Source organism: Pontibacillus marinus BH030004 = DSM 16465, from assembly GCF_000425225.1.
Classification (GTDB): Bacteria; Bacillota; Bacilli; order Bacillales; family BH030062; genus Pontibacillus; species Pontibacillus marinus.
In genome coordinates this window covers 115,343-171,737 of record NZ_AULJ01000012.1, presented here as the reverse complement: position 1 = coordinate 171,737, position 56,395 = coordinate 115,343, and the positions used below count along the sequence as shown (strand labels likewise).

The 56,395-nt window shown below is 37.8% G+C and carries 67 protein-coding genes (2 of these 67 cut by a window edge); 23 read left to right on the top strand and 44 right to left on the bottom strand.

The window, feature by feature from the left end; translation table 11 throughout:
* From H514_RS0103100 to H514_RS0103090, 3 genes are all read right to left on the bottom strand, one after another.
* Positions 1-263 carry the 5' end (the start) of a 2'-5' RNA ligase family protein gene (locus H514_RS0103100; protein WP_027445622.1) on the bottom strand. It extends 286 nt beyond the left edge of the window, so only the first 263 of its 549 coding nucleotides appear in the window; the start codon lies at positions 261-263; its stop codon lies beyond the left edge, outside the window.
* 13 nt (positions 264-276) lie between these two features.
* The gene (locus H514_RS0103095; protein ID WP_036842832.1) at positions 277-1,134 is read right to left on the bottom strand and encodes an alpha/beta fold hydrolase; all 858 of its coding nucleotides are present in this window, start codon (positions 1,132-1,134) and stop codon (positions 277-279) included.
* Positions 1,135-1,275: 141 nt separating this feature from the next.
* Positions 1,276-1,710, bottom strand: coding sequence for a pyridoxamine 5'-phosphate oxidase family protein (locus tag H514_RS0103090; RefSeq protein ID WP_027445620.1), 435 nt, complete (start codon positions 1,708-1,710; stop codon positions 1,276-1,278).
* 154 nt (positions 1,711-1,864) lie between these two features.
* Between H514_RS0103090 and H514_RS22415 the strand changes: the two genes are divergently transcribed.
* Positions 1,865-2,398 (top strand): ferritin-like domain-containing protein, encoded by a 534-nt coding sequence (locus H514_RS22415; protein ID WP_036842829.1) that lies wholly within the window; start codon positions 1,865-1,867, stop codon positions 2,396-2,398.
* A gap of 107 nt (positions 2,399-2,505) precedes the next feature.
* The gene (locus H514_RS0103080; RefSeq protein WP_027445619.1) at positions 2,506-3,999 is read left to right on the top strand and encodes a M1 family metallopeptidase; all 1,494 of its coding nucleotides are present in this window, start codon (positions 2,506-2,508) and stop codon (positions 3,997-3,999) included.
* A gap of 53 nt (positions 4,000-4,052) precedes the next feature.
* Here H514_RS0103080 and H514_RS25145 read toward each other — a convergent pair whose 3' ends face one another.
* Positions 4,053-4,265, bottom strand: coding sequence for a DUF6366 family protein (locus tag H514_RS25145; RefSeq protein ID WP_027445618.1), 213 nt, complete (start codon positions 4,263-4,265; stop codon positions 4,053-4,055).
* An 82-nt stretch (positions 4,266-4,347) separates the two neighbouring features.
* Here H514_RS25145 and H514_RS0103070 point away from each other — a divergent pair, with 82 nt between their 5' ends.
* From H514_RS0103070 to H514_RS0103045, 6 genes are all read left to right on the top strand, one after another.
* Positions 4,348-4,839, top strand: coding sequence for a CBO0543 family protein (locus H514_RS0103070; protein WP_027445617.1), 492 nt, complete (start codon positions 4,348-4,350; stop codon positions 4,837-4,839).
* A gap of 148 nt (positions 4,840-4,987) precedes the next feature.
* Entirely contained in the window at positions 4,988-5,638 is a 651-nt protein-coding gene (locus H514_RS0103065) for a hypothetical protein (protein WP_027445616.1), read from the top strand.
* Positions 5,631-6,374 (top strand): cytochrome c biogenesis CcdA family protein, encoded by a 744-nt coding sequence (locus tag H514_RS0103060; protein ID WP_027445615.1) that lies wholly within the window; start codon positions 5,631-5,633, stop codon positions 6,372-6,374. The genes H514_RS0103065 and H514_RS0103060 overlap by 8 nt, the downstream gene beginning before the upstream one ends.
* A gap of 19 nt (positions 6,375-6,393) precedes the next feature.
* Positions 6,394-6,972: a peroxiredoxin family protein gene (locus H514_RS0103055; protein ID WP_027445614.1), complete on the top strand. Its 579-nt coding sequence runs from the start codon at positions 6,394-6,396 to the stop codon at positions 6,970-6,972.
* A 38-nt stretch (positions 6,973-7,010) separates the two neighbouring features.
* The gene (locus H514_RS0103050) at positions 7,011-7,694 is read left to right on the top strand and encodes a response regulator transcription factor (RefSeq protein WP_027445613.1); all 684 of its coding nucleotides are present in this window, start codon (positions 7,011-7,013) and stop codon (positions 7,692-7,694) included.
* Positions 7,687-8,766 carry a sensor histidine kinase gene (locus H514_RS0103045; protein WP_036842824.1) on the top strand — a complete coding sequence of 360 codons (1,080 nt, stop codon included), beginning with the start codon at positions 7,687-7,689 and terminating at the stop codon, positions 8,764-8,766. Before H514_RS0103050 ends, H514_RS0103045 begins: the two co-directional genes overlap by 8 nt.
* A 39-nt stretch (positions 8,767-8,805) precedes the next feature.
* On the opposite strand, the gene H514_RS23865 is transcribed toward H514_RS0103045, so the two are convergent.
* On the bottom strand, positions 8,806-10,479 hold the full coding sequence (locus tag H514_RS23865; protein WP_051255009.1) for a D-alanyl-D-alanine carboxypeptidase family protein: 1,674 nt from the start codon (positions 10,477-10,479) through the stop codon (positions 8,806-8,808).
* A gap of 143 nt (positions 10,480-10,622) precedes the next feature.
* Between H514_RS23865 and H514_RS0103035 the strand changes: the two genes are divergently transcribed.
* On the top strand, positions 10,623-11,387 hold the full coding sequence (locus tag H514_RS0103035; RefSeq protein WP_027445611.1) for a GNAT family N-acetyltransferase: 765 nt from the start codon (positions 10,623-10,625) through the stop codon (positions 11,385-11,387).
* A gap of 41 nt (positions 11,388-11,428) precedes the next feature.
* Here the strand turns inward: H514_RS0103035 and H514_RS0103030 are convergent, their stop codons facing one another.
* From H514_RS0103030 to H514_RS0103000, 7 genes are all read right to left on the bottom strand, one after another.
* Positions 11,429-12,088: a hypothetical protein gene (locus H514_RS0103030; protein WP_027445610.1), complete on the bottom strand. Its 660-nt coding sequence runs from the start codon at positions 12,086-12,088 to the stop codon at positions 11,429-11,431.
* 94 nt (positions 12,089-12,182) lie between these two features.
* Complete coding sequence (locus H514_RS0103025; protein WP_027445609.1) at positions 12,183-12,584, bottom strand: secondary thiamine-phosphate synthase enzyme YjbQ; 402 nt, start codon at positions 12,582-12,584, stop codon at positions 12,183-12,185.
* A gap of 66 nt (positions 12,585-12,650) precedes the next feature.
* Positions 12,651-13,079, bottom strand: coding sequence for an RDD family protein (locus H514_RS0103020; RefSeq protein WP_027445608.1), 429 nt, complete (start codon positions 13,077-13,079; stop codon positions 12,651-12,653).
* Positions 13,080-13,304: 225 nt separating this feature from the next.
* On the bottom strand, positions 13,305-14,144 hold the full coding sequence (locus H514_RS0103015; protein WP_027445607.1) for an oxidoreductase: 840 nt from the start codon (positions 14,142-14,144) through the stop codon (positions 13,305-13,307).
* A gap of 109 nt (positions 14,145-14,253) precedes the next feature.
* Complete coding sequence (locus H514_RS0103010; RefSeq protein ID WP_027445606.1) at positions 14,254-15,150, bottom strand: PepSY domain-containing protein; 897 nt, start codon at positions 15,148-15,150, stop codon at positions 14,254-14,256.
* Between the two features lie 218 nt (positions 15,151-15,368).
* Positions 15,369-15,572: a zinc ribbon domain-containing protein gene (locus H514_RS0103005; RefSeq protein WP_027445605.1), complete on the bottom strand. Its 204-nt coding sequence runs from the start codon at positions 15,570-15,572 to the stop codon at positions 15,369-15,371.
* A gap of 99 nt (positions 15,573-15,671) precedes the next feature.
* A complete protein-coding gene (locus H514_RS0103000) occupies positions 15,672-16,283 on the bottom strand; it encodes a trimeric intracellular cation channel family protein (protein WP_027445604.1) in 612 nt (203 codons plus the stop codon).
* Positions 16,284-16,523: 240 nt separating this feature from the next.
* Between H514_RS0103000 and desB the strand changes: the two genes are divergently transcribed.
* The 3 genes from desB (at position 16,524) to H514_RS0102985 (ending at position 19,590) form a co-directional block, all read left to right on the top strand.
* A complete protein-coding gene (gene desB / locus H514_RS22405; RefSeq protein WP_051255008.1) occupies positions 16,524-17,603 on the top strand; it encodes a Delta(10) desaturase DesB in 1,080 nt (359 codons plus the stop codon).
* A gap of 559 nt (positions 17,604-18,162) precedes the next feature.
* A complete protein-coding gene (locus H514_RS0102990) occupies positions 18,163-18,975 on the top strand; it encodes a YihY/virulence factor BrkB family protein (RefSeq protein WP_036842051.1) in 813 nt (270 codons plus the stop codon).
* A gap of 210 nt (positions 18,976-19,185) precedes the next feature.
* The gene (locus tag H514_RS0102985; protein ID WP_027445602.1) at positions 19,186-19,590 is read left to right on the top strand and encodes a hypothetical protein; all 405 of its coding nucleotides are present in this window, start codon (positions 19,186-19,188) and stop codon (positions 19,588-19,590) included.
* A gap of 67 nt (positions 19,591-19,657) precedes the next feature.
* Here H514_RS0102985 and H514_RS0102980 read toward each other — a convergent pair whose 3' ends face one another.
* The gene (locus H514_RS0102980; protein WP_027445601.1) at positions 19,658-21,076 is read right to left on the bottom strand and encodes an MBL fold metallo-hydrolase; all 1,419 of its coding nucleotides are present in this window, start codon (positions 21,074-21,076) and stop codon (positions 19,658-19,660) included.
* Between the two features lie 346 nt (positions 21,077-21,422).
* On the opposite strand from H514_RS0102980, the gene H514_RS0102975 reads away from it, so the two are divergent.
* A complete protein-coding gene (locus H514_RS0102975; RefSeq protein ID WP_027445600.1) occupies positions 21,423-22,937 on the top strand; it encodes a M1 family aminopeptidase in 1,515 nt (504 codons plus the stop codon).
* Positions 22,938-22,986: 49 nt separating this feature from the next.
* On the opposite strand, the gene H514_RS0102970 is transcribed toward H514_RS0102975, so the two are convergent.
* Together H514_RS0102970 and H514_RS0102965 are read right to left on the bottom strand one after the other, a co-directional pair.
* Entirely contained in the window at positions 22,987-23,295 is a 309-nt protein-coding gene (locus tag H514_RS0102970; protein ID WP_027445599.1) for a hypothetical protein, read from the bottom strand.
* 21 nt (positions 23,296-23,316) lie between these two features.
* Positions 23,317-24,723, bottom strand: coding sequence for an amidase (locus H514_RS0102965; protein ID WP_027445598.1), 1,407 nt, complete (start codon positions 24,721-24,723; stop codon positions 23,317-23,319).
* A 70-nt stretch (positions 24,724-24,793) separates the two neighbouring features.
* Between H514_RS0102965 and H514_RS0102960 the strand changes: the two genes are divergently transcribed.
* The gene (locus H514_RS0102960) at positions 24,794-25,090 is read left to right on the top strand and encodes a hypothetical protein (protein WP_027445597.1); all 297 of its coding nucleotides are present in this window, start codon (positions 24,794-24,796) and stop codon (positions 25,088-25,090) included.
* A gap of 39 nt (positions 25,091-25,129) precedes the next feature.
* Here H514_RS0102960 and H514_RS0102955 read toward each other — a convergent pair whose 3' ends face one another.
* Positions 25,130-25,384 (bottom strand): alpha/beta-type small acid-soluble spore protein, encoded by a 255-nt coding sequence (locus H514_RS0102955; RefSeq protein WP_027445596.1) that lies wholly within the window; start codon positions 25,382-25,384, stop codon positions 25,130-25,132.
* A 170-nt stretch (positions 25,385-25,554) separates the two neighbouring features.
* Between H514_RS0102955 and H514_RS0102950 the strand changes: the two genes are divergently transcribed.
* Positions 25,555-25,989, top strand: coding sequence for an SRPBCC family protein (locus H514_RS0102950; protein ID WP_027445595.1), 435 nt, complete (start codon positions 25,555-25,557; stop codon positions 25,987-25,989).
* A 61-nt stretch (positions 25,990-26,050) separates the two neighbouring features.
* Here H514_RS0102950 and pseH read toward each other — a convergent pair whose 3' ends face one another.
* From pseH to dapF, 8 genes are all read right to left on the bottom strand, one after another.
* On the bottom strand, positions 26,051-26,593 hold the full coding sequence (gene pseH, locus H514_RS0102945) for a UDP-4-amino-4,6-dideoxy-N-acetyl-beta-L-altrosamine N-acetyltransferase (protein ID WP_027445594.1): 543 nt from the start codon (positions 26,591-26,593) through the stop codon (positions 26,051-26,053).
* Positions 26,594-26,607: 14 nt separating this feature from the next.
* Positions 26,608-27,000, bottom strand: coding sequence for an HIT family protein (locus tag H514_RS0102940; protein WP_027445593.1), 393 nt, complete (start codon positions 26,998-27,000; stop codon positions 26,608-26,610).
* 143 nt (positions 27,001-27,143) lie between these two features.
* The gene (locus H514_RS24925; RefSeq protein WP_407946824.1) at positions 27,144-27,326 is read right to left on the bottom strand and encodes a hypothetical protein; all 183 of its coding nucleotides are present in this window, start codon (positions 27,324-27,326) and stop codon (positions 27,144-27,146) included.
* Positions 27,327-27,330: 4 nt separating this feature from the next.
* Positions 27,331-29,280, bottom strand: a complete 1,950-nt coding sequence (locus H514_RS0102930) for an aconitate hydratase (protein ID WP_027445592.1) — start codon at positions 29,278-29,280, stop codon at positions 27,331-27,333.
* A gap of 201 nt (positions 29,281-29,481) precedes the next feature.
* On the bottom strand, positions 29,482-30,315 hold the full coding sequence (locus H514_RS0102925; RefSeq protein WP_027445591.1) for an alpha/beta fold hydrolase: 834 nt from the start codon (positions 30,313-30,315) through the stop codon (positions 29,482-29,484).
* Between the two features lie 244 nt (positions 30,316-30,559).
* Positions 30,560-30,748, bottom strand: coding sequence for a hypothetical protein (locus H514_RS0102920; RefSeq protein WP_027445590.1), 189 nt, complete (start codon positions 30,746-30,748; stop codon positions 30,560-30,562).
* A gap of 172 nt (positions 30,749-30,920) precedes the next feature.
* Positions 30,921-31,145, bottom strand: a complete 225-nt coding sequence (locus tag H514_RS0102915; protein ID WP_027445589.1) for a DUF3892 domain-containing protein — start codon at positions 31,143-31,145, stop codon at positions 30,921-30,923.
* Positions 31,146-31,206: 61 nt separating this feature from the next.
* Entirely contained in the window at positions 31,207-32,178 is a 972-nt protein-coding gene (dapF, locus tag H514_RS0102910) for a diaminopimelate epimerase (RefSeq protein ID WP_027445588.1), read from the bottom strand.
* A gap of 192 nt (positions 32,179-32,370) precedes the next feature.
* Between dapF and ytzI the strand changes: the two genes are divergently transcribed.
* Positions 32,371-32,538: a YtzI protein gene (ytzI, locus tag H514_RS24210; RefSeq protein ID WP_154657307.1), complete on the top strand. Its 168-nt coding sequence runs from the start codon at positions 32,371-32,373 to the stop codon at positions 32,536-32,538.
* 288 nt (positions 32,539-32,826) lie between these two features.
* Here ytzI and H514_RS0102900 read toward each other — a convergent pair whose 3' ends face one another.
* Both H514_RS0102900 and H514_RS0102895 read right to left on the bottom strand, forming a co-directional pair.
* On the bottom strand, positions 32,827-33,633 hold the full coding sequence (locus tag H514_RS0102900) for a GNAT family N-acetyltransferase (protein ID WP_027445587.1): 807 nt from the start codon (positions 33,631-33,633) through the stop codon (positions 32,827-32,829).
* Between the two features lie 584 nt (positions 33,634-34,217).
* Positions 34,218-34,652, bottom strand: a complete 435-nt coding sequence (locus tag H514_RS0102895; protein ID WP_027445586.1) for an Hsp20/alpha crystallin family protein — start codon at positions 34,650-34,652, stop codon at positions 34,218-34,220.
* A gap of 172 nt (positions 34,653-34,824) precedes the next feature.
* Between H514_RS0102895 and H514_RS0102890 the strand changes: the two genes are divergently transcribed.
* Entirely contained in the window at positions 34,825-35,340 is a 516-nt protein-coding gene (locus H514_RS0102890) for a ribonuclease H-like YkuK family protein (RefSeq protein WP_027445585.1), read from the top strand.
* A 223-nt stretch (positions 35,341-35,563) separates the two neighbouring features.
* On the opposite strand, the gene H514_RS0102885 is transcribed toward H514_RS0102890, so the two are convergent.
* The 5 genes from H514_RS0102885 to H514_RS0102865 form a co-directional block, all read right to left on the bottom strand.
* On the bottom strand, positions 35,564-36,850 hold the full coding sequence (locus tag H514_RS0102885; RefSeq protein WP_027445584.1) for an MFS transporter: 1,287 nt from the start codon (positions 36,848-36,850) through the stop codon (positions 35,564-35,566).
* 15 nt (positions 36,851-36,865) lie between these two features.
* Complete coding sequence (locus H514_RS22400; RefSeq protein ID WP_051255007.1) at positions 36,866-37,453, bottom strand: TetR/AcrR family transcriptional regulator; 588 nt, start codon at positions 37,451-37,453, stop codon at positions 36,866-36,868.
* A 118-nt stretch (positions 37,454-37,571) separates the two neighbouring features.
* Positions 37,572-38,129: a tripartite tricarboxylate transporter TctB family protein gene (locus tag H514_RS0102875; RefSeq protein WP_027445583.1), complete on the bottom strand. Its 558-nt coding sequence runs from the start codon at positions 38,127-38,129 to the stop codon at positions 37,572-37,574.
* 141 nt (positions 38,130-38,270) lie between these two features.
* Positions 38,271-38,945, bottom strand: coding sequence for a DsbA family protein (locus H514_RS0102870; RefSeq protein WP_027445582.1), 675 nt, complete (start codon positions 38,943-38,945; stop codon positions 38,271-38,273).
* A gap of 74 nt (positions 38,946-39,019) precedes the next feature.
* The gene (locus tag H514_RS0102865; protein ID WP_027445581.1) at positions 39,020-39,421 is read right to left on the bottom strand and encodes a hypothetical protein; all 402 of its coding nucleotides are present in this window, start codon (positions 39,419-39,421) and stop codon (positions 39,020-39,022) included.
* A gap of 115 nt (positions 39,422-39,536) precedes the next feature.
* Here H514_RS0102865 and H514_RS22395 point away from each other — a divergent pair, with 115 nt between their 5' ends.
* Together H514_RS22395 and H514_RS0102855 are read left to right on the top strand one after the other, a co-directional pair.
* Positions 39,537-39,992, top strand: a complete 456-nt coding sequence (locus H514_RS22395) for a hypothetical protein (protein WP_051255006.1) — start codon at positions 39,537-39,539, stop codon at positions 39,990-39,992.
* A 173-nt stretch (positions 39,993-40,165) separates the two neighbouring features.
* Complete coding sequence (locus H514_RS0102855) at positions 40,166-40,804, top strand: LysE family translocator (protein WP_027445580.1); 639 nt, start codon at positions 40,166-40,168, stop codon at positions 40,802-40,804.
* Positions 40,805-40,887: 83 nt separating this feature from the next.
* Here the strand turns inward: H514_RS0102855 and H514_RS0102850 are convergent, their stop codons facing one another.
* From H514_RS0102850 to H514_RS0102825, 6 genes are all read right to left on the bottom strand, one after another.
* Positions 40,888-41,133, bottom strand: a complete 246-nt coding sequence (locus H514_RS0102850; protein ID WP_027445579.1) for a hypothetical protein — start codon at positions 41,131-41,133, stop codon at positions 40,888-40,890.
* 97 nt (positions 41,134-41,230) lie between these two features.
* A complete protein-coding gene (locus H514_RS0102845; protein ID WP_027445578.1) occupies positions 41,231-42,334 on the bottom strand; it encodes a hypothetical protein in 1,104 nt (367 codons plus the stop codon).
* An 11-nt stretch (positions 42,335-42,345) separates the two neighbouring features.
* Positions 42,346-43,065, bottom strand: a complete 720-nt coding sequence (locus H514_RS0102840; protein ID WP_051255005.1) for a M15 family metallopeptidase — start codon at positions 43,063-43,065, stop codon at positions 42,346-42,348.
* Between the two features lie 165 nt (positions 43,066-43,230).
* Complete coding sequence (locus H514_RS0102835; RefSeq protein ID WP_027445576.1) at positions 43,231-44,418, bottom strand: D-alanine--D-alanine ligase family protein; 1,188 nt, start codon at positions 44,416-44,418, stop codon at positions 43,231-43,233.
* A gap of 16 nt (positions 44,419-44,434) precedes the next feature.
* On the bottom strand, positions 44,435-46,000 hold the full coding sequence (locus tag H514_RS0102830) for a UDP-N-acetylmuramoyl-tripeptide--D-alanyl-D-alanine ligase (protein WP_027445575.1): 1,566 nt from the start codon (positions 45,998-46,000) through the stop codon (positions 44,435-44,437).
* A 4-nt stretch (positions 46,001-46,004) separates the two neighbouring features.
* Positions 46,005-46,772, bottom strand: coding sequence for an alpha/beta fold hydrolase (locus tag H514_RS0102825; protein ID WP_027445574.1), 768 nt, complete (start codon positions 46,770-46,772; stop codon positions 46,005-46,007).
* 481 nt (positions 46,773-47,253) lie between these two features.
* On the opposite strand from H514_RS0102825, the gene H514_RS0102820 reads away from it, so the two are divergent.
* Complete coding sequence (locus tag H514_RS0102820; protein WP_027445573.1) at positions 47,254-47,466, top strand: hypothetical protein; 213 nt, start codon at positions 47,254-47,256, stop codon at positions 47,464-47,466.
* A gap of 97 nt (positions 47,467-47,563) precedes the next feature.
* On the opposite strand, the gene H514_RS0102815 is transcribed toward H514_RS0102820, so the two are convergent.
* On the bottom strand, positions 47,564-48,757 hold the full coding sequence (locus tag H514_RS0102815) for a hypothetical protein (protein ID WP_027445572.1): 1,194 nt from the start codon (positions 48,755-48,757) through the stop codon (positions 47,564-47,566).
* 37 nt (positions 48,758-48,794) lie between these two features.
* Entirely contained in the window at positions 48,795-49,823 is a 1,029-nt protein-coding gene (locus H514_RS0102810) for a hypothetical protein (protein WP_027445571.1), read from the bottom strand.
* A gap of 548 nt (positions 49,824-50,371) precedes the next feature.
* Between H514_RS0102810 and nadE the strand changes: the two genes are divergently transcribed.
* Both nadE and H514_RS0102800 read left to right on the top strand, forming a co-directional pair.
* The gene (nadE, locus tag H514_RS0102805; protein WP_027445570.1) at positions 50,372-51,121 is read left to right on the top strand and encodes an NAD(+) synthase; all 750 of its coding nucleotides are present in this window, start codon (positions 50,372-50,374) and stop codon (positions 51,119-51,121) included.
* A gap of 5 nt (positions 51,122-51,126) precedes the next feature.
* A complete protein-coding gene (locus H514_RS0102800) occupies positions 51,127-51,684 on the top strand; it encodes a cysteine hydrolase family protein (protein ID WP_027445569.1) in 558 nt (185 codons plus the stop codon).
* Between the two features lie 65 nt (positions 51,685-51,749).
* Here the strand turns inward: H514_RS0102800 and H514_RS0102795 are convergent, their stop codons facing one another.
* Positions 51,750-51,953, bottom strand: coding sequence for a hypothetical protein (locus H514_RS0102795; RefSeq protein WP_027445568.1), 204 nt, complete (start codon positions 51,951-51,953; stop codon positions 51,750-51,752).
* A 395-nt stretch (positions 51,954-52,348) separates the two neighbouring features.
* On the opposite strand from H514_RS0102795, the gene H514_RS23860 reads away from it, so the two are divergent.
* Complete coding sequence (locus tag H514_RS23860) at positions 52,349-53,068, top strand: hypothetical protein (protein ID WP_027445567.1); 720 nt, start codon at positions 52,349-52,351, stop codon at positions 53,066-53,068.
* Positions 53,069-53,137: 69 nt separating this feature from the next.
* On the opposite strand, the gene H514_RS0102785 is transcribed toward H514_RS23860, so the two are convergent.
* From H514_RS0102785 to H514_RS0102770, 4 genes are all read right to left on the bottom strand, one after another.
* Positions 53,138-53,920 carry a class I SAM-dependent methyltransferase gene (locus H514_RS0102785; protein WP_027445566.1) on the bottom strand — a complete coding sequence of 261 codons (783 nt, stop codon included), beginning with the start codon at positions 53,918-53,920 and terminating at the stop codon, positions 53,138-53,140.
* Positions 53,921-53,958: 38 nt separating this feature from the next.
* The gene (locus H514_RS0102780; RefSeq protein WP_027445565.1) at positions 53,959-54,522 is read right to left on the bottom strand and encodes an ATP-binding protein; all 564 of its coding nucleotides are present in this window, start codon (positions 54,520-54,522) and stop codon (positions 53,959-53,961) included.
* A 34-nt stretch (positions 54,523-54,556) separates the two neighbouring features.
* Positions 54,557-55,123: a hypothetical protein gene (locus H514_RS0102775; protein ID WP_027445564.1), complete on the bottom strand. Its 567-nt coding sequence runs from the start codon at positions 55,121-55,123 to the stop codon at positions 54,557-54,559.
* Positions 55,124-55,279: 156 nt separating this feature from the next.
* Positions 55,280-56,395: the 3' portion of a glycoside hydrolase family 32 protein gene (locus tag H514_RS0102770; protein WP_027445563.1), read on the bottom strand. 306 nt of this gene lie beyond the right edge of the window; 1,116 of the gene's 1,422 nt are visible here — the last part of the coding sequence; its start codon lies beyond the right edge, outside the window; it ends in the stop codon at positions 55,280-55,282.

The following is a 56,395-nucleotide window of genomic DNA, read 5'->3' as shown; positions in this document are numbered from 1 at the left end:
GTGATAAATAACGTACTAGACCCTATAAATGTTCCGAGTACATTCATCTCTACATCCACAGCTTCTTTATCATTATAATAAGACTCAAGGTCTGTTATAAAGGAGGACTCATCTACTTCATCATAACCTGCAAATGTTATATGAGGTCTATTGCCTCCTACTCTATAGGCATAATCTGAAATGCCTTGCTCGCTTAAGTCTTTCCAAATTGCTTGAATTTGCTCTTCGGTTTGAGGTCCAAAGTAACCTACAACGGCGTACATGGTGTCCCTCCTCTCATGTTCCCTTTAAAAAGTCATGGATATCTGTTAAGAGCCCTTCATCCGCCCAATGAACATAATGCCCACCATTCACAGACCGAAGTGAAAGTTCCCCACCATTACTCCAGCTTTTTATGTATTTTTGAGTGTATCTCTGTTCTTTCTCATCAACTTCTTTAAAGGTGGCATAGGCTAAAAATGTTTTACTTTCTATACGCTTTAATAGTTTGGGAAGATTCGTTTGATAATATCCAAACATTAAGTTTAAGCCATCTACTGAAAATTCAGCTGGTATCTCTTTTGCTTTTCTAATGTAAGCAGTATTCTCCAAATTGAACTGCTCACAAAAATCATGGACTTCTTGATCAATGTCTCGATCTTCATAATTAGTAGGGGATCCTGCAAACAATGGTTCTAGCTTTTGAAGTATAGGGCGCCCAAACAACCGTACAGCACCACTTAAGACGGGAAATGCATAAGCAAATGGACCGAACTCGTTCTTGGGAATTCTCGGAAAAGGTTTATGACCTTGATCTAAAAGAACAAGCTTTGAAACTCGTTTAGGATAATGAGCAGCAAACGCCATACCTAGTGCTCCCCCGAGAGAATGCCCTATTACATGCACCTGGTCGATCCCTTCTTGGTCTAGATAACCCTTCACCCATTCTGCCATTTCCTTTGTCGTACATCGTTTCTTTATCCCTTGCCCTCTTCCCATACCCGGAAGATCTAACAAATGAGTTTGAAAATCATCTAAAATGACATCAGCTATATTTTGACCTTCATTTCCAAGAAATCCGGCAGCTGGTAAAAAGAGAACAGGAAAACCTCTTCCTTGTTTTTCTGAATAATAAAATGTTTTTTCTTCTAACACAATGCCACGCCCCCTCTTGGAATAAATTACATGTATATTTATTATACAGAGGAATGATAAGAGCGTGAACCTTTATATAATTTAACCTTTAAACATAAAAACCCGAGGGACATGCTCCCTCAGGTATAACATTCGGTTCTGTTATGAATTCTTCGGCGCCAAAATAAGTGGGCTTTTTTCCCCTTTAACATTCATCAAACGGTACTGTTTAGCATGAATTTCAAGCACCACATAATTTGGATCTTCTGGTCCATTAAACCAATGCTTCATATAATCATTCCATAAAGTATGCTTTAAATCTTTTGAATCGCTTATACTCGCTGTCCCTTCGACTTCAACATAAGGGTCTTCAAACCCTTTGCCATCATAACCGATTAATATATGAACGTTTGGATTTTTGCGTAGGTCTTCTGCTTTATGGGTCTCTTTATCAGTGGCTGTATATAAGACTAGGTTTTCATGGTGGAACGTCATGTAGCGAGAGTGAGGAATACCATTCTGAACAGTTGCAAGTGTACCTACCTTGTGCCGATCTAAAACTTCTTCAACCTTATTCTTGATGTCATTTGTATCCATGATGCTCAACTCCCTTGTATTGATTGTCCTAGATAGTGTTCCATCATTTCAGGTAGATTAAACTTCATGAAAGAAAATAATTTATTTTAAATACATGTTTTTTCTTGAATCACAAAACCTATAGTAAGTAACTAAATTTAGGAGTGATGACAACATGCAATGGCTTCTTTCACGTAAAGTACGTTGGATTTTTATTGGTATCATGCTTCTCTTGTACATCATGTCTTCTGTCATCTCAGCTCAAACAGAAGTTCCAGAAGACTATGGGGCAAAAGGATCTCTTCAAGATGATGATATAACATTAGAAAAAGCTCTAACCTATGCGATTCAAGATGAATATTTAGCCCAAGCACGTTATGAAGCTGTGATCGAAAAGTTCGGCCCCACCTTTCCATTTACCAATATAAAAGTAGCTGAACAACGTCACATTGATGCACTCGTTCGTTTGTTTCAAAAGTACGACATTGATATTCCTGAAAATTTCGCTAAACAATATACACCTACACCAACAACTTTGAAACAAGCGTTTGAAGCTGGCGTGGAAGGTGAAATCGACAATATTGATATGTATGAAAAATTGGCTGAAGCAGATGTACCAGATGATGCTAAACGTGTCTTTAACAACTTAAAAGATGCATCTAAAAATCACCTTGCTGCTTTTAAAAGTGGGTTAGAATCCGCTTCATAAAGGCAAAAACGTCCAGAGACATTCTGGACGTTTTTTTGAACCATTTCCCCCCCTTATTTGTCTAATAAAAAACATAAAAATTTCTTTAAATTATGAGGGGGAGTAAGTTGAAAAAAATATACATAATTGCAGTTACAACCTTAGCATTTTTATTCCTTAGCTTTAGTTTGTTTACTCAACAACAGCCGTCAAAAGCTATCCACACTATGCAAAAGTCCGGAGTGAATACTAGCTATGATATCAAACTTGATGTCAAACCAGAGGAACTAAAAATCGATGGCAAAATGACTATTCAAGCACTTAATGATACAGGAAAAAATCAAAATTCAGTCTTTTTTCACCTTTATGCCAATGCATTTAAGGAATCATATAATGAAGATAGCGACTATTGGAAGCAAATGTTAGGAAAATTTTCTGAACCAGGTAACATTGATATTCATTCGGTAGAGGTTAACGAAGCAGAGGTGGATTATAAGATTGATCAAACACTTATGGAAGTACCTGTAGAATGGAAGAAAGATGAGCTAGCTAAAATAAAGATGAATTTCACTATTAACATTCCATTTAATAACTCACGCATGTCTTACAACGGAAAAACCTATTGGATGGGAAACAGCTTGCCCATTCGGTCAGTGTACAGTGAGGAGACTGGTTGGCACAAAGACCCTTACTATGAATATGGAGAACCCTTTTATAGTGAGACATCCAATTATAAAGTTACGATCACTACACCAGACGATCATAAAGTGGCTAGTTCCGGAAAACAAATTGACTCTAAGGTAAACCAAAAAGATAAATCCATAACATATGAAATGAAAGCAAATAAAGTTCGTGATTTTGTTTATGTCATCGTAAATGAAGAAGTAGACTTTATGGAATCAAAGGTTGGAGATACTACAGTCCGAACATGGTACTCTGCATCCTCCTATAGTGAAGAGGATATAAGGAAGTATCACGAAATAGGCGTAGAATCTTTTAAATACTTTAATGAAAAATTTGGGGAATATCCTTATGATGAATATGACATCGTTGAAACAGGAGGCTGGTTTGGCGGCATGGAATACCCGGGCTTAGTCTTTGTAAGCAAAAGATTCTTTAAAAATGATTATGGCCTTACAACTGTCGTTCATGAAACAGCCCATCAATGGTGGTACAGCCTTGTAGGGTCCAATCCTGTACATCATGCTTGGATGGATGAGAGCCTGTCTAGCTATTCAGAATTTCAGTTTTTAGAGAAGTATTATCCAGAGTTAAACGAGAAATATAATGGTCAAAATAAACGAGAAGCATTAGGATTAGAATACTTCAGTAAGCAGAACCAGTATATCAGCTCATCTATCTCAGAGTTTAAGTTTCCTAATGATTATTATAAAATCATTTACTCAATAGGCTCTCAAATGTTCAACTACCTTGAGGAAGAAGTAGGTACAGAGAAAGTCAATGAGGCTTTATCTACCTATTATAAAGAGAATAAATTTGAAAATGCTAAACCAGAAGACCTTCTGAAAGCATTTGAAGAAAAGATTAGCCCAGATGCTCGTAAATTCTTAGAGAGTTGGCTTAATGGAAAGCTTGTTAAAATAGAGGATGTCAAAGAGTAATGATGATCAAAAACGCTTAGAGTTAACTCTAAGCGTTTTTACATTCTACCTTGTTATAGGATGAAAAATAAAATAATAAAAACTATGCTAAAAACAACGATGAGCAAGCCCGTTTTCCTCCACCCTAAACCGCCAACTAAGTCAACGAGATTCGTATGCTCACCCCTGTTAAAAGCGTCATTCAAATTGCCACCAGGATTCCTCTTCACTTCCTCTTGTCTTATTCGTTCTCTCTCTTCTCCTGGCTTCCCATTATTTTTTTGCAATATTACACCTCTCTCTTACTTCTGTTCCCTCTTCACATAAAAATGTATAAAAACACCATACTATAACAGGAGGTGTTCATGAATGAAAAGACAATCACAAACAACATTTTTAACAATAAGCACAATGGTCTCACTCTTTTTATTACCCTTTGCCCTTTTCAAACGTTCCTTTAAAGATTGGATTATCGTATATCTTGTAAGTATAATTGGAAATTCATTTGCTGATCGATACTTTATATCAGAAGGGTATTTACATTATAAAATACGACCTTTCCGCAGAAGGTATAAGATTCATTTACCTTTTGATTATTTGTATTACCCATTACTTTTACTGTATTACAACCAATGGACACTGAATAGTAAGCCACTAGGAATTGTTCTTAAATTGTTTCCATTCGTAATTCCTCAAGTAATGATTGAAAGCATAGCAGCAAGAAATACGAAATTAATTACATGGAGAAAAGGATGGACTTGGTATCATTCTTTTCTTACACTTTTGATCAAGTTTTTATTATGCCGAATGATCATTGGAATAGTACGAGTCTTGAATAAAGGTGAAGTATCCACGAATTAACAAGGAATAGTCTAACTACTCCTTGTTTTTTATTTGTTCTTTTACTTCACCTCTTCTGAGAATATTTTTATTTGAGTCTTTCATAAAACTTTCACACAAGTTATGTACATTTAACATGAACCATTTTAAACGAAGTAAGGGTGATCCCATGCCATCTGCTTGGACAATAGGTCCTTTAATCATACGTAGTGATATTGTGTTAACAGTGTTGAGCCTGTTGGTTGGTGTTATTGTTTTGCTTTGGCTCAGCCCTTTATCGAAAAAACAGCAAAAGGTCGTTTTAAACGAAATAAGTTCTTTAGGCATTCTGTTTATTTTGTCTCTCATGATAGGAAAATCTTTACTTAACTTCGATGTTTTCATAAATGACCCACGTGCAGTGATTGCTTATCCTAGTAACTCAAACGCGTTTTATCTTGCTCTTTTTGGAGTTGGAATATGGATCTTATGGAAATTAGTGTATCATAAGCAAGTTCACCATTTGCGAAACACAGGAATCGCTTGGATGTATGTCTTCTTCTCTGCTCTGTTCATGTATGATTTCTTTGAGCTTATCGGGGGAGGATCCCCTCATCTCATTACACTCATAAATCTCGGGATCTATGGCGGATTACTCGCATTAACCACATTCATTAAAGATTCTATTTTACTACCTACTTCTACATTTATTTTAAGTTTACTCTTTTTAAACCATTCCATTTTCTTTTTTACTACTGATCATGTATTAGGGATAGGTCTCCTATTCTATTCATTAATCATTTATATTTTTTTAAAAACAAGGAGGTTAAAGCATGTTTGAAGGAGCAGACGTAACCATTTGGATTGCACTAGCTGCAGGGGTTTTATCTTTTTTATCCCCTTGTACACTCCCTATTTTCCCAGCCTATCTCTCTTATATTACTGGTATGAGTGTTAAAGAGCTACAAGACCAATCAGACGCCAGAGTAAGAACGAAGCTCTTGCTTCATTCTGTATTCTTTTTAATCGGTGTATCAATGGTCTTTATCAGTTTAGGGATTGGCGTTTCCCTTCTAGGACAATGGATTCAAGGAATGTTAACAGGACAATCAGGAGTCTTCCTCCAACGAATTGCAGGGATATTCATTGTCGTAATGGGATTATTCATAGCCGGTTGGCTGCAATGGAAAGGCTTAATGAAAGAAAAACGTTTCCAAATTAAAAATAAGCCACTTGGTTACATAGGAACAACCTTTGTCGGAATCGGATTTGCAGCAGGTTGGACACCTTGCATTGGACCTATATTCGCATCCATTTTAGTGATCGCTGCTAGTAACCCTACTCAAGGAGCTATTTACACCATCATGTATGTCATCGGTTTTGCGGTACCATTTATTGTATTAGCCTTTTTCCTCGGCTCAACTAGATGGCTTTTAAAATACAGTCAGCCGATTATGAAGGCTGGTGGCATAATTATGATCCTGATGGGAGTTCTATTATATACGGGCCAACTGACACGCCTATCAACAATGCTATTACAGCTTGTTCAAGATACTTGGCTATCAAACCTAGGATAAACGAAATGGAGGGAGTACGATGAAAAAAATCATACTTATCGTCTTAATAGCCGGAATGTTTGGGTGGGCTGTTTATGACTTTGCCTATAAAGATCAAGAGACTACTCAAAACCAAGATATGTCTAATGAAAACTCAGAAGAGGGTCAATCAAATGACTCTAATGAAGAAGCAAAAGTAGGCTTAGAAAAAGGAAACCTTGCACCTAACTTTGAACTGAAAACCTTAAGTGGTGAGACAGTACAATTATCAGATTACCGCGGAGAAAAAATTATGCTTAACTTTTGGGCAACATGGTGCCCGCCTTGTAGAGCTGAAATGCCAGATATGGAGAAGTTCTATAATAATGAAGATGTAAAGATATTGGCTGTAAACCTTACCAATACAGAAGAATCTCAAGATGCTGTCAAAAAGTTTAAGAAGGAGTTCGGACTATCCTTTCCTATCCTGATGGATGAAAAACTTGCAGTAGCCAATAAGTACCAAATCCAACCCATTCCGACATCTTATATGATTGATTCAAATGGGAAGATACAGCATATCGCACTCGGTGCCATGAACTATGAAATGATGGTAGACCAATTCAATAATATGAAGTAATACGACTCATGGTATACAATAGAAACTGGTGATGAATGATGAAACAAAAAATACTTGTTGTAGAAGATGACCCAATGATCCGTCAGCTCATAACGCTGTATCTTAGAAACGCTGATTATGATGTTGTTGAAGCAAAAGATGGCGAAGAAGCAAAACAAGTTTTCACACAGGAACAACCTTGTTTAGTTATGCTTGATTTAATGCTTCCCAAATTAAGCGGAGAAGAAGTTTGTCAATGGATTAAAGATCAAGGGCGTAATGAAGTATCTATAATTATGCTTACAGCCAAAGCTCGAACTGATGATAAAATAGCTGGGTTAAAAATGGGGGCAGATGATTACATGACTAAACCATTTAGTCCAGACGAAATGGTAGCCCATGTTGAGGCTGTTCTACGTCGTACAGGACAGTTTTGCCAAAAGATCACATACAAAGGCCTTTGTATTAAACCTCGTAAAGGTGAAGTGTGGTTAAATGATCAACAGATTTCATTAACGAAATTTGAATTCAACCTACTCTATCATTTTATGGAGAACCCAAATACAGTTTTATCGCGAGATGCATTACTTCAACAACTTTATCCGATGGCTGAACAAACCATTTTCGATAGAACAATCGACGCTCATATCAAAAAGCTTCGGGAAAAAATTGAAGAAGACCCTTCCTCCCCTCAAAGAATTCAAACCGTAAGAGGAATGGGGTATAAATTTGTCGATGCTTAAATCCATTCGCAATTCCCTTCCGCATAGCTTTTTAGTGAGGTTAACGATTGTAAATGTAGCTTTCATTACTTTATTCACATTCATAACAGGGATGGCGATCTATCAAACAGCTTGTTTTTTAGTTGATGGAATTAATACAGTTCAATCAACAGCTCAGCAAAATTTCAAACGTACTTTATTTCAATACCTTTGGATGTTTAGTTTCATTACAGTAGTTATTGGAAGTATTGTTCATTATTTCGCTACCAAACAATTAATTGATCCTGTTAGACAAATGATCCACTCTACCCAACAGTTAAGAGTTGGAAAGTACCTAAAGGTTCAAAAAAGAACGTCAAAAGATGAAATGGGCCAGCTAGTATCCCATTTTAATAGTCTTACAGAACAATTAGAACAAAATGAGAAACATCGTCACAAGGTATTATCTGATATGGCACATGAGTTTAGAACACCCCTTTCAAACCTAAATGGTTATTTAACCGGATTAAAAAGTGGAGTGATTAAAGGAAACACCGATTTATATCAATCTCTGTTACATGAATCACAGCGGTTAACCCAAATGGTTGAACAGTTAGAACAACTGAAGGAATGGGATCTTCTCACTCATCAGCCTATTATGCATAAAGAACAGGCTTCTGTAACAGAGTTGATCCAGAATGGAATTACTGCATTTGAATGGTCTCTTGAAGAGTCAAATATTGAGGTGAAGACTGATCTGCAGGAAGCCACACTTCCCCTACATGTTTCTGGAATCCAACAAGTATTGAGCAATCTTTTAGATAATGCGATTCAGTACTATCAAGGTGAAAATACTATCTTGATAAAAGGCGAAGTTAGAGATCAGTATTATCGAGTATCCATTACAAGCGAAGGGCAGAAGATCTCAGAATCTGAGCAAGAGAAAATTTTTTCAAGGTTTTACCGAACGGATCCATCCCGAAGCCGAACTACAGGTGGATCAGGCTTAGGTTTAGCCATTTCCAAAGAAATCGTAGAGCAGCATGATGGGCGTATATGGCTAGAATCAGACGGTTCAGTACATTCCTTTTATTTTGAGATTCCCTTTTATTAAATAATCCCGTGCAGAGTATAGTCTGCATGGGATTTGTCATTAATATTTCGTTACGCTTTCAAAATATGTTTCTAGCGTAATATTATTTTCATGAATAATCTTCGCATAACGTTCACCTACATATCGGAAGTGCCATGGTTCGTATTGATAGCCTGTAATCTTTTCTTTTCCTTCTGGATAACGCAGGATAAAGCCATATTTATACGCATGATCCGCAAGCCATTCACCTGCTCTAGTATCTCCAAAGCGGTGTACCAACCCATAATCTACACTTGGAGACGTAATATCCATCGTTAATCCCGTTTGGTGCTCACTTGTGCCCGGAATCGCTACGATTGTTTTCGCTTCCTCACGACCCGATTCTTCTACTTCTTGCTGGAAAAGGTACTGCTGACGATCATAAGAACGATAACCTGATGTTGCAAGAATATTTATTCCTGCTTCCTCAGCCGCTGTAAACATCTCCTCCAAATGACGAGCTGCTTCTGGACGCATTAAGGCTTTATTCAAGCTTTTATCACCAAATACAAATTGGACACCTGGGCGAACCAACTCCGGAACATAATCAGAAGGTAAATAATGCTGTTTATTCACAAGGACCAACGGATTAGACGGATTTGTAATTGTTGGGTTTCCATTAATCATTTCCATATCATTAAAATATTTTTCTTTTAAAAGCCAAGTTGGATCGTAGAACGTATTCGGTTTCACATAAATATAGTCAAGAGCTTCATCCACACTCGGATAGACAAAGTAAACCGTATAATCATTTAGCTCATAGATTTGTCTATACGTGCCATCATTTGTTTCTTTCTTACTATCAGGCTGGTCGTTTAACTGATCCATTACCCTATCAGGTGTTAATCGCTCATCCATTGGATAATAGAATAAACCTTTCATTTGGTTTGGTTCCTCTGGGTTAAATAAGTAAGAACACTTTCCATAATCGACTTTTAATTCCCCGCCCCAAGTTGATTCTTGCTCTGGTTCTCCATATGTTATCTTCATGTCATCATACGTCATCGTTTGATCAAGTTTGGCAAAACAACTCTCAATCATTCCTTTTTGAGCGGAGTCTATGAATGAAGGTTTTAACGTAGGGTTACGATAGGTTTCATCCATCGTACGTGCTAGAAAAATAGAAAATTGACTTCTTGTTGTTTCAGCAAATGGACGAAATGTTTGATCTGGAAAACCTACTGAGATTCGATTTGAGGCAATCTGAGTTATATAATTGCGGTCATCTTCAACATCACGGAAATCTATAGAAACCGGGCCATTTTTCAGGTTAAATGCTCTTGTTAAAACAGCAGCCATTTCGATTCGTTGAATAGGTTTACCTGGTTCAAATTCATTGGACTGAGTTCCTTGGTAAATCCCCTCATCTATGACAGTTGCGATGTATTTATAACGTGGATAATCTTTTGATACATCATCCAATCCAGGGTCTGGGCGATTTTCTGTTGAAAGATCAAGTGCTCGCGTAAGCATAATTGCTGCTTCCACTCGAGACACAGGTTCATACGGTTTAAACTCACCATCAGGGTACCCTTTAATAATCTCTTTCTCATTTAAAAACTTGATCTCTTCATATCCCGCCATATCCTGTGAGAGGTCTTCATACTCCTCTGCTGCATATATGGAGGTATCCGGGACATAAACCACACTACTTACTAAAAGCATGACGACAAAAGCTGTTATCTTTTTCTTCAACAATTGAACCCCTTTCTCTATGTTTTAGTAAACGTTTCCATTTGTATATAACCTAAGTCTTATAAGTCTAAACGACATGAACCCGTCTGACTTGGACTTCGAGAAGGTTTCTGTATAATGATAAAGAGTAGGAGGCGAATAGATTGCTAAGAAAATTAGAAGAAAAAGACTTATCCCAATTGCTCGAGATCATCCAAGCAGATGAAGTAAACAATCTTCAATTCTATGAATACCTTCCGTATTTATCGAATGAAGACGAACGTTTCGGCTTCTATGGCAAGTTTACGAACAACAAACTAGAAGGAGCTTTGTACTTTAGTCCATTTAATACAGGATTCGCGATTCAAAACCCTCTATATATTTATGATTACTTTAAAGATATCCTTACAGAAACATCATCTATGTACATTTTCGGCCGACATGATTATATACAACGACTTGGACAAATTACGGGTCGTGACATACATGTATATCGATATGGATTTCTCCCCATTAAACGATATAACAATGGAGATATAGCGAAACGTGTGGAACGAGCCTCAAAAGAAGATATTCCCGAGCTCATATCTTTTTATGAAGAGAAAGACATCATGATTGAGATTCCAGAACGGATCGAACATATTATTGAGAAAGGCTCTATCTTTGTTCGGAGAGATGGAGACAAGATCGTGTCAGCTGCGCTGGCTCATTCAGAAACCGATCAATATGCCTTAATTGGAGCAGTCTACACAGAGTACGATTATCAAGGCAAAGGGTATGGCATGCACTGTCTGAAGGCGTTGGTTCAGCATTTACACCAACAAGAAAAGACGCCTTATTTATTTTATGAAGAAGCTTTGCAACACTTAGAAGGAATCTATCAAAAATTGTCCTTTCAGCATGAGACGGATATATGGATGCTATATTAATAGTTTTTCTCAACAGAAAAGAACCAAGCAACAGGACTTTCCTAGCTTGGTTTTTCTGTTTTGTATGTTTTATAAAAACCTAGAAACCACTCCATATCAACCGGACCGTTTACGATTTCATAATTGTCTTCATTGATGGAGAGCTTATTTTTGTTAATACTGATATGAATAGCTGCCGGACCTGTAAAAAAAGCATCATTTTTCCAACTAATATTGTAAACTTTACCTAATACACCGCTCTCAACTTTTTGAATGTTATATTGGTTAAGGAAATGGAACAATTCCTTAATGCCCTCTTCTTGTTCCAACTGCGATATATATCCATCCGAGTATAGATTTAATGAAACAACCTCAGGATCACTGTAACGACTAAGAGCCACTTCAACCGACTTTTCACGGTGATCATCCCAATATTGATAAACAAAATTCCCAACAAAAAGAGCGGCAAGCAAGGATACAATGACTGCTCTTCTTTTAGGTGGAAGGTGTTTACTTTCCTGACGTAATAACATATCATATGCAAGCTTAGCTAATACAAGAGAAGCTATCCCTACCAAGAAAATAATAAAAAGATCCATTAGAAGATGATACTCAAGAAAGTGATCGACAAAAGCATCGACCACGGTATAAATGATACGTAAAAACAAGAAAAAGAGTACGATACTTATAATCTGTTTCAGCTTTTTCTCCCCCTCCCTCATCTATATACATATTTTAGCATTCTTTTATGTATTAACCTATAAAATATAAAAGTCCCATGTGAGATTCTTTTCACTCACATGGGACTCCTGTTTCTTAATCACTTATAATACGAGCTGCATATTTTCGCTGACGGGGTCCATCAAATTCACAAAAGTAAACGCCTTGCCATGTTCCAAGCACAAGCTTTCCTTCGTGAATTAAAATGGTCTCACTTGAACCGACTGTGCTTGTTTTAAGATGAGAAGCTGTGTTCCCTTCCCCATGCTTATCTTTCGGATGGTCCCAAGGATAAACCTCATCAAGACGCATAAGCATATCGGTTTTCACATCAGGATCAGCATTTTCATTAACTGTGATTCCAGCTGTTGTATGTAGGGATTGCACAATAAGTGCACCTTCTTGGACATTTTGCTTACGAATCCAATTTTCTAGCTCTTGTGTAATGTCCACCATTTCATCGTGTTGTTTTGTACGTACATTAAACATTTCCATCATCATCGATCACCTCAATGTATATAGTACCTTCTTATGATCGATTATAAACGAATCTTTTTATATGATTTAAGCTTCTGGGGGCATATGCGTTACATAGGTTCCTGCAACAAAATCATGAATCGCGCGTTTATCTTCACGTAACCCTACCATAAATGCACTTACGATAAGAGCAATTCCCAATGTTAAGGCATAAATAATACCTCCAACAACCCATCGTAAAATCATGTTCAGAATCCCAACATTACTTCCATCGATTTTAACAATACGAATTCCACAAATTCTTTTGCCTAGTACATATCCATACCAAAAGACAGGTAACAAGAGGATATATAAGAACTCTACAATACTTAAAGAAATAGATTTCGTGTAGTCAAAGTCACCAAATAAAATTAGGCTGATGAATCCTAAGACAATAAATATAATGATCCCATCAAGTAAAGAAGCACCTAAACGAATCCAAAACCCTGCTGGTCTTTCTACTTCTTCATAACTCATAGCTCGACTCCTCTCTAATGAACAATATCTTCATCCTACTAGACCATCAACTTACTAATCAATGGAAAATGGATAATTATTTCATTTTATGCTAATTTACTCTACTCAAGCACATCCATTTATAAAAAACAGAATCGTATTATGATACGGCATTGCTCTTCTTGAGGGTGGGATTCTCTTCTTCGAGCGTGCGATCCCCTTCTCCAGGCGCGGGAATTATATTCACTACAACCGCTTCAATATCTCACGTTCCCACTTATTCCAAGGCAGCCATTTTTTCAGCTCCAACATAAACGATACCCCTTTTCCTACTGGATAACGTAGCTTTTTCAGCTCATTTTGTTCAGCTAGGGTTACGATTAAATCTGCAACGTCTTGAGGATCCCCCATGTCATCCTTACTTTCATCTAAATGCTTATTGATTCGTTCCATATAAGAAGCATATGGTGAGGAAGCTTGTTGAGACTTCTCTGAAACTTGTTTTCCTGAGGACCAAATATTCGTTTTAAATGAACCAGGCTCTATTAGCGCTACTTGAACGCCGTATGGTTTCATTTCCAATCGAAGGCTTTCGCTATACCCTTCCAACGCAAATTTGGATGAGGCATATGGCGAGACTCCTGGAAAACCGACACGGCCACTTATACTACTCATGTTTAAGATCTTCCCAAAGCCTTGCTCCCTCATCACCGGAAGAATGGCTTGGGTGACAGCCATAACGCCAAAGACGTTTGTTTCAAACTGATTTCGGTATTCCTGAACGGTGATCTCTTCACAAAATCCTCCTCCAGCAAACCCTGCATTGTTCACCAAAACATCAGCCCTTCCGATTGAAGAGACTAAATCTTTCATCTCTTGAACGGAGCTTCCATCTGTCACATCCAATTGATGTATATGAATCAGGCCTCTTATTTCTTTGGGGATATGATCTTCTTCATACATCACTGCTTTTTCGAGATTACGCATTGTGGCATAAACTATGTATCCTTGTTTAGCTAGTGAAATGGCCGATAGAAAACCAAAACCACTTGACGCACCAGTAATAATTGCAATTTTTTTCTCCATATTTATCTCCTTTGGATAACCTTATTGAGTATCAGATTCTACATGATCTGCATTTATTCCTCTAAATATAAAAAGAGCCCCCTATTTGATAGAGCGCTCAATCTAGAATTTAGTTCATCATATTCGTAACTTCTCCGGTATCTTGATTTACATAATACCAGCCTTTTGTCGCTGTATGGCTGTTGTTTTCTTGCTCAACCACTTCATATACGTGAATGACATATTGATTTCCATCCATATGATCGAATTCGATTTTAACATTCTCACCCTGAGCGCCAATTTGTTTACGTACTAACTCTACAGCTTGTTCTTCTGTTACTTTTGATACGTCATTTTGTTTCTTGCGTTGACTTTTCATTTGGTCTAATACCCAGTTGTCACCGTTATGCGTTAACGTATAATGCATAACGACGTTACCAGACATTTCGTTGTTTTGTTCTTGGATGATTACATATTCTTTTTCCCCTGGATGCTTAAGCTTAAAGTCCATATCTTTTTCAAACCAAAGCGGTCCACCTTTTGGTTCAAGATACAAGGTTCCTTCTCGCATCACAAAAAAGGCATCTGTTAAAGATTGCGCTAGATTTTGTGACATAACCTGTGTAAGATCATTTACGATATCTTCTTTCGTTTCATATCCCTTTACTTTAAAGGAATCTCCTTCTGTACTGTTCACAATCTCTTTAAAAGAAGTTTCTGCTTGAACAGCTACTTCTTTAGCTTGTTCATTTGTTAGAGAAAGCTTGTTGTTTTCATCTGAGGTTTCTTTGTCTTTACCTTCCTCAGTTTGACCCTCTTCGTCTTGATTTTTCTCTTCTGTATCTTGGTTATCATCCGGTTCGTTTGTTTCCTGATTCTTTTCATTCTTTGATTCATTTTCAATATTCTCTTGTTTATCCTGATCCTCATTCACCGATGGATCTGTATTTGCCTGCTGGTCATCACCGTTGGAACACCCAGCAGCAAGAAGCATACACGCAAAAGTCATTGTGAGTAGCTTTTTCAATGTTGCTCATCCCCTTAAATATTTTATAATTCATTACACATATTACCGCCTAAATAAACATTCTATAAGTCCTCAATGTGGCATCATGCAATAGCTGAATTCTACACTATTTGTCGACCAAAATTCCAGTAGGTTACAGATTTTTTTCAGATTCAGGACTTCATTACTACTTTTAGAGAATTTAAAAAGCCCACTTTTTCAAAGTGAGCTTTTACCTCTTAACCAAAGAAGAAATCAAATACGTTTGATCCAAGTGATGCATTTTGGTTATAGAATTCGGAATAGCCGCAGTTTTTACAATAAACCACAGTAAATTTGTTATTTTGTACATCGAACATTTTAGCTAATCCGCTTCCTGTCATAGATACATCCTTCGTTCCTGCATCTGTGCTTCCGCATTTCACGCAACCTTTTTCACTCATGTATAGCACCCTTTCTGCCTTTTGTTGTCTCTATTCCATACGATTGAGAAGTTTAAACGTTTCAATTTTTACCTACTATCTACTATTCATACATTTACATCATAATCGATATAGATCTCTGAACCTTAAGTGCCAATTTAAATGGTAGGATAAGACTCTCATCGCAATCATAACAAAGAACAGAATATACAATTGTACAACACTTGAAGCATCAATAAATCCAATGGCAATGAAAAGCCCCGTTAACATTGCCCAAACCGCATAGATTTCCTGATGTAATACCATTGGCCTACGCTGGGCTAATACGTCACGGGCAACACCGCCACCTACACCAGTAATCGTCGAACAGAACAACATCGGTCCTAAACTATAATCCTGTTGGACTGCAAAAAGTGCCCCTTGAACCGCAAAGGCGGACAGACCAATCGCATCCGTGTACACATTCCATCGATCCCAGAGCATCACCCAACTCTTCGGAAAGAAATAGGCGATTAATATGGTTCCAACTGCTATATATAACAAGAAGCCCTGGTCCCAAATATGTACAACAGGTTCTTGTAAAAATAGGTTACGTGCAATTCCACCGGCGAAAGGGGTTGCCAATCCTAAAATAAATACGCCAAATATATCATAACGCTCACTCATTGCAACAATTGCTCCGCTAAAAGCAAACGCTGCAACGGCAATAATATTCAAAAGATCCCAAGCCATTATTTATCTCCCTTTCTAGCTGTCTTTTTCATCATATGAGAGCAAAGAAAGGATTGCAATAAAATTTTGAGCTCTTATGTTGTAATTTACAAAGACATGATAATAGTACCAATCTTTAATACCAGGTAATAATTTTCATTGACTTCTGACATTTTACATTGATAAGATTACCACTAATAAGTTATACAAAAATGTACCATAATAAGAATATATAACGAAGTATGGAAGGAGCCAGCTAGCATGAAAGAACTTCACTCCTTTAGTTGGTATGCGAAACATGTCAAAAAACACTTACCTAAAGACGCCTTTAAACCTGTACCCGCTCGTCTTTTCGGTGGACTAGCCTATCTGCTTATAACCGTCACATCTTTTCTTTTGATTGGTTTACTGAATTTCCACCCTTTAATCAACCTGCTTTTCTCCGTAGTAATCGGATGTAGCTTTGCAGGGATGGGATTTCTAGGACACGAAATTTTACATGGTACGGTTGTACGAAAGCCTTGGCTAAGAGATACACTTGGCGCCATCGCTTTTTTCCCACTAACAACAGGACCAAAGCTTTGGAGAAAATGGCATAACATGGAGCATCATGTTCATACGCAACATGAAGAAAATGATCCCGATGCTTGGCCAACCTTAGAAAAAATCTCTAAAATGAAGGCGTTCCGTTGGGTGTACCGTTTACCATTTTCAGTTCGTGCCTTTTTCAGCTTTGCATCATTGACAGTTCAGTTCACAGCACACTCCATGAAAATGTTTACGATGTATATAAAGGAATTCAAACCTAAAACCCAACCAAAAGTATGGCTACAAATTGCTTTACCTTGGGCAACATGGATTAGCCTTATTTTTGTTATGGGGCTAGAGAAATGGATATTTGCTTTCTTGATTCCATTGCTTATTGCAAACTTTATAGTCATGGCTTATATTTCAACGAATCACCGACTAAATCCACTCGTTCCTGTTAACGACCCGCTAGCCAATAGCTTAACCGTTACAGTTCCAAAATGGGTAGATGTGATTCACTTTAACTTCTCATACCACACAGAGCACCATCTATTCCCTGGTATGAGCCCTAAATATTATCCATTAGTAAAGAAACACATTAAAGAAATGTGGCCAGAACGCTACCATGAGATGCCTATGGGCAAAGCTTTAAAAGCTTTATGGAACACTCCACGTGTTTACTTTGAAAATTACGAGCTCGTAGATCCAAACCACGGTACAATGTACGGTTCCTTAGGATACGGGTTAGATCCAGATAACGTAAAATCTAAAACAGTTAGCACAACCCCTAAAAACACCAAAGCACAAGAATAAGAACAAAAGCGCAAGCGCCCGTTTAGCAACGAAGGGACTGGACTGAGCGCGTAGTACGATTAACCAAACTTGCTGATTGGCAAGCCGACAGGCGCAGACAGAAGCTTAGTTGCCGTGGTACTTTCACCTAGAAATTTTAACTACGTCGATTTTCTTCCTTGTTAAAATTTCATGTCACAAACGTGTAAAGGAAACACGATGAGCTATTAGCGAATCGATGTTGACTTATCGTACGGAGTAAGAATGATCGACTAAACCCGTCACGTCCTGTGACAACGTCGATCTGACCCACGTCGTGTGGGCCCAAGTCCCTTCGTTGCTGGGCGCTGGAGCTAGATGTGGCCCCTCTCTTATTATAGAGTTATACACAAGCTAGCATTTTTATAATTTCCTAGACAAAGATGGAGCCCCCAGTTTTTAACAAGACCTGGGGGCTTTTTTCATGGATATACCAAATATTCATAAAGTCCCCTTTAAAAGAGTTGATTTTAAAGAATCAGATTACACCACCTCCATCTCGGGGATATAGACTATAAACTATATTTCTTGGAGGCGAGCTATGATATCAAGTATTAAAAACTTCATTCATGAATTTCAAAAAGACAATGTACCATTATTAGCTGCAGCTCAAGCATTTTATTACCTACTCTCTATCGTGCCGTTGCTAATCCTTTTACTTTCGATTTTACCTTACTTAAATATTGATCCAGAAAAAGCATTATCTTTTATAAAATCGATGATCCCAAGTGAAACGGCTGATGCATTTAAAGAAAATATTATTAAAGTCGTCCAAGACCCAAAAGGCGGCCTACTAACGGTAGGTATTCTGGGTACAATTTGGTCAGCATCAAGCGGTATGAATGCGTTTATCACAGCTACAAATCTTGCATTCAACATTAAGGAAGAGCGCCCTTTTATAAAAGTTCGTCTCCTTTCCATTGCCTTAACATTTGGTATGATTCTTGCGATTGTTATCGCCTTAATTCTACCGGTATTCGGGGACGTCATCATTCAATATTTACAATCGATCCTAAACTTACCTGATCAAACTGTAATCCTATTTCAAATTTTACGTTGGATCATCAGTATAGTCGTGATGGCATTTGTGCTCATGTTGCTATATCACTTTGCACCAAACACTAAAAATCCATTTAAGGTTGCTTTACCTGGTGCACTGATTGCAACATTGTTATGGCAGGTTATTTCATTAGCTTTTTCATTTTACATTAGTAATTTCGCCAATTACTCTGCGACCTACGGAAGCCTTGGAGGCGTCATTATTTTAATGCTTTGGTTCTTCTTAACAGGATTAATTCTTATGGTGGGAGCAGAAATTAACTATCTATACTTGCAGAAAAGGAAAAAAAGGTAGGTTCCTATTATAGGAACCTACCTTCTCTTTTAATCGCTCTATTTCAATGGATTCATGTAACAATGATTTGGATATTTTTGAAAAAATTATAATTCATGTTTTAATAGAACTACCTTTTTCGCTAGTCTATTTGCATGACCACCTTTGTTCGTACTTCGTTTTGAAAATGCTAGTTTAGTTGAAAAAGAATTTTTAAAAGGTGGGCTACATATGGTTGCACAGGTTAAAACAGATTTTCATTCTTTTTTAGATGAGTATCTAAGTAATTGGAAGCAAGGAAACACAGATTACATGCGAGAAGTGATTTCAAAGGAATTACAGGCTCGTGAAATCCGTGAAGGTGAAGCAGTGGATTTTGGATATGAAGAGTCTGTACAAGGCTGGGCAGGTGCTTTTGATTACTTTGCAGATCAAGATATGGAATGGGTTCTGACCCCTCAATCAATCATTTCACTAAAAGAAGATGAAAAGATGGCAATTGTCCGTGCTGCTCCCATCATTGAAGGAAAGCTTGTACCTTCTTCAAACCTTTTCTTTAACACATTTAAGCAAGATTCAGCTACGAATGAGTGGAAGCTTGTACGTAGTTATGTTGAAACAGGTGTACCAAATTAAAGCACATATTAAAAAGCCGTATTGCACTGTTTCCTAGTGCAATACGGCTTTTTTGTTAAGTTATCATTTAAGATGTTTGTGGAAGTTGACGCTTAGACCAAGCACCAAATCCACCTTGCATATTGATTACATCTTTAATGCCATTTGCTTGCAGAATGCTTGTCGCCATTGCAGAACGACCACCAGCTTGACATTGCAGTACAACAGGTTTATCTGTTGGAACTTCATCGATACGTTCTTGCAAGTAACCTAGCATAATGTGCTGTGCTTGTGGAATGTGTCCTGCATCCCACTCATTTTGATTACGCACATCGAGTAAATGAACATCTCCAGCTTCAATTCTTTCTGCAATTTCCTCTGGAGTTGTTACTTTATAAGCTTCCATATCCATACCTTTAGCCTTAAGCTCAGAAAGCTCTGCTGGTGTAATAAAACCAGCTACACTGTCAGCACCAATTGAACGTAGCGCTTTTGTTAAATCTTCTACTTGATCCTCTTCAGTAATCAGGTAAACAGGCTTATCATAATCCACTAGCCAACCTGCCCAATTTGCAAAGGACTTATTGTTTGGAATGTTAATCGTTCCAGGAATATGCTCTTCAGCGAAATGAGCCACTGAGCGTGTGTCGATAAGTTGTAAATCATTACGCAATTGTTCTCCTAATTCTTCTGCACTCCAGCTCATATGAGTTGGTTCACCAAGCTCATTTAGAAGCGCTGGCCCCTCTTTGTTTACCTTTTTCATAACAGCAAAGTATTTAGGTGGCTCTGGTTGTTCTGAAACAAGATCCTTTACGAATGCATCTTCATCATCATACGCAAGGGCCCAGTTTGTAATCTTCTCATAACCAACTGTGCTGGAAGGAATCGCTCCAAGAGCTTTACCACAAGCACTACCAGCTCCGTGTCCAGGCCATACTTGCATATAGTCAGGAAGACCTTTGAAGCGTTCTAGTGATTTGAACATTTGTCGTCCGCCGATTTCAGATGTGTTCTCAAGACCTGCTGCTTTTTCAAGTAAGTCAGGACGTCCTACATCACCAACGAAAACAAAGTCTCCAGTAAAGATACCCATAGGCGCATCTTGGTCACGATCATAAAGAACGAATGAAATTGATTCTGGCGTGTGGCCAGGTGTGTGCATAACTTCAATCGTTACGTTACCAACCTTAAATTGACTGCCATCATAAACAAGTTCGTGATGGATACTATCTAAGAATTGATAAGACCAATCATCTCCACCTTCTCCAGATAGCATAGCTGTTGCTCCTGTTTGCGTCGCTAGCTCGCGAGCTCCAGATACAAAGTCAGCATGAATGTGCGTTTCGGCTACTTTTGTAATTGTTAAGTTTTCTTTTTTAGCTGTGTCTAAATAGGCTTGAATATCACGAGACGGATCCACCACTAATGCTTCTCCTGTCGCTTGACATCCGACCATATAAGAAGCTTGAGCTAATTTTTCATCATAAAAATATTTTAGTAACATGCAAAATCCCTCTCCTTCACGTGTTTAGTGTGATTTGGTTATTTATAAGAAATCAATATCTTAACTACATGATTTATCATAACACATATACCCCTATGGGTAAACACCTGAGCTCAAGTACCTTTTCATTTCCTTAAGCAACACCTTTCTACAAAAGTTTTAAATCCCCTTCTTATAGGGGTGTGAAGATTTTGTTAAATGTTTGGTAGAGTTCCACCTATACCTCTTTTGCGCGGAGATCCCAGTTTAAAACGTAATAGATATCAATTGACTTTCGCTCAAATATTTTTTACGATTTAAACACCTTTTGAATATTTTGGAAATATACACCTAGGGGGTTATGAGATTGAAAAAAACTTTAATCTTGCTGCTTACGGTCATCATGTTGGCAGCATGTACAAGTGAAACCAAAGAAAATTCCACAAATGATGATGAACAAAAAGAAACGGTGGATGAAAATAATAGAGAAGAGTCCACTGAAAAAGAGAAAGGAGAAACAGAAAAAGAAGAAGATCAGGTTCAAGAAGTTAGTTTCCAAGACTCCATGAGTGACTTTAAACCTAAAGGTGTGGAACCTGGTACATATGGAACTTATAACATCTCCATTAATATGGATCAAAATCTCACTTCAAGTATCGATGCTCAAATTGAAATCGAGAACAGATCTGAAGATTCTTGGGATGAGATCAAGCTATATTTTATTCCTGAATCCTTAATAAACGGAGAATACGGGGCTCGATTTGGGGAGGGTGGTTCCGTTAAAATCAATAAGGTTATGGTAAGTGGTTCAAATTCAGACTTTTCTTCATCAGAAGACGGAATTCTTACCATTCCTCTTGATGAACAAGTTGCTGCAGGTGATAAAACTGAAGTTGCTATATCGTACACTTTAAAACCTGCACCAAAAGGCATTCGACTTCGACGTAAGTCAGGCAGCTTATTTTTAGCTCAGTGGTATCCAATGCTCCCGACCTATCAAAATGGTGAATGGAACATTGAGGGGTATAATCCTAGAGGGGAGTCGTATTTAACCACCAATGGCTCATACACCGTGGAGTATCAACTTCCTAACGATTACTATGTCATGACTTCGGCAAATGATGAGAACAATGAGCCTCATCAATCTGGAAAGGTTCAGGGCGATCATTTAAAAGAAATGTATGTAGCTTTTTTAAACCCCAGTGATTGGTATCTAAACCTTTTCCCGACAAACAATACGGACTTACGTATGGCTGTTAAACATAACGCTAAGGGACACGAGAAAGAGTGGCAACAGGCTGCTGAAGGTAGCTTTGCATTTTTTGAAAAGAATATCGGAGACTATCCACTAGATCAGTTGGATATGATTCAGAACAGCGGTGGTATGGAATATGCGGGAATTATAGAAGGTTCTTCAAAGCGTAGTGGCGAGCGCGCAAATGCCACCATCATTCATGAAATCGCTCACCAATGGTTTTACTTCCAGGTGAACAATGACCCGTATTACGATGCATGGGTAGATGAAGGAATTACGGAATTTGCGAACACGTTGTACCAACTTGAGGTCAAAGATACGAAAGAAGAAGCGATGAAATTTGCTAATCAACTGAATAGCATTGGTGGCCCTGACAAACCAGCGAACCTTGCTATTACGGAATACGAAAGAACTTATGCGAAGGCTGTTTATGGTCAACCCGTCGCTAAGCTTTGGAGCCTCTTTGAAAATAACGGTGGCCAAGATGCTGCTCTTGAGTTCTTATCCACTTATTATAATCTGTATCAAGGTAAGCAAGTGACCACCGAAGAATTCGTCCGTTTCTTCCGTGCTTATGTTGAGAATGAGCCAGAAGGATATTTAGATTCTTGGTTAAAATTAAATTAAGTGAGAGATATGAAAACCACCAAGCTTCAGTAGCCTGGTGGTTATTTCTTTAATCGAATTCATATCCTTCATCGATATCACCAAATAAATCGTAGAAAACTAACTGCCAACTCACAAATGCTATAACCGAAGCACCTAAGACATAAAACACATTATCCCTTAGAAAACTTTCCCCATAAGGAAATCCTTCAAGAACATCGATGATTAAATAGGGACTAAACCAACTAAGAAATAAACAGACAATTAATCGAACCACATTTTTAAAATTATTTGCAACAAGTACATGCTCACTGACCAAAGCAGCAATAAAAATGATGATCGAAGCAAGGATATTCACGGTAATGAAAAATACAGCCATAGTGTCTCCTCCCCTTCTCCTTTAAACTTCTTTGTACTTCGTAAACCACGGTTTCTCCCTTTCAATTTGAGAAGCTAACTTAAATAATAGCTCGTCCTCACCAAGGCGACCTGTAAAATGGGCACCGATCGGTAATCCTTTATCCGTCCAATACAGTGGCATACTCATTGACGGTTGCCCCGTTACATTGGAGATTGGTGTAAAGCTACAATAATCTGTAAAGTTCTTAAACATGGCCTGAGGCGATGTTTGCTTAAATGATCCTAAAGGTGCTGGTAGCTTATTTAGTACAGGGGTTAGTAAGATATCATATTGGTCATGGAAATGTAGCAGTTTTTTAGATTCCATCTGCAATAACACACGTGCTTCCTCATATTCTAAGGCTGATAGTTCTGATCCTTGCTGATAAACGTTATAAGACAACGGTTCTAAGTTATCTGGACCAGGCTGTACTCCATTCACCTTTCCTAAGTGCTTAATGACAACAGCTCCTCCAGCAACCCACACGTTAATAAAGTTGTCTGCAACTCCTCTGAAATCAAATTGTGGTGAAGCTTCAACTACTTCATGCCCCAAATCTCTTATAAGTTGGACAGATTGCTGAAATGCCTTTTTCGTTTCATCATCTATGGATACGTGTCCATCAAAGTCAGGTGTTACAGCGATACGTAGCTTGCCTGGTTGTTCTTTTGTAGCATTAAGAAAGCCATTAGACTGAAAAGTAGGATAGAGCTCCCCTGGCACCTCTCCGTGTAATGCGTCCAGTAAGGCTGCACTATCTCTTACCGATCTTGTTATCGCATGATTGACCCCTAGATGATTCATATACATAGAATACGGTAATTGACCTCTAGATGGCTTGAATCCAAACAACCCACAAGCAGATGCTGGGATACGAATCGATCCACCCCCATCACTTGCATGGGCGAATGGAATCATTCCAGAAGCAACAGCCGCTCCTGCACCTCCACTTGACCCCCCTGCAGATAACCGTGGATCCCACGGATTTCGTGTAGGTCCAAATAACTCAGGCTCAGTCGTAGGCAAAAAACCAAATTCAGACGTATTGGTTTTTCCTAAAAAGTTAAGTCCTGCACGTCGGAACCTTTCAACTGTTTCATCGTTTATTCCTGGAACAAAATCTTCCAACAATCGTGATCCAGATGTAGCTTTATATCCCGCTATTGGATTCAAATCTTTTATTAAGAAAGGCAAGCCTGATAGAGGTCCTTCTCCTAAACCATTTTGCTTCACTTTTGACAGAGCATCATCAAACATCGTATGTACTACGGCATTAAGCTCTGAATTCTTTTTATTGATTTGATTTATGTAATACTCCGTTAATTCAAGTGATGTAACCTGCCTATCATCCAGTAACTTCTTTTGTCCTAAAGCATCATACTCTTGAATATTTTCAAAATTTTTCATGTGAAAACGAATCCTTTCTCTTATTAAATCGTATGGATAAAAACTAAACCTTTATTAAGGAGGAAACGTAATGAAAAGGTTTTTAATCATTTCCTTTATTCTCTCATGTTTTCTGATTGGGTGCAGTGCTGAGAGTGAAGAGGATGCAAAACTTATCACAAACAAAGAATATCATAAAATTGAAAAAGGCATGTCCTATGAAGAAATCGTTGAGATTGTTGGAGGAGAAGGTAAAGCTGACAGCAAAGAGTCTGACAGCACCGTACATTACATATGGGATGGAAAAGCTCCTGATTCGTTTGCATCCATTACATTTAATCAGGATAAGGTGATACGAAAATTTGAAAAAGGGATCGCATCTCGGTAAACAGAACAAACCTACCTTGTGGGGTAGGTTTGTTTTCACTTATTTTTTCTCACCTAAGTTTTGCTGAGCCATCTTCACCAATTCGCGGACCATACTTCCGCCAATCTGGCCCCCTACTTTTCCAGCCTCTTTCGATCTAAGATCACCATTATAGCCTCTTTTTAAAGGAACGTCTTGTTCTTCAGCAACTTCGTATTTGGTCTGATTAGGATCTTTAGAACCTGAAAGTTTTGCTTTTAACTGATCTAATCCATCTCGAGCTTCTGGAACTAATATTTTGTTCCGTCTAGCCATGAAACACACCTCCTTATGGTTGGTATGCCTCTTTATTGTGCTAGTATCCTTGGTAAATCGTGATGTTTTTAATGCCTCCATCCTCTATCAACATAGTTACTCGAATTAATGTTAAAATAAATTTATACATAAAATTCTGGAAATAGTTCACTATAGTGGGAGGAATATCAATGAAGTACTCTGTAAAAATTAACGCTCCACTCTCAACCGTTTTTCAAACGATAGCAACTGCTTCAGAACGTGAACAATGGACAAGGGATGTTATCTCCGTTACTTACAATGACCCGGCAAATGAACAAATAGAGGGTGCTATGTTTCAACAAAAACAGAAAGAAGGCAAAATGACCAATACATATGAGGGTAAGAATCTTCAAGTTACTGAACCCAGTTTATTCTCTTATCAACTCATGAACAAAGCCTTTACGATGACCATCTCCTATCATTTGACTGACCAAGGTGAGATGACTTATGTCGAGCAGCATTATGAAACTGAATACCATAGCGGGTTTGCTAAATTTATGGGCAAGCTTTTTCAAGGAATGACCAACAAAATAGCTAAGGATATCCTAGATGGGTTAAAGATGTATGTTGAGAAAGAAGAATAATAAATAAGGTGAGCAGGTGTCGCTCACCTTAATCTATAATAGGGATGTTTTGCTATGTAGTTCATACTTTACTCTCCATTTGTAAATACTTATCTTGAAAAAGAGCCATCTCAACAATATTATGCCATTCCCCATTCCGAAAAAGATGGTCTTTCAGTTCCCCTTCTCGTTCGAAACCTATTTTTTCATACAATCGAATCGCACGTGTGTTGAAAGCAAAAACTTTCAGATACAGTTTATGTAGGTTGAGTTCCCTAAAAGAATATTGAACTAAAAGCTCCATAGCCTCTTTTCCATAACCATCTCCCCAGTAATTTTTGTTTCCGATATCAATAATACATTCACTATTTCTGTTTTTGTAATCTAAGTTAATTAATGATGTTATACCGATAGGCTCATCATTTTCCTTATCCATAATAAAATAGCTTTTTGATGTAGCAGACTCCGCAATACTTTGAATAAATTCTGTTGTTTCTTTATAAGTAAATAAATCTAAAGTTAGGCTTGTATTCTCCATGACTTCAGGATCATTTCTCCATCTATGATAAGTTAATGCATCCTCTTCTGTAACTTTTCTGAGATAAATACGTTCACCCAAAAACATATGACATCCTCCTCTTATGGTCGTTTATTCTCTTTTTGTTTGATCCAATACCGAATACCACGTCCTGCATACGGTTCATCTTCAAATCTAGGGATGATATGGAAGTGAGCATGAGGGATATGCTGTCCACCTATTGGATTCACATTCCAACCAAGACTATAACCATCTGGAGAATATGCTTCGTCCATTATGGTTTTCGCCTTGTCCATCAGCTCTTTCGTAGCAGCCCATTCTTGTGGTGATAGATCAAATGGGGTTTCCACGTGATTTTTTGGAATGATGAGACCGCTCCCAACGAGCACTTCTTGTTCAGATGGTTTTTGGATATAAAAGCAATGGTCATTTTCTAATATGATTTGTTGTTCTGGATCTTGGTTTGGGTTGCATAAGACGCAATCTGTATTCATTGTGTGAACTCCTTTTTTGTTTCTTTCTTATATCGTATAAAATATGGAAGAATTTAAAAAGGGAACCTTTTTTAAATTTGTGTCCCCTTTTCTTCAATACCATTAAGAAAAGACACCCCTAATGGAGTGCCTTTTCATGATCATTATTCTAATGTGCGATTCATTTCGTCTACGTCAAAATTACCGTCTTGCTCAATTGGTTTTCCAGCGATGAGCTCTCCGCTTCCACCGCAAATCGTGCAGGTGTAGCGCCATTCTTCATCATCCATTAATAAACCTGAGCCGTCACATGCACGGCATCGCATGTCTTTTGCCAAGGGATTCACTCCTCTATTTTTTGTCTCGGTCACGGACCCAGTTAATAAGTCCTCCTTTTAGCATCATGTCCACTTGGCGGACAGATAATGTATGACGCAGATTAATTTCTTTATTTTTATCTTTAACTTTTGCCTTAATTTCTTGGCCATTTTGAATGGCTTCCCGTAAACCACTAAATTGTAGCACATCGCCTTGTTCTAGTTTGTCTTTTTCCTCACTTGTGCTGAAGGTTAGTGGAAGTACACCGAAGTTTACAAGGTTTTGCCAGTGAATTCGGGCAAAGTCTTGTACAATCGCGACACGTAACCCAAGATATCGAGGAGCTAATGCAGCGTGTTCACGGCTTGAACCTTGTCCGTAGTTATAGCCGCCAACAACTGCATGACCACCTTGATCTTTGATTTCCATAGCACGATCATAGTACGTGTTATCCACAATTTCGAATGTAAACTTACTGATCTCTGGTAAGTTGCTTCGGTAAGGTAACACTCGAGCGCCACCTGCTAGGATTTCATCAGTTGAAATGTTATCTCCCATTTTCAGTAGAATTGGAAGTTCCATTTCATCAGGGAGTTCATCCATCTCTGGGATGGACGCAATATTTGGTCCTTTTTGTAGCTCGATCTGTTTAGCTTCTTCTGGAAGCTTCGGTTTATCAAGCAACGTCATATCAATCGTTGGATTATCTGGTGCTGAGATGTCCGGAAAATCCATCTCCAAATCACGTGGATCTGTGATTTTTCCTGTTAAAGCTGAGGCAGCAGCTGTTTCTGGACCGCATAAGAATACACTGTCCTCTTTTGTACCTGAACGACCTGGGAAGTTACGTGGTGTTGTACGTAAACTGTTGCGTCCAGTCGCAGGTGCTTGGCCCATTCCAATACAGCCGTTACAGCCTGCCTGGTGCAAGCGAGCGCCTGCTGGTAACAAGCTTGCCATATGACTGTTTTTCACTAAGTCCGTAAGCATTTGACGAGATGTTGGGTTAATGTCAAACGAGACACCATCTGCAACTTGCTTGTCTTTAACAATCTCAGCAGCTATAGCAAAATCGCGGTAACCTGGGTTCGCTGAAGATCCAACATAAGACTGATAAATCGGCTCTCCTGCTACTTCGCGAACAGGAACCACATTACCCGGACTTGAAGGTTTTGCAATCATTGGTTCTAGTTGTGAAAGATCGAGTTCTTCATGAAGGTCATATTTCGCTCCATCATCTGCTACGATTTCTTTCCAATCTTCTTCACGACCCTGACTCTTTAAGTAACGCTTCACTTCTTCATCAGATGGGAAAACGGTACCTGTTGCACCAAGTTCTGCACCCATGTTGGCAATAACGTGACGATCCATAGCAGAAAGGTTCTTCAAGCCTGGCCCGTAATATTCAAGTACTTTGCCTACGCCTCCTTTTACATCGTGACGGCGTAGCAATTCTAAAATAGCATCTTTTGCACCTACCCAATCTGGAAGTTCACCTTTCACATAGATGCCCCATACTTCAGGCATTTTGACATAGAAAGGTTCTCCTGCAATTGCCATAGCAACGTCAATTCCACCTGCTCCCATTGCAAGCATTCCCATACAGCCATTTGCACATGTGTGACTGTCAGAACCAAGCAAGGTTTGACCAGGTTTCGCTAAGCGTTGCATATGGACTGGGTGACTTACTCCATTCCCCGGACGGCTGAAATACAAGCCAAATCGCTGTGCAGCGCTTTCCAAAAATAGGTGGTCATCTGGGTTTTTACTATCTTCTTGAATGAGGTTGTGGTCAACGTACTGAGCTGAAGCTTCTGTTTTGGCATAATCGAGTCCCATCGCTTCTAACTCCAGCATAACCATCGTTCCTGTTGCATCCTGGGTTAACGTTTGATCAATTTTTAACCCAATCTCTTCACCAGGTGTTAATTCCCCTGATAAAAGATGATCTTGAATCAACTTCTGTGTAACATTTAGTGCCATTGATCTGCCTCCCTTAAGCTAACAGCATATAATTTTACTTATCCTCTAGTACTATTCCCTGGGATCGGTTTCATCAATCTTTTATCTTGTAATTGTTTAATAAAAATTAGGGAAAGGTTTAAAAACAAAAAACTAATCTTTTTAAAAAAGATTAGTTAATAAGTTATTTTGCGTAGATGATTCTTTTTAAAGAACGAGGGGTTAATGTGCTTGATTTTCTGAGAAAAATGTCTTTGCGAGGCCGAGTATTTTTTCAGACTGATCCACGATAGTCCAATGGCCAGCTTCCTCGATTTCAACAAGGGTTGCTTGAGGCAAATAATCAATTAACTGGGATTGAATTCCCTCCGGAGAAATAATGTCGTATGTACCCTGAGCAACAAGAATTGGGATCTCAGCTAATTGACTTAGGTCCTTTCGGATATCGAAGTTTTCTCGAAGACTTGCTCCTATTTCATTATTAACGATTTCATTCATGGGTAAGCTTGTATTTTCTGTAACCTGGGAGGAGTATACGTAATAAGGGTCTAACATGTGAAAGATGCTATCGACTGTATCCTCTCCCTGACTTAAACTCTCAGCTAGTTCCAAGAACTTTTGTATATCATTATGATTCGATCGTTTTAGCATTTCTGACTCAAATAAAGCAAAGCTTTCATACGATGCTCCAATTGCACCAGTCAAAAATATCTTTTGTACTTGGTGAGGGTAGTAAATTGCATATAAAAGCGCTAAAATGGTTCCCCACGACTCTCCAAAGAGATGAACTCTTTCTAAACCAAGCTTAATACAGAGTTCGTTTAATATTTCTACCTCCTCCTGCAAGGTAGGCTTACTGGCATTAATATACTGTGAGGTTATGTATTCTGTATGCTCATAGAATATTAACTCAAAATCCTTAGAAAGTGCTTCATTGTATGGAAGGAATTTTCGAAGCTCACTCCCTCTGACCCCTTGCAGAAAAATAATCGCTTCTCCTTCTCCGATCCGTTTTACTTTTAAGTTCAAATTCTTTGTATCTATATGAACTTCCAAATCCAATTCCCCCTTTAACACCCATTTATTATTATAGAATAAATTCTTTGTGAACTGCACCTTATTTTCAAAAGATTTATAATATCTTAATATAATAAATGCATTTAGAATATATGTTTTTCTAGGTTATAGTAAGGATTGGAACAAGAGTCTTAGTAGCACTTCTACAACATTCTTTAAATTATCTTTTTAATATGTAAAAAGACAAAATAAACAAACGTTCATTTTGCCTTTCCCTTTAAGGTTATTCAGTTTGTTGATCTACTCTTTTCTTCAATATAAGTAACGTGAAGAATAAGACCACATTCAACACAAGAGCAGCTGTTAAAATAATCGCCATCCATAATTGTAATTCCACATTTATAAGGACAACGGCTAATGCTACTGACATGATTATAGTTATTAAAAAATGAGGAAGTAATACCGTTTTCAAAAATTCTCTCCCTTTCTGTAGTTACGATTAAGTTCATTTATATATCTAGCTTATAATATTTTCTTGATAAGTGAAATGATTATTGTATTAATTGAACATATAAATGAGGACTACACCTTTTTCTATGATGTAGTCCTCCACCTCACTTATTCTGTTGGAGTTACCTTTCAAGTTAAAATGTAGGTAACTGGTCAAGATTGTTCGTTGGATCCCCATCGGCATCGCTACGCAGATGCTCTTCATGGTCTTTGCCCATAAAAACATTTACGTGCTCAATCTCTTTATCCTTCGCCATTTGTTGAGCTTGTTTGTAACCAACTACCTGGCCAGAAGAAAGTTTTAATTCAACAATATCTCCGTCACCATTTTTGCGGACGGCAACTACTTGTTCTGCCATGATGAATCCCTCCTTTTGATCATAGTATGTGTATCAACAAAAGGTTTTACTCATCACATGTTTACTGATAACGCTCGATTTCTTGAGAAGCATACGCTTGAAGCGCTTCATAGGCTTTTGCTTCTGTCTCAAAGGTTTCGCGCTCTGTTAATTCCTCAACTTTATTCTCTGTAAGACGAACGGTTGTTTTGTACTCATATGTTGCGTTTCCACGTAACTTAATACGATATTCACCATCTTCAACATGCACAACACAAATCACAAAACCACCACGATTAAAGACAAATATCTCTTCGTCTGGTTGATTGTAGTTTAGTAAGACCGTATTCAGAGATGAAGCTGACATAGCTGTACCACAGGCGTTTGTTAAACCAACGCCACGTTCATACGTACGTACAAATACCTTTTGATCGCCTAAGTTTTGTACAAAGCTAACATTCACACCATTTGGGAGTAGTGTTTTGTTTCCATTCGCTTCTTTTCCAATAGCAGACAATTGTTCATCATCTACTTGATCAACCATTGCAATTAAATGAGGATTCGGAACACTCACTGCACTAAATTTTAAGTCCTCTGATAAAGCAGGTATGTTTTGATCAATGTGTTCTTCCTCATCTGTTTTCAGCGGAAGAGAAGCAGGCTCTAATGAAACGGGTTCAATAGCCACTTCAAAAGATGGGATATTTTCGAAAATATCGCCTTTTTGCTCAACTGTTAGATTTGCCTCTTTCGTTTCAATAACAAGTTGGGTTTTATTAAACTGCTCACTCGCATAACGGGCTACACAACGTAGTCCATTTCCACACATCTCTGCTTCTGACCCATCTGGATTAAACATACGCATTCTCGCATCAGCCACTTCAGTCTGTTCAACAAATAATATACCATCTCCACCAACAAGGCCTTCACGATCACAAAGAGTTTTAGCAATCGAAACACGGTCCTCTTCGGAGAACTGATATGTATGTTGTAAATCATCTATTAAAACAAAGTCATTATTTGATCCATGACATTTTAACAATTCGATTTTCATTAAACTCACCCTTTCCTCTTTATATTCTGCTGCTTTTTTGTGATTTTTTCAATATGGAAGGGTAATGTGCTTCATATTTTATTCCGCAGACCTAATTTTCTGTGTTAAAATATGAAGTGTTTAAAAAGAATTTTTATTTTATTTTTATTAATACACTCAAGCCTAATTTACGTAAAAAAGGGGACTGAGCTTATGTTCACGGTATTAATGGTATGCCTCATTATTATGGTTGCTGTATTAGGATTAACGATTGCAACAATTAATAAAGGTTATGCCTACGAACACAAAGTTGATCCATTACCACAGGATTCACCAGTGGATTACAATGAAACAGATCATGAAGAGAAAAAAGCTGAATAGTTTTATTTACACCCCTTTATTAAGGGGTTTTTTAGAACAGAACAAAAGTGCAAGCGCCCGTTTAGCAACGAAGGGACTGGACTGAGCCCGTAGTACGATTAACCAAACTTGCTGATTGGCAAGCCTTTTAAGACGTAGACAGAGGCTTAGTTGCACTTATACTTCATACTTTCAAAAATTTTCACTACGTCGCATTCCTCCATTGCTAAAATTTTATGCTTTCTTAACGTGCAAAAATCGCATGAGCTACTTGCAGCTCATGCGATTTTTTTATTTTTATCCTTATAATCAAGCCATACGATATTCGAGGATGTTTCCATCATTATGAAACCCTAGTCTCTCATAGATTTGTACTGATTTATCTGCTGTTTGAAGAATGGCTTTTTTCGCATTATTCTTTTGAGCATCTTTTAATGCATGAATGATGAGGTGTGACCTAGACTTCCCTCTCTTTTGAACGGATTCTATGTTATAAATCCCTACACTTTCTTCACTGTAAAACAAAGATAAGATGCAAACAGGCTCACATTTTTCATAGGCCACGTAATGATGAATTGGTGAAGATTCATCACAAGCAACACGAGCTACAAATTCTTGAAAACCGGCCATCTCATGATCTGGAATATTGAGAGATTCCGCTAACACGCTAGCATAGTGTAAGCAAGTGGTCTCATCATCTACTTTACGAATATTAATTTCTGCTGGTTCAGTACTCACGACCATCCAGTTCTCTAAGTCCATGCTCATAGCCGTTTGGTAACCTGATTTTTTATAATTTAGGGCTTCTAAATAGTCCTTCACATGATCAGTCGCGTCCATATCCCAAATATGCCACGTCGGACGAATGTTTCTCGCTAAGTATATATCTGTAAAACGCAAAATGGTTTCTTCCATTAATTCTTCGTTCATATGAACCGCTGTAATATCGTTCATTAAAGGAAGTTTTAAGGGACTCATGGTAGCTTGAATACCATTTTCCTGTACCAAATCAACCTCATTGACATGTTTGGCTGTTAACTGCCCATATGCCAGCATATTTCTTTGGTTCACCCGTGTGTTCTCCAAAATCTCTTCACTTCTTGTCGATAAATTCATCAATCCACCTCCAAAATGAATGTAAACAAAACCCTAAAGCCTTTAAAACTTATACAAAACTAAAGTGGAAAAGCGTATAAAAAGCTTATGACTTAATCTCTTATAGTTGATTAAAATTTGGATTCTACTGGTTCATTCATATTGTGAATCTTGTGATGGATATCGAGCCTTCATATAACTGGAGAAAAACAAACTTGAAGAGCAACAAATAAACCGAGTACATTACAGGATCGATTAGTGGAATAGAAATGTACATCTATGTAGCCTAACACAGTACATTATTTAAATGAATATATCAAACGCCCTATGAACCTCCTCTCTAAACTTTACTATGATATCATTTTAACATAAGATTTTTGTTTTTTCTAAAAATTCAAATAATGGATGTGTTGTATATTACTATACGTTTTATAAAGGATTTTAATCCCCTTTTTATTGAGTTATTTAATTGGTACTAGCAAATAATTTGATACTACTCAAACTCACCGATATAATAAAAAGCACTCAATTATGGAAATCTCCACATTGAATGCTTTTCGTAAAATGGCTTGTGTCTAGTCTCAAACAGATTCACTCATGTAGCCTTATTCAATATCAATTCTTCTCCCGCGTTTTTTCGGGAATGAGATCGTTAACACGCCATTTTCGTGAGTCGCTTTCATATTTCTGAAAACTAAATTTGATGGGAGAGTGATAACTCGTTCCATATAAGTTTGTTTTTTACCAAAAACACCTTCATCAAAATTTTGTTCGATGTCTCGACGATCTACCATGATGTGTAGTCTATTCTCCAATAGTTCAACATCAATATCATCTTTCGAAACACCAGGTAAATTCGCTTTAACTGTGTAATGAGCTTTAGAATCTACCTCTTCAACAGGGAATCCCCCTTGAAATGCATTACTAAAAAATTGATCCATTGTATCTAACAGAGATTTATTAGGATTCAATTGAAAAAGATCATTAAACAGGTGTCTTGGACCTTCTGCATTTTTAGGCTTTTCATTTTCTGAAGCCATATTGGGGCACGCTCCTTCCTACTTTTTTTCTATCCTATGCGTTTGCCCTATATAGCGACTAGACGTACACCTAGATATCAAGAATAATTTTCGCCCACACATGAAATAGGGTTCGTCTAATATAATGGAATTAGAACGATTACCCTCACCAAAAAGATGGAGGTCGAATGAGATGATTGATGCCTCGTTTTATAATCAATCCAGACAGAATATGGGGATTGAAGAAGTCGTTGAGCACATGAAAGCTTTTATTGAGAAAGACCCCACAGCTACGTATCGCCTTTCGATTGGGACGGATTCTCACGTCCACCAACGCTACACCCGCTTCATTACTGCTATACACATCCACCGAGTCGGAAAAGGAGCCTGGGGATGTATTCGAAATCACACAATTGAACGAAAAGTTACGAGTCTAAAAGAAAAAATCTCAACTGAAACCATTCTTAGTCAAGAAGTTGCTTTCCCATTTATTTCTCTATATCTTGAACAACTAGCTGAGATTATTCTCCCTTATGAAGATGAGGGTGGAAATCTTCAGTTTGAAATCCACCTAGATATCGGTAAACAAGGCCTCACCAAACACTTAATTCAGGACATGACTAACCGTATAGATGCCATGGGGGTTGAAGTGAAAATTAAGCCCGATTCATATGCTGCTTCTTCCTATGCACATAGGTACACGAAATAAAAGAAAAGCGCAAGCGCCCGTTTAGCAGCCAAAGGACTGGACTGAGCCCGTAGTACTATAAAGGAAACACGATGAATGGAATGAATCGATGTTGACTTATCGTACGGAGGCGAGGGAAGTCCTTTGGTTGCTGGGCGATGGAGCTAGACATCTATAATTTAGAGTTTAAACTTCCTCACAGTTTTGATTGATTAATCAATCAAAAGATCACTTTAAAATAAAACTAGTTTTCAACTGAAGTTTCTAGTTCCTTTTCTTCTACGACCGATGTTTGACTGGAACGTAAAACTTGATCAACCTTTAAGAACAGAATGAGTCCAACTGTACCAAATACCACATATTTCACACCCATCAACCAAGCTGGTACAAAACCGCTTAAGATTACTCCTAGTGCTGCGACTAACATGGCAATATAACCTGTAAATTGAAAGATAGCTAGATAAGAGCTTCGCTTATCATCAGGGGCTAAATCTCCAAGCATACTTTGCTTAACTGGGATGTACATGAGCTCTCCTATTGTGACCATTACCATCAACCCAATCAGGATCCATGGAGACTGAACCATGGTAAATAAGGCGTATCCTACTGTGTACATGATTAAGCCAATAAGTAAAACAGATTTATTTCTCCATTTCTTTACGATCCAAGTAATGAAACTTGCCGCAAATACAACTAAAAATGTATTTTCCGAACGAAGAATTCCTAACATAAGAACTCCATCGACTTCGATATCTAAGGATCGGAAGGAAATTAAGGATTGAGAATCTATGCTATTTGCTAAATGAATACCAATGAAATTTGTTAGCTGCTCTTCCAAGGAAAGAATAAATATACCAGCAAAAAGAAGCATTAAGAAAGCTCGATCTTTGAAAACGTCTTTATAATTGCTCCATATATTTGATTTAGACTGTGGTGAAGATTCTTCTGTAGGTGATTTCGTGTAGGATTCTTTGATGAAGAGTTGTGTAACAGCTGCTGATAGAAAAGATACGGCTGCAATTGCTAAAAATAATTGAAATAAGAAATGTTGAAAAAGAATGGCTCCAATGATCCCGGCAATTGCAGAGGACATGTTCCCAATCCAATACAATAAGGTGAATACATATCGTCGGTTTTCACTAGATGTCACATCTAACACCATTGCTTGGGATACAGGACCAAGTAGCCCCCCAAAAAACATCCCAAAAATAAAAATACTATAGGTTAAGTAAGGAGCATCAAGCCAGGGTGAATTAAACCAGGCAATGATGAAAAAAGCGATCCCTGATCCAATTTCCGCCCATACCATTAATCGTTTTCTACCTATTCGATCTGAGAAAAATCCCCCAATCATCCCACCTGCAATTCCAACAAACACAAGACTAGCAACCATTAATCCTGTCACCGTCTGCCCTACTTTTTGTGCAAAGTAAACTGTAAGAAAAGGCATTACCATCATGTTAGCGAACTGGGTAAAAAATTGAGTGAAGAGCCTGATCTTAATATTGGGGTGAAGCTGTTTGAATGACATCGATATCCCTCCCTTTTATTGTTTTGGTCCAAAAAGTAGAAACGCATGTTGAGTAAACGTATCCCAACGTCCTGAATTCTTAACAGTATCCGTAAACGTTAAGCTCACTCCGTTAATAAATGCTAGGTATGTATCACTTACGTCGTTTGGCTCGAGATTTATGATTTCACCTTTTTCTTGTGCTTTCACTATAAGTGGTCGCAATGCATCTCGTAGTTCAATAGTAAATTGATCCAGAGGAAGAAACTGTTTCTGAAAACGTTCTGGCTGCCCAATAACGTACTGAATCATACGCATATAGGTCGTTTGTTCTGCAAAGTATTGAAAATGTTTCTTGATTAACATTTTTATCTGTTCAATAGGTTGCTCTGATGGTTCTGGTACATCGAGCATAACCGCTTTCACTTCCTCTAATGGCTCTAGTACAGCAGCTTGGAATAGGTCATTTTTATTTTCAAAATACGTAAATACTGTTCCAAAGCTCACACCTGCTTCTTTTGCAATTTGCTTAATCGTTGCGTTGGAATATCCATTTTCAGAAAAAGTTTGGATAGCAGCTTGAAGAATACGCTCTCTTTTCTCTTGCGATTTTTGTATAGCCAAAGGATTTACCTCCTACAAAATGAGTGATTGATTAATCAATCATAATTATAAATTAAATTCCTTTTAATGTAAACTATTTTCCCCCAAACAAAAAGAGCTAGGAGACCTCTCCCAACTCTTACTCATTATCATAATAATTCCAATTTAGGTCGTCGTTTTCCCTTAGCGATTTTATGGTTTGCATATGATTTGTTTCATTTAGGATTTCATAATTGAAGAGATAATCTTCATCGAAATCATAAGTAAATGTTTCTGAAGTAAAGTGATCCTTTTTCACCTTTTTAGTCACAGTTACAGTGAGATGATACTTTCTAAAATGACGTTCAGCATGTTCATCTTTTTTAAATTTCATATTTTTAAAATCACTTAAAATACGATCAATAATTGCTTGATCCTTTATCTTTAGCATTGCCTGTCTTTCCGGCATCTCTCCTTCTGAAAATTCATAAATGGAAAGATTCGCTACTTCAAATTCTGTATCTTCATTAAATTGAAGTGATGATATCTCTGAGAATGAGGGATATGTCTCTTGATAGACTTCAAATAGCACGAATAAGATTGCTGCTAAAACGATACCGGTTAAAATGGAAATAATGATTTTTTTATTTTGGATGTACATACTGAGAAACAATGCTAGTAGACCAACTGCTAGCGCCCCCACCACATAGGTCACCATAACCCTTCTCCCTCTCTTCTTATCAACAATTCTTTAACAGATATATCAGAGTATTCAAGCGCATCTATTTGTATGAATTTTACATGAGATGTAAAAAATGCTCAAAGCAAAAGCTCTGAGCATTTTAAATGAATCATTAGTTTATTTGTTTTTCGCTTCTTCCACTGCGTCTTTTAAGTCTTGGAAGCTTTCAAGTTTGATAACTTCTCCATCTACCGCAACGGTTGGAGTTCCTGTTACACCAAGATTACGCGCTATTTCCATGTCTTTTTCTAATGCATCTTCTCCTGCTCCATTTTCATAAGCCTCAACAACAGTTTGTACTTTTTCCTGATCGTCGACTACATCCTGCAGCGTCTGTTTAAGAAACTCAGTCGTGTACACATTAGACTTATTCATATCATCAGGCATGCTTGCAAATAAATGGTCATGGAATTCCCAGAATGCATTATTACCTAGCTCTTGAAATACGGTTTCTGCAAATTTCGCTCCTCGGTCTGAATCTTTGTTTAGGAATGCATAGTTTACAAAATAAAACTTAACATCGCCAGAATCCACTAATTGCTTTTTAATCTCAGGAAAAGCGCTCTGCTGAAAGTTTTTACAGTGTGGGCAACGGTAGTCACCGAACTCAATCATGTTAACAGGGGCATCCTCTTCTCCAATGTATGGTTGATTTTCGTAATCGATCGAAGTCTCTTTTTCGGAAGAAGACATATTCTGGTCTAAAACCACGATGATGATAACGCCTACTGCGATAATACCAATCATCCAAAAAATCCAATTAATGCTTCCCTTTTGCTTTGTATTTGCCATATGATCACCCTTTATGTAAATAATAGTCCCGATTATCGTAACTACCTCATTGTAGATAGCTTGTCCATTAGAAGTCAAGACAATAGCTTAGAGGTTGAGGTCGTGTCCATGGTGTTATACGGCGCTATCACTCTTAACACAATCATGTAGATGGCTTGTACGATCATAATGATAGCTGGAACATATATCCCCCAAATTCCTAACTGCCATGGAAATAAGAAGGATTTTGCATTGCTCTTCATGAATAGAATAAAGAGAATACCTGGAAAACTTGTGAAAACGATCCAAAAAAGCCAAAACATGATGGTTCTAGACTCTTGTATCTTTCGACCATTCATGAAAGCTAAGGCCAGTGCAATGCCTCCAAGAATAACGGATAGAGATGGGAAATAAGTTTTGAAAGGAGAGGCTCCTAAAAGAAAACCAGAAATCACATACACGATGAAAATCAAGAAAACACTTAAATACGCTCGCATTCTTCAACACCTTTACTAAATGTACTATTTTCTAATTATAAGGGAAATCGATCTACCAGCGAAGAGCCTCAGAATGAACTCTTTGTGACAATTCAATAAAATCAGGGGTGAATGTATGACGAAACAAAAACTTGGCAATATCATAACAGGTCTATCCTTAATTATCATTGGTACTGTCATCTTCTTAGAAAACCTAAATCTCATAGAATTACAATTTGGTATCTTCTCGTGGCCGATTTTTATTTTCATTCCTGCCTTAGGATTTCATGCTGGCTTTTTCCTATCTGGCATGAGAAAAGATATGGCTGGACTGCTTGTTCCAGGTGGCATCATGATGACATTAAGTCTGTTATTCTATTTTGAAATCATGACAGATTTTCAATACGCTGAATATACGTGGCCGATTTATATCTTTGCTCCAGCAGTCGGGCTATTCGAATTATGGCTATTCGGTGGCCGTCAAAAAGGACTACTCATTCCAGTCGGGATTCTAACGGTAATCGCAGGGTTCTTTTTAGCCCAAATGCTATTTGCAGCTATTTTAAATTTTGGCCAATTATCTTTATTGTGATTGGACTTTACATTCTATTTGGTCGTAACAAAAAGCAAAAGAATGACGTGCCGATTGAATAACTATACTAGCTTGAGTGAAGGGAAACTTTGCTCGGGCTTTTTTGATGTTCTAATCTACGGAAGTTTCTCATCTAATAGTGAAGACAAGCTTTTGAGTAGAGGAGCTTCATTATGTTTGCTTTAATGGTTAGTTATATCATATTGGGGTTGTCGATTGCAGCACCTATTGGACCAATAAATGTTGAAATCATGAAACGTGGATTATTATTTGGATTTTGGCCTGCCTTTTGTGTAGGTCTTGGTGGCATGTCTTCGGATATCATCCTAATGGCCCTGATGTTCTTTGGTTTATCAAGCATCTTACAAATTAAATTTGTCAGCATTACCCTTATGTTGTTTGGTTGCATCATTCTTATTTACTCAGGATGGTCCTCTCTACTGTCAAAAAACACTCTTAACACATCTGAATCTGATCTCCGTCCAGCCTCCAGATTGGGTATTCGTTCTTATTTAAAAGGCTTTTCCATTGCAGGTACGAATCCAATGAATATTCTTTTTTGGGTCAGTATTTATGGCTCTGTACTCAGTCATGCACTTAATTCACACACCCTAGGATATGCTTTTTTATTAAGTACGCTCGTGTTTATCGGTATCGGATTATGGAACCTTAATCTTGCCTTTACTATACATTTTGCCCGAATTCTCATGAGTCCTATTTTTATGAAGCTAATTAATGTAGTAGCAAGTCTCATTCTAATTGCTTATGGAATTTACTTTGGCATTTTGGGAGTTACAGAAATATTTTTGTAGTATTGGATTCTTTATATAGAAGGGAGAAACATAGTAGTTCTTATCGAAAAGAAAACTACTACTCCCCTAGAAAATTATACAATTCAAACAAGAGGAGTTAATTCCTTATTTGAGTTCACTGCAAATGAAAAATAAAGCATCGACCCAATCATAATACGTACCACTCGAATGGGGATGGTCTCACATTCTGTTTTTATATAGTGAACCGCCTCATGCTTTATATCCTTCGTAACATCGTCTTTCTCCGGTAACTGTGCTTTATTTACATACAATACCGCTTCGATTTGCCCGTTTTTTGCCTGGCATTCGTGTTTTAAAAATAAAGACATAAAATCCTCTCCTGTACGATCGCTTACTCTTTACTGTTTCCATTCTATTTCAAAATATAATAGTGCCTCCCTCAAGAAGAGACAGGCACTACTACTACTACTCTGGGTCGTCCCAAACAAACACAATTCCGGCTCTTGGTAACACCCATTTATCCAATTCGACCTTAATTATATCATTCGGCAGATGACGTATCGCATTTGAATCATCGAAAAAAGGGATGGCAACAACATTCACCTTGTCCCGTATATGCGAAAACATGACATCAACAGAGTATGTGGGTTCTGAGATCATCACAATGAATTTCTTTTGCTTTTTCAATTGTGGCATTTTAAACGTAATTTTAAACTTTAGCTCATCAAAATCTTCATCCTGAATGTGTTGTGGAATCTTCACATTTAAATAAAAGCCTTCAATATCTTTATCATTTCGTACGGTAAAACTCAACGGCTCATCATTAATTTCTAAATTAAAATGGAGTACGTCTTGTACAAACCCCATCATATCCTCATTCGACATGCCTTGAAGCATTTCGATATGATCATCATTCACCCATAAATTCTCACGAAAGAAAAACTCTGCTCTTCCATATAATGCATCTAAGGTACTCTCTTTATAAGAAAAACCAACAAATAATTCCTCTTTATTATATTCTTCATTTTGAATGTTTTTATTGAAGGAAAGTTCTTGGTCTACCCAATAATAATCTGATTCTTCAAAGGTTGTATCGCCAAAAGAAAACGTTTCTTTTTCCGTGTAGGATATGTAATATTTAAAATTATTGCGGAATGAATAAACGTTATTCAGATATGGAGATATCAAGGAATTATACAACATGTTTCCATGGTCATCCCCCAGTAAAGACTCAATAGAACTTTTGATAAATCGATTCTTCGATTCCTCAGAAAAGTGATTGATGACTTCTTTATTAAAAATAAGCGTTTCTGTTATACGATCAGATACTTCCTTCTGATGATAAACCTTTGTAAAGTGATCAAAGACGATATTAAATAATACAAGTGGAATCATAACTCCAATTAACGATGTAATGACCTGGTCTGAGAAATGTGACCATGAAAAGGACTTATCAAGTATAAAATTTAGTCCAACAATGATGACAAGTAATAAAAGCATCACCATAAAAAAGAGCAGACTAATATTTTTATAGGTTTTCTTAAATTCCTGTTTGTCATAAATGTTCAATTCTATCTCCCCTAAATATTAGTAAGTCCGTAGATTGCAAGAGGTTCTTGGTATGAAACTGCCCACCATTGATTTCCGTAATCAAAATGCCACCATTCTTCAAAGTAGTTCGAGAAACCACTATTGCCCATCACGTGATAAAGCAGTCTCCGATTCTCTAAAGCGTTTTGCTCTTGTGGGGAGAGCTTATGTCCTTGTTCCAACTGTTCCTCATAGTAACGTGTTCTAGACTTCTCTGTGAAATCATCAAACTCCGTACCAAAATCTAATAACGCCCCACTTTCATTCAGGATGCCAAGGTCAACAGAACCTCCAGTAATGTGAGGAGCTGGTTCGCCCTGATCAACAGACGGGGGTGAGACAAACTTCATGGTTTTTTCATAGAGTTGATCCTTCGTAAGTCCAGTATGTTCATGTTCTAGTTTGGAATAATAATCATCAAAAATGGCCTTTTGCACTTCATAAGGTCTCCATCCATCCCACACAACCAGAGAATACTCATCAGGTAAAAGATTTGCTGCTTTTACCAACTTCTCTCCTACTCCCTGTCGTACAAGACTTCTACTTAAAGCACCTGAAAGCCCTAGCTTTCTATATTGTGGTGAATCAATAATTGAAGATTCTCCTAAGTCTTGAATCGCAACTAGCGCTTCATGATTATCGTTTATACGTTTACCTTGATTTCGCAGTCTGGAAGGAAGGGGTGGGATCGGTATTTGTTTAAAGTCCATATACATATTCCTCTCTTACCATTTTGAAATTGGAATCTACGAAACTTATTTTCAAATCGTTACATGAAGTGATCATAACTGGAAAATGGTGAAAGCGCAAGGCAATACACATAGAAAAAGCAAAGAATAATTACTTATCCTTTGCTTTCCTAACTCTCTATGCCGTTAGCCGTTAAGCTTTCCTTTTGATCCACCACTCTGTAAAGAGAATAGGTTTGAATCAATCGAGAAGTTTAACTTTTCACGTTCACGCTGTCGTTTTAAAGCTAACTGGAGTAGTTGATCTGTTAGCTGTGTGAAGTCTTTACCAGTAGGCTCCCATAGATAGAATGAGAGGGAACCTGGAATCGTATTAATTTCGTTCACATAGGCTTTTTGACTTTCTTTATCAATTAAGAAGTCGATTCGAGAAACACCGTTACACCCTAAAACCTTAAATGTCTGCTCAGCAAGTTTTTGTACTTCCTGTGTTTGGTCTTCAGGAATTTCAGCTGGGATTACGCGGTTCGTGCTTTCCATGCCCTTGGAAGCATCGCCACCTTTTCCGCCGCCTTGATATTTATCCTCATAGGTTAAGATATCTTCGCTACTTAACACTTCTTCAAGCACGGAGCTTTCGACTTCCTCATAATCACCGACTACAGAACAGTTCACTTCAGTCAGATCCCCGATCATTTTCTCAACAACGATTTTATGACTATATTCGATTGCCTCGTTGATTGCTTCCTCTAGTTCTTCATCATTATAGGCCTTACTAATACCGACACTAGAACCAAGGTTAGCCGGTTTAACAATAACAGGATAGCCGATCTTATTGGTTTCTGCTTTTATTTCATCTTGATTGTTTAACCAATACGTTGAGTAGAACCAATTGTAATCAACAATCGGTACACCGGAATCATTCAGGATTTGTTTCATCATCACTTTATCCATACCTACTGCTGATGAAAAGACATCACAGCCTACGTAAGGGATCTGGAGCATTTCAAGCATTCCTTGCAGGGATCCATCTTCTCCATTTGTTCCGTGAATAACCGGGAATACAACGTCAATTTCTGTCACAGCTTTTTTCCCGAAAAACCCAACATTTTTCTTCTGAACGACAACTTTCCCTTCATCGTTTGTGGTCAGGATAACTTTTTCACTTTTTTGTAAGAGGTCATTTAATTCTTTGTACTCTTCAATATCTGTGAGTGATTCCCCTGTGTACCATTCATTCTTTTTACTAATATAAAGCGGAATTGCTTCATATTTATTTTCATCCATTGCTTTGATGGCTTGTAGAGCTGAGATTACAGAAACCTCATGCTCTACTGATAATCCACCAAAAACGACTCCTACTTTTGTCTTCACGGTCTAATCCTCCCATCTACTCGTTAAACGTATCAGGTAAATCATTCTCTAGTAGAGCGATTGTGCCTGGTTTTGCTATTTGATGCATATGTTGAAGTGCGTCATTTAAGTGTTGAGCAACATAGATTTGTTCATCTGGATAGTTGCTTTCTTTCAATCCGTCTTGGATCGGCTCGGTTTGTTTCTTACCAACAAGTATGACATAGTCACAATTTTCAGCGGCATAACCACCTAATCGTTTGTTGTACTCGTATTGTTTTTCACCAAGCTCAATCATTCCTGGTGTCACGAGAACTCGATACCCTTCCATATTACCGAGAACTTCAAGAGCCATTTTGGAACCAGTCGGATTAGAGTTGAAGCTATCATCAATAATCGTAATATTGCCGCCGCCTTTTTTAATTTCCATACGGTGCTCAACTGGTGTGATTTGCTTAACACCTAGCTTAATCTTATCTACAGAAATGCCCATCTCCATCGCAAAAGCAATGGATGCTAGGATGTTGTAGATATTGTGCTTTCCAAGTAACTTCGTTTCAAATTCGCCAATCAAGCCTTGGTCTTTGTGCTGTACTTTGAATGTTGTTCCTTTTTTATGAGATTGAAGATCATAAGCTCTATACTCTGCATCCTCTGAATCAATACCGTAATACACTTTGCGAACTGGATTTTTCGGTGTATAGGACATGATATTTTCATCATCCATATTTAAAAAGCCAATTCCATCCTCAGGTAGCGATTCAATAATCTCATATTTTGTTTTCTTGATATTGTCTAAGCTTTTGAAGGTTTCAAGGTGCTGCTCACCAATTGCTGTTAGGATTGCGTATTTCTGGTGAACAAGATCACAAATTTCTTGAATATCGTTTTCCTGTTTCGCTCCCATCTCAGCGATATAGTACTCATGATATGGTTTTAAATCTCTTCGAATCGTAATCGTGTTACCTAGTTTTGTATTAAAACTCTCTGGAGTCATAAGTGTGTTTGCACTAGACGAAAGCACTTGATTCAGCACGTTTTTCGTACTCGTTTTCCCGAAACTACCTGTAATTCCCACTACTTTTAAATCATTCATGGACTGAATACGATTTTCGGCGTCGTTAAAGTAGCGCTGATTAATGCCTTTTTCAATCGGCTGATTCACCACTTTAGCAAGCATTAATAAGTGATAAAGGAACAGGTTTGCTAGGAATAATACGGTTAAAATCAATAACGTACTTTCAATAAGTAAAAGTGTTCCGAGTAAAATCAAAATATGAATAATGCCTAATGTCGTTAATAAACGTTTCACACGCGGTGTATAGACAAGCTTTTTCTTTTGTGGTTCTTCCTTTCGTAGGAAGGCAATTAAAGCGTATATAGCCGTAAATGAAATCAATCCTATAAACGGGCCGCCAATCCAACCGATTAAGACTAGAAATTCTTTCGGAGGGAATGGTTTCGTTTTATTCCCTTTCATCCAACGCATGAACCGCTCGTTACGATAGGAGTTGAGCTGGAACATGTGAACGGATTTTTTTGTTTTAAACACAGCATAACTAAGCCATGCAAGTATTGCGGCAATCCATAAAATATTCAACATGTAACTATTCTCCTTTATCTTGTTCTAGGAAATTATCGACAATGACTAGAAATCGTTTATTTTGTTCTAAAAAGGCATAGTGCCCTGCTTTTTCAAATGTAACAAGACCTGCATCAGGGAAAAGCTGTTCCATGAGCTTACCGTCTTCTAGCGGAGTAGCTGTATCGTTTTCTCCCCATACAAGTAGCGTTGGAACATCTATGTGAGGCATATACTCTCGTAGATCTTCATTCACAACCTTAGATAAGGTTTGCTGCATGACTGCTGAGGCCTGCTTATAATCAGAAGACCCAACTTTCCCTTTCCATTTTGTTAATATATCGTCTTTGTAGTGATTAAGAATTGGCAAGTCTAGAAGCTTTTTCACAAATTTGTACGTATAAACCTTCATATAGTAATCCATCTTACGTTTCGGCTTAATTCCTGCTCCGCCTGTAAAAATAATTTTGTGTACATCATGATCATAAGCGTATCGCGTTATAACACGACAGCCAAATGAGTGACCGATCAAAATTGGGTTTTCAATTCCAAGTTTTTGAACAAAGTGAGACAGAAAATGAGCGTAATCATCAACACTCCATGCTTCAGGAGGCTCTTGGCTCTCTCCAAAGCCTGGGAAGTCAATTGAAAACACCCGAAAGTTATCATCTAATAAGTTATGAACGGATTCAAATGTATCCATACTCGTGCCCCATCCATGCAGAAGCACAACATCTTGCCCTTCTCCAGACACTTTGTAGTGAACATTTACGTTATTAATATCTACAAACACATTGGTACTCCCCTTGTATTATATTGGTTGCTTCCATTAGATTATGTTCATTCTGGTTTGGTGAGTAATCTTTTTCTATTCATATTATTCATTTATTGAGAAATGTTCCATACAATCAAGTGTATTCTAACCCTCTAATTGTACAATAAGAAAACCTTGACCGCCATGAACATTTATCTCCATCTTACCACGTTAAAATATGTAAGAACCTTGATAAGACTAGACTTTGCTCTACTATCATAACACAGTAGAGCGCTTTTCTTGTATAAATATAAATAACTGAATTACGTACCTCATCAGAAAAAGTGCACGCCTTTTGTTTGGGTCATGCTCTTTATATGTACGCCTATTATGTGATGAAAATGAATGAGCACTTCTTACCTATATTACCTTCTTCATTTGATTTAAAACGGATTTCAACATCTGCATTTGAATAAATCTCTAAGAGTTGAACCAACTTACACCTAAGGAGTGATCAAATATGCCAGATAACAGCCGTACTACACATACTGAAACGAGTCCACATCCAGATGGAGAAAAGGAAGGAAAGGTCAATGATTCTGTCGGTAAACAAATCGGCATATCCGTAGAAGCAAATCGAGAATGGAACACAGAGAAACAGAAGTTAGAATTAAAGCCAGATGAGGATATGAAAGAATTCAAGGAAATCATGGAACGAAATAATGGACAATAACGGTTGAATAGGAAACCTTGTTTGTATTACCTTTTACAATAATTAAACTCTCTTCAAAAACAAATCCCCGTAGCTTAGCTACGGGGATAATGACGATTTACTGATCAGCAGAAGCGTTTACAACTGTTTCTGTCATTGCAGAAAGAGATGCTTCTTCTTCGCTATTCACATTGATCATGTTCTCAGCGTTTATCATGAAAGAGCTATGATCACTTGTAAGGTTTACGTTTGAATTTAGAGCCGCATTTAAAGAAGCATTCACATTTACATCATTTTCAGCTTTAGCTTCTTCTTGAACATCAACATTAGATTCAAGATCACTCTTCACATCAATGAGTAAAGCTTCTGTTAGTTGAGCATCTGTTACAAGCTCTTGATTCGTAAAAGTATCCTCCTGGTTCTGAACATCGGAGTTCAATGTTGCCATGACAGAACCTTTAGCTGATAGGCTTGTATCTTCATCAACCAATTCTTCTGTATGAGCTTCAGCATTTACATCTGCTTCAGTTGATGCATTTACTTCCTCTGTCTGTTCATTACCAAGGTAAATAATTGAATGAGATTCTTCAGATGCTTTGATATCAGCGTTAACTTTTGCTTTTTCTGTTGCACCTTCATCTGCCTCTGCTGCAACATCTACATTTAATGCAGTATTTGCATCAGCTTCAGTACTCTCTGTTACGGACCCTTCAATTGATGCATCTACATTAGTGTCCGCTTCAGCTTTGCCTTCAAGGTTCGAATCAGTTTCTACCTCTGTTGATATATTAGCATCGACATCGGCTTGAGTATTTGCCTCAGTGTTTTCTTCTGTTTCTTCGTCTACATCAACATTTGTATCAACATCAGTAGACACATTCGTATCTACATTCGTTTCTTCCTTAGCATCAGTATCCGCTTCAACAGAGCCATCTACTTCAGCTTTTGTGTCTTCTTCAGAGGACACGTCTGCACTCGTAGAAGCTTTGCCTTCAACATCTGTGTTGGATTCCGCATCAACATCAGCCTCAACGTTTGTATCTACATCCGCATTAGCCTCTGTTTCTGTATCGGCATTTGCTTTCACATCCGCATTAGCCTTTACATTTGCTGAAGTATCTTCTTCTGCTTCATCTTCAGATCCAAGCAAACCGTTAACTGTAGCTGAAACATCTGATTCAACATTCGTTTCACTTTCACCGTTCAAATCTAATAAAGAGTCTCCCTCTTCAGCGTAACTAACCTGCGCTCCAAATGTTAATCCTACTGCAACTCCACCTGTAATGATCATACTTTTTAATACGTTTTTCATGATTAATCTCTCCTTCTTTTTTAGTAATAAATTATTTTTATACGTTTAGTAAGAAGGAAGAGATTTGCGGTGGTTCGGAAGGTGGCGCGTTCATCCATTGGGTGAAGAAGAACGACGCTTTTCCGTGCAGTACATTCATAACACTCTGGTTAATATCAGTTGGTTTTGATGCTATCGCATTGACTTGTACTGAACCATTCACATTTTGTTGAGACTCATTCTTTTGCATAGATGGTGATGGGTTCGGTACCACAGCTTCTTTGTTTGGTTTTGGTGCTGGTGTAATAGGTTGCTGAGAGCCTTCTTTAGGCTCGTTCAAGGACTGAGCCCGATCGCTTGTTGGTTGATCACGGGAATCCTTTTGAATCACTGCCTCAGTGCTTGGTTCCTTTGTAGGATTAAGTACACCAAGGAGTTCTTTCGTAGGTTCCTTATCAAGCTCCGGCTTAGTTACTTTTTCACCTGAAGTAGAATCTTGGACCTTTTCGGCAGCCTCGTCGACGATTTTATTTACAGTATCATTAGGGGAAGTCGTAATGTTTTCAACTGTCTCAGTAGTATCGTCAACGTGGTTCTTAGCGGTCTCTGTTACTTTGTCAACTACTTCTTTGGTTTCATCTACTGTGTCCTTAACGGTTTTAGTAGTAGAATCCACAGTATTTTCAATATCATCTGCTGTTTCTTCTACTGTCTGATCCACCGTTTCAACCGGATCAGAGGTGGACTTTTCAGCCACATGCTTCACGGTATCTTCAACATTGGTTGACGTTGAATCCGCAGTATCTTTTGTGGCCTCGATTGTTTCATCTACATCTTCAGTAACTTCTTCAGTAAGTGAAGTTCCTTTTTGTTCTGATGAAGAATCTGTATCCGTAGATTCTTCTTCTTTTGTTCCAGAAGAAGGCTCAGAGGATGTGTCTTCTGATTCGTCTTCACCTGTCACAGTATCCGTTGTTTCATCGACTGTATCTTCCACTTCAGAGAACAACCCACTTTGAGCAGATGCAAATTGAGGAACACTCAACAACCCAAGAAGCACAACCAAATATGAAATTGTCACACGCACGTCGTGTTTCACCCCCTTTCCTCTTTTTCTACTCAAAGCATACGAAAGGCTTAGAGTAAAAGTGGGGGTTTTTGTGAGAAAAAATTAATAATAGAGGAAAAATGACCCTTGATTATTTTTTAGCAGGAGTTTTCTCCTTCGTTATAAAGAACAAAAAAAAGACGCCTAATTGTCTTGGCGCCCTGGATGAGGAGAGGTATTTTATTTATTTTATGGTGATAACTCGATAACTTTCTTTTCTGAATCAGTTGAAACAGTGAGTTTAATCAGACTATCACCTGATAAAATAACAGATTCTTGTTGGAGAATAGTTGTTTCAAACTTATCCTCCTAACGGTTAGTACGGTGGGCCGCTTGTCCATGGCGACCCAGTTCCTAACCTGTGAGAGTATGTCCTTACCTATTAGATAAAGAGGGTTGACATTTGGTTCACAAAAATTTTATTTTTTTCTTATTTTTTTCAACACCTCTTAACCATTGTGTGTTTACTCCTTTTCTTTAAAAGGTACTTAGCTTAAGAGACATGAATTGGAAAGGAGTTTTTACAAATGAAAGAACGAATTCATTACTTAACGAACTGGCTACAGGACAAAGTAAAAGAAGCTGGGGCAAATGGAGCGTTGGTTGGAATTAGTGGTGGTATTGATTCAGCAGTAGTCGCTTATTTAATAAAAAAAGCTTTCCCAGAACAATCCCTCGGTGTTTTATTACCTATAGATGAAGAAGTAGAAGATCAAGAAGATGCGTTAAAACTGGTTAAAGGTGCTGACCTAGATTATGTAGGGATCAACCTTACAGACTCTTATCATACGACAAGACAAGCTATTCAAAACCAGTTAAAAGAAAAAGGGGACTGGAACGAAGAACATTCCCAGCTTGGAGGTGCTAACTTACAAGCTCGTCTCCGCATGAGCACCCTTTACGCTGTTGGAAGCAATTACGGATATTTGGTAGTCGGAACGGATAATGCTGCAGAGGATTACACAGGCTATTTCACAAAATATGGTGATGGTGGCGTAGACCTTGTTCCGCTTATTAATATGCGAAAAGAAGAAGTACGGGAGATGGCACAAGAATTAGGTATTCCTGATTCCATTATCCACAAAAAACCTAGTGCTGAATTGTGGGAAGGTCAATCGGATGAAGAAGAGCTCGGATTATCCTATGACACAATTGATCAGTATCTACGTGGGGAAGAAATAGACCAAGAAGATCAAGAACGACTGAACGAACTTCATAAGAACACTCAGCATAAACGCGAAATCCCCGCTGGACCTGATAAATTTAAAGGAGCGTAATCGTTATGGAACGGGATACAGCCCTGATTATTATTGATATGATCAATAAAATGGATTTTGATGGTGGAAAAGATTTAATTCATCACACTCGACATATCACCGGACCCATTAAACAGTTAAAAAACCAAATGAAACAAAATGGTCTTCCAATCATTTATGTTAATGATAACTTTGGTTTATGGCAGGACAATGTTGATGAGTTAATCGAAGAGTGCCAAAAAGGTCCCGGGGCTGAGATTATCCGTGAGCTTCTCCCTTCAGAGGATGATTACTTTATCATCAAACCAAAACATTCTGGATTCTTTGGTACTCAGTTAAGTATTTTACTCAATCAACTCGGTATCAAAAACTTAATATTAACTGGAGTGGCTGGTGATATTTGTGTGCTCTTCACAGCAAATGATGCGTACATGAGAGAGTATAAGATTTGGGTCCCTTCAGATTGCGTCGCTTCTGAAAAACAGGAAAATAACGAACAAGCTATGTCGATTATGGAAAGGTCACTATTTGCCGTTACATCTAAAAGTACTGATCTCGATTTAGAGGATGCTTTTAAAGAATAGTATAAATCCAAACAAAAAATCACATGTAGATATGCTTTAATTCTACATGTGATTTTTTCGCCTTTTTAATGTTCTTGTTCTAACGTAGCTTTAATAATCTCCATAAGAGCTGGCGATACTGTATCAGTGTCGACCATGCCATCCTTCGCCGTTTTCACTTGGTCTAAGTCATCTTCAATTTCATAGCGTCGAGAGCCTAGATCAACTTGGCCACTCTCCATCACATATTTAAGAGCATAAATTCTTTCATGTAGCGTTTCGCGATCCATATGATTCAACACCTCTATTAGTAGCATTTACCTTCAATATACAATATTTTGCCTATTTTCACCACATCAGCTTATGAACCTTGAGTATCATTCTTATATTTTTGTTACAGAAATTGAAATCATTTTGTAACTTATGCAACAACAATTACGACAGATGGGTTGAAAAATAAATAGGAATTCCGGTTTTATTTTAAGATTTATTAAAAAGGAAAACAACAACATAAGAGAGGTAAGCACGTTAAATGGATCCTAACTACCTCTTATTTAAATCTAAATTTCCCTTAAATTTTTGTAACACACAGCAAGTCCCAATCGACAGATGGGATGAAAAGGAATTTAATGCATTGAATTCAATTTATTTCTAAATATGAATGTATTGAAAGGAGTTTTTAAAGATGAAAAAAATCTTAACGACATCATTAGCAGGATTACTAGTTCTTGGAGGTTGCGCTTTCGGTAGTGACGAAAACTCCAACACTTCTGGAGATCAAAACGAGGATGAGAAAGATAAAACTCAACAAGAGGAGAAAAACCAAAACGAAAATCAAGATAATACCAAAGACGAGAAAGATTCAGACATGAATAATAATGACAGTGATGAATCAAGTAAATCTGATAAAAACAATGACGATACCCAAAATAATGAAGAAAATAACGATGAAAACAATCAAAGCTCAGACAAAGACAGCAACAACACAGAAGCTAAGCATCCTATGAATAAGGATCGTGCTCAAACAGAGCTAGAAGAATATGAGGAAGCATTTAAGAAAGTTATCAGTTATACAAAAGATGATGGTGAATTAAAAGAATACAAGACGAAAGATAAGTTGAAAGAACACTTTATGCATTTCATGTCAGCAGAGCAGGCTGATGAGCTGATCAACACGTATTTTGAAATGCAAGATGACGCCCTTCATGTAAAAGCTATGGATGGTCCGAAGTTCCTTGATAGCGACCAACCTTTTGAATTCAAACAAGGAAGCAACGGTAATTACAAAGTTGTGCAAGAAACAGATAACGAACTAAACGGCCACATCAAAACAACGTACACATTAACTGTAAACGATGGTGGCTACTGGATCATTCAAGATGTTACTTCTGAAAGCTTAGAATAATTGCCTATTTAATGAGCGCATGCTTTTGATAGCATGCGCTCATTTTTATTGATCAAATTAATATATGAACTAATCCATTTTCTTCTTAATAGCTTTTGTAGTCACAAAACATTTAATATATTCATCTAATGGCCTTCTTCCACCAAAGTCATCTTCATACAACCCTGCAATAACAAATCCTGCATCGATTTGTCCTTGGATTTGGTCTTCTAATGTATGACCAAATTCAATTGTATGGTTAGCTTCAATATAACCTTTAACTTCTTCTTCTGTTAAATGGTCTAATGAGGAAGATGGTATGGCGTTTTTGACGACTAAATTCCCCTTCATATCCTCTTCATCATCGAAAATAAAAAGAATGGGATTCGTAAACCCTGCGATGAGCGTTCCTTCATCTTTTAAAACTCTTGAAGCTTCCTGCCAAACAGAGGATACATCTTCTACAAATAAGTTGGAAACGGGATGAACGACCACATCAAACTCCTCATCTCTGAAAAAATGGAGATCCGTCATACTTCCTTTCACGGTTTTAATATGTAATCCATCCCGCTCTGCTACTGCTTGATCTTGTTCTAATTGTTTTGCAGACAAATCTACAACTGTTACCTCAGCACCCGTTGCAGCTAATACTGGCGCTTGCTGACCACCACCAGATGCTAAACAAAGAATGCTCACACCCTCTAAGGATTCCGGAAACCATTCTCTAGGAACAGCTTTATTCGGTGTCATTTTTATACTCCAATCGCCTGCTTTACTTTTTTCAATCTCTTCTTTACTAACGGGTAATGTGTACCCTACTCCCTCTTCTACTTTCTTATCCCAAGCTTTGCTATTTTGATCTAATGTATCCATTACAGCCTCTCCCTTCATGAGTCACCTCCGCATTTCAATCAAATACTTCCCTTACCGTTTTGAACAATATCTACAATGTTTCGAGATACATCTTGCACTTCACTTGGGTCTCCAATAACAAATAAATGATCCGCTTCCCCCTCGCCTGGTGCGATCGCATGAGCCTCCCCTTGTTGTCGTGTAAGTACCTTTTCAAAAGTCGTAGGGTTTTTAAATATGGTTGTACTACGCTCACTTTCAGAAACTCGCTTCTGAAGAACATGATCTGGTAAATCAAAATCAACAATTATACTTACAAATCCTTTTGTATGAAACTGTTCAAGCAAATCCACCCGACCCTTACGTGATCGGTTTGAATTGCAAATAATAAGATGACAATCAGTCTTTTCAACAGCATAATCTACAACAGCCTGGGAGATTGTATGCTTGAATGTATTAGGACCTTCTTGAGGCAATAATTTTCTATAATGCGTATTTATAAACTCAGCATGATTATCTTGATCAATCACAACAGAATTTTTGAGCTGTTCCTCTAATTCTCTAGCAAAAGTCGTTTTCCCGCTATGGGTTTTACCGACAGTGATGATAACAAATCTTTTCATGGTCTGGACTCCATCCTCCAATTAAATCAAAGTCTCATAGCTTTTGATATTGATACAAAAATACACCAGCCTTAATACGGAATGGTTTCTCAAGTTCACTTAATTGATGTACATTAAGCTTCACTTTAATATCTTCTCCAGGCCCAGATCCTTGGCCACCAATTAGGAATGTTCCATCTATTTGCTCACGATCCATGGTGTAGAAACTCCACATTGCACGCCCATCTCTGACTGCAAAAGAGTTTTTCTTTATTTCATAAAAACTTAAGAAACGCCCCTCTGTTGTGCTATTAAAATCTTGCTTTATATTTAAGGATATATGGTATTGTCCATTATCTCGGTAAACACTCTCTAACGTAACAGTAGAAGCACCTTTTGTTTGGATAACTTCATTTATGCCTATGTCTGTCTCTTCCTGTATATCCATCCAGTCCTTTTTGAACTCAAATGTGATCGGTTCTTTTTTATTCAAGGCTTGTAATGTATAGCCATTTTGTTGATAAATATCTTCTTTTAGCCACTCAGGATAAGCTCGGAAAAAATACAATCCAGATATAGAAATCAATAAGACCACAATCACGCCCCACATTAACTTTTTCAACTTATCCCTACTCTCATATTTTAGAAGTTTAATTGTTTTGCCGAAACAAAACTTCCATCCATTTTAACATAAATAACCAGTATTTCTTTTACAATATAAAAAACAGCTCAATTATCCTTGTAATTGAACTGTTTTTCTAAATTATGAAGTTATCTTCTATCCTAATTCCCAAGCCTTTACTTCAAGATGCGTATCACCTTGAACATCAAAGCGAACATTCTCTTTTGTTACATCCGGGAACATGCGAGAGGTGAATACTTCTTCTCCCCCATTCACAAAAAGCTCCAAGGTGGATTGATCTAAGAATAAACGAAGTTCTTTTAAAGGATTTTCTAACGTACAGCTTCTCTCCTCGATCGAACCATCTACTAAGCTTTTGCGGTGTAAGGTAACGGATCTCTCAGCTCTGTTGTAGGTAATCTTAGCAAAATCATAGAGGTCCACCGACACCATGGATTTCTTTGAAGAATCAATATCAACAACAATCTCAGAGGATTTTGGAATCTCTTTTTCTACATAGCCTTTTTCCAACTTAAAAGAGCTTACTTCTTCTCTTCTTAGGTTCTTCAACTCTTCAACAGGCATCTGATACACTTTGCCATCCTGTAACTTTAACTCACGTGGCAAAGTTAAGTTGTGGATCCAACGATACTCAATGGTAGGGTGATGCTCTTCATTTTGATCCGGGATGCCCATCCACCCCACAAGAAGTCTCCGTTCATGCTCATCCTCTGTGGTCTGAGGAGCATAGAACTCAAAGCCACGATCTAATTCTACAAAGGAATCATGGTTAAACGTAGCCTGTTTAGGGTCAAAGTCTCCAACAACATAACCAGATTGATACACATTATTATAATACATCCCATCAGCTTCCATCCCTTGTGGGCAAAAGACCAGAACATGCTGACCGCCTAAAGGAAATAAATCAGGACATTCCCACATATACCCAAGCTCTCCATTGGAACTCGAAAGCTCACCTTTATACACCCAGTTCTCTAAGTCCTCTGATTCAAATAAGGCAACGCTTCCTTCTAAATCAAGCGTTTGAGCACCCACAACCATGAACCATTTTCCAGCCTCTTTCCAAACTTTAGGATCACGAAAATGTGGAGTAAACCCTTCAGGTAAGTGAATTAAAGGACCTTTCTTTGTGAAATCGATCCCATTCACAGACTCAGCCAAACATTGGTAGGTTTCCCGGTTCCCTTGTTCATCTTTTACGTTTCCCGTATAGAAAACCTTAAGTAAGCCATCATCATCGACTGCACTTCC

What these genes read in the sequence shown, in the direction of transcription:
- H514_RS0103030 (WP_027445610.1), bottom strand. Translation starts at nt 12,088, where the DNA reads ATGAGGGAGGGGGAGAAAAAGCTGAAACAGATTATAAGTATCGTACTC.
- H514_RS0102960 (WP_027445597.1), top strand. Translation starts at nt 24,794, where the DNA reads ATGAAAAGGTTTTTAATCATTTCCTTTATTCTCTCATGTTTTCTGATT.
- H514_RS0102890 (WP_027445585.1), top strand. Translation starts at nt 34,825, where the DNA reads ATGATTGATGCCTCGTTTTATAATCAATCCAGACAGAATATGGGGATT.
- nadE (WP_027445570.1), top strand. Translation starts at nt 50,372, where the DNA reads ATGAAAGAACGAATTCATTACTTAACGAACTGGCTACAGGACAAAGTA.
- pseH (WP_027445594.1), bottom strand. Translation starts at nt 26,593, where the DNA reads ATGTTTTTGGGTGAACGTATTTATCTCAGAAAAGTTACAGAAGAGGAT.
- H514_RS0102950 (WP_027445595.1), top strand. Translation starts at nt 25,555, where the DNA reads ATGAAGTACTCTGTAAAAATTAACGCTCCACTCTCAACCGTTTTTCAA.
- H514_RS0102930 (WP_027445592.1), bottom strand. Translation starts at nt 29,280, where the DNA reads ATGGCACTAAATGTTACACAGAAGTTGATTCAAGATCATCTTTTATCA.
- H514_RS0102840 (WP_051255005.1), bottom strand. Translation starts at nt 43,065, where the DNA reads ATGGACTTTAAACAAATACCGATCCCACCCCTTCCTTCCAGACTGCGA.
- H514_RS22415 (WP_036842829.1), top strand. Translation starts at nt 1,865, where the DNA reads ATGCAATGGCTTCTTTCACGTAAAGTACGTTGGATTTTTATTGGTATC.
- H514_RS0102965 (WP_027445598.1), bottom strand. Translation starts at nt 24,723, where the DNA reads ATGAAAAATTTTGAAAATATTCAAGAGTATGATGCTTTAGGACAAAAG.
- H514_RS0102990 (WP_036842051.1), top strand. Translation starts at nt 18,163, where the DNA reads ATGATATCAAGTATTAAAAACTTCATTCATGAATTTCAAAAAGACAAT.
- H514_RS0103020 (WP_027445608.1), bottom strand. Translation starts at nt 13,079, where the DNA reads ATGAGTTATGAAGAAGTAGAAAGACCAGCAGGGTTTTGGATTCGTTTA.
- H514_RS0102785 (WP_027445566.1), bottom strand. Translation starts at nt 53,920, where the DNA reads ATGGATACATTAGATCAAAATAGCAAAGCTTGGGATAAGAAAGTAGAA.
- H514_RS0102885 (WP_027445584.1), bottom strand. Translation starts at nt 36,850, where the DNA reads ATGTCATTCAAACAGCTTCACCCCAATATTAAGATCAGGCTCTTCACT.
- H514_RS0102850 (WP_027445579.1), bottom strand. Translation starts at nt 41,133, where the DNA reads ATGTCTTTATTTTTAAAACACGAATGCCAGGCAAAAAACGGGCAAATC.
- H514_RS23860 (WP_027445567.1), top strand. Translation starts at nt 52,349, where the DNA reads ATGAAAAAAATCTTAACGACATCATTAGCAGGATTACTAGTTCTTGGA.
- H514_RS0103055 (WP_027445614.1), top strand. Translation starts at nt 6,394, where the DNA reads ATGAAAAAAATCATACTTATCGTCTTAATAGCCGGAATGTTTGGGTGG.
- H514_RS0102865 (WP_027445581.1), bottom strand. Translation starts at nt 39,421, where the DNA reads ATGCGAGCGTATTTAAGTGTTTTCTTGATTTTCATCGTGTATGTGATT.
- H514_RS0103005 (WP_027445605.1), bottom strand. Translation starts at nt 15,572, where the DNA reads ATGAGTGAAAAAGGTTGCGTGAAATGCGGAAGCACAGATGCAGGAACG.
- H514_RS0103045 (WP_036842824.1), top strand. Translation starts at nt 7,687, where the DNA reads ATGCTTAAATCCATTCGCAATTCCCTTCCGCATAGCTTTTTAGTGAGG.
- H514_RS0103000 (WP_027445604.1), bottom strand. Translation starts at nt 16,283, where the DNA reads ATGGCTTGGGATCTTTTGAATATTATTGCCGTTGCAGCGTTTGCTTTT.
- H514_RS0103025 (WP_027445609.1), bottom strand. Translation starts at nt 12,584, where the DNA reads ATGATGGAAATGTTTAATGTACGTACAAAACAACACGATGAAATGGTG.
- H514_RS0102980 (WP_027445601.1), bottom strand. Translation starts at nt 21,076, where the DNA reads ATGTTACTAAAATATTTTTATGATGAAAAATTAGCTCAAGCTTCTTAT.
- ytzI (WP_154657307.1), top strand. Translation starts at nt 32,371, where the DNA reads ATGTTCACGGTATTAATGGTATGCCTCATTATTATGGTTGCTGTATTA.
- H514_RS0103050 (WP_027445613.1), top strand. Translation starts at nt 7,011, where the DNA reads ATGAAACAAAAAATACTTGTTGTAGAAGATGACCCAATGATCCGTCAG.
- H514_RS0102780 (WP_027445565.1), bottom strand. Translation starts at nt 54,522, where the DNA reads ATGAAAAGATTTGTTATCATCACTGTCGGTAAAACCCATAGCGGGAAA.
- H514_RS0102820 (WP_027445573.1), top strand. Translation starts at nt 47,254, where the DNA reads ATGCCAGATAACAGCCGTACTACACATACTGAAACGAGTCCACATCCA.
- H514_RS0103060 (WP_027445615.1), top strand. Translation starts at nt 5,631, where the DNA reads ATGTTTGAAGGAGCAGACGTAACCATTTGGATTGCACTAGCTGCAGGG.
- H514_RS0102895 (WP_027445586.1), bottom strand. Translation starts at nt 34,652, where the DNA reads ATGGCTTCAGAAAATGAAAAGCCTAAAAATGCAGAAGGTCCAAGACAC.
- H514_RS0102955 (WP_027445596.1), bottom strand. Translation starts at nt 25,384, where the DNA reads ATGGCTAGACGGAACAAAATATTAGTTCCAGAAGCTCGAGATGGATTA.
- H514_RS0102900 (WP_027445587.1), bottom strand. Translation starts at nt 33,633, where the DNA reads ATGAATTTATCGACAAGAAGTGAAGAGATTTTGGAGAACACACGGGTG.
- H514_RS0102795 (WP_027445568.1), bottom strand. Translation starts at nt 51,953, where the DNA reads ATGGATCGCGAAACGCTACATGAAAGAATTTATGCTCTTAAATATGTG.
- desB (WP_051255008.1), top strand. Translation starts at nt 16,524, where the DNA reads ATGAAAGAACTTCACTCCTTTAGTTGGTATGCGAAACATGTCAAAAAA.
- H514_RS0103090 (WP_027445620.1), bottom strand. Translation starts at nt 1,710, where the DNA reads ATGGATACAAATGACATCAAGAATAAGGTTGAAGAAGTTTTAGATCGG.
- H514_RS0102875 (WP_027445583.1), bottom strand. Translation starts at nt 38,129, where the DNA reads ATGGTGACCTATGTGGTGGGGGCGCTAGCAGTTGGTCTACTAGCATTG.
- dapF (WP_027445588.1), bottom strand. Translation starts at nt 32,178, where the DNA reads ATGAAAATCGAATTGTTAAAATGTCATGGATCAAATAATGACTTTGTT.
- H514_RS0102800 (WP_027445569.1), top strand. Translation starts at nt 51,127, where the DNA reads ATGGAACGGGATACAGCCCTGATTATTATTGATATGATCAATAAAATG.
- H514_RS0102870 (WP_027445582.1), bottom strand. Translation starts at nt 38,945, where the DNA reads ATGGCAAATACAAAGCAAAAGGGAAGCATTAATTGGATTTTTTGGATG.
- H514_RS0102985 (WP_027445602.1), top strand. Translation starts at nt 19,186, where the DNA reads ATGGTTGCACAGGTTAAAACAGATTTTCATTCTTTTTTAGATGAGTAT.
- H514_RS0102855 (WP_027445580.1), top strand. Translation starts at nt 40,166, where the DNA reads ATGTTTGCTTTAATGGTTAGTTATATCATATTGGGGTTGTCGATTGCA.
- H514_RS22395 (WP_051255006.1), top strand. Translation starts at nt 39,537, where the DNA reads ATGACGAAACAAAAACTTGGCAATATCATAACAGGTCTATCCTTAATT.
- H514_RS0102830 (WP_027445575.1), bottom strand. Translation starts at nt 46,000, where the DNA reads ATGTTGAATATTTTATGGATTGCCGCAATACTTGCATGGCTTAGTTAT.
- H514_RS0102970 (WP_027445599.1), bottom strand. Translation starts at nt 23,295, where the DNA reads ATGGCTGTATTTTTCATTACCGTGAATATCCTTGCTTCGATCATCATT.
- H514_RS0103015 (WP_027445607.1), bottom strand. Translation starts at nt 14,144, where the DNA reads ATGGAGAAAAAAATTGCAATTATTACTGGTGCGTCAAGTGGTTTTGGT.
- H514_RS0102940 (WP_027445593.1), bottom strand. Translation starts at nt 27,000, where the DNA reads ATGAATACAGATTGCGTCTTATGCAACCCAAACCAAGATCCAGAACAA.
- H514_RS0102815 (WP_027445572.1), bottom strand. Translation starts at nt 48,757, where the DNA reads ATGAAAAACGTATTAAAAAGTATGATCATTACAGGTGGAGTTGCAGTA.
- H514_RS0102915 (WP_027445589.1), bottom strand. Translation starts at nt 31,145, where the DNA reads ATGGCAGAACAAGTAGTTGCCGTCCGCAAAAATGGTGACGGAGATATT.
- H514_RS0103065 (WP_027445616.1), top strand. Translation starts at nt 4,988, where the DNA reads ATGCCATCTGCTTGGACAATAGGTCCTTTAATCATACGTAGTGATATT.
- H514_RS0103070 (WP_027445617.1), top strand. Translation starts at nt 4,348, where the DNA reads ATGAAAAGACAATCACAAACAACATTTTTAACAATAAGCACAATGGTC.